Genomic DNA, 57,185 nt, shown 5'->3' with positions numbered 1-57,185 from the left:
ATCGGAAGTGCCCGACTTCGGGCCGGAGCCGGGCCGGAGCCGGCCCGCGTCGGGACAGAAATCAGCCGATCGAAGGGTGTACGCCGGCGGCGTGCAGCACGGCGTGGTTGTTCTCCCGCAACTGGGCGAACGCCTCGACTTCGTCGACGAACGTGTCCCGCCGCACCGACGCCAAGGTGCCGGCGACGACCGCCGCCAGGTCGACGTCGGCCCGGTAGACGTACGACGCGTTGCCCTGCAAGGTGGCCTGCCAGGCCGCTGGGTCACCGGTCAGCCAGGCCGTCGCCACCCCACCCGGGTTTCGGACGATTATCCGCTCGCCGGCCCCGGCCAGGCCGAGCCGCGACCAGACCGCCCGGGAGGCGACGACGCCCGAACCGCACGACGGGGTCAGCCCGGCGCCCCGCTCGTACGTCTGCACGTAGATCTCGCCGTGGTCGAGCGGGAACACGAACGACAGGTTCGCCCCACGCGGTACCAGGTCAGTGGCGGCGGTGATCCGCTCCCCGGTAGCGACCAGCTCGGCCTCGTCGAACTTCTCCACCACCGCGACCAGGTGGTCGTTCGGTACGGAGAGTGCGGTCAGTCCGTACGTGGGGTGCAGCGCCGGCAGCGGGGTGTCGACGTGCGGCTGCGCCACGGCGACCACCGGCTCGGCGGGATCGAAATCCACCTTCGGCATCTCGACCGCGGTCTGCCGGACTCCTTCCGGCGTCGACTCGGCCCGCAGCACCACGAAGTCGCTGTCCCCGGCCCGGACCACCGCCCGCTCGGCGTCGCGGGTGTCCAGCACCAGCCGTCCGACGCAGCGCATCCCGTTGCCGCACAGCTTGGCGAACGAGCCGTCCGGGTTGAAGAACATTGCCTGCGGCACCGCCGGGCCGAGATCGACGAAGTAGACGCCGTCGCCGCCGCCGAGCGGCCCAGACCGGTCACAGAGCCGGCGGACCAGGTGCGGCACGTCCGCCTCGGCCGCGTAGTCGCCCGGCCGGCCCTCGACGACCAGGATGTCGTTCTGCGAGCCGTGCGCCTTCAGAATCGGCAGGCCTGACCTCATCCGTACGCACTCCCCCGCTGTCACTCGCCGCCGCGACCGGCCGGCACCGGCGACCAGTCTACGGTTGCGCCACCGTGAACGCCGTCGCGACCTACCGGTATCTGAACCCGTCCGCCCGTCGCCGAGGTGGCCCGCACCCGCTACCACCGGCCCATCGACCCGGCCAGCCTCGACCCGGTGGTCACCGGCGGGCGCGACCGGCTGCGGTTCGAGTCCTTCTCCGGCTGCTGCGGGGTGTACGCCCGCCTCGACGTCACCCCGGACGACCTGACGGCGTCTATGATGGACAGTTTGGTCGTGGAGCGGAAGGTGCCGCTGCCCGCCGCTGGCTACGCGGCTTCGCCGAGGTGCAGGTGATCGCGGCGGGGACGGACCTGCGGGCGGAGATCCCGGCCGCCGAGGCTGCGACGTTGCTGCGCCGGCTGCCCGGTGCCGGCGCCCGGTCGGTGCTGTGGGTGTACGGACCGCCGGTGGCCGCCGGCGCGGCACCGGCGGCCACCGTGTGAGAGCTGGACCTGGCCGGGATGGGCCTGTCGCTGACCCTGTCACCGGAGCCGGCCCGGCGTTTCTCCGGCGAGGGCGGCGTCCTGCCCGCCCTGGCCGGCGACGAGGTCGCCGACGACGCCGAGCTGATCGGCGAACTGCTCGACTGGGATCCGAGCATCGACGTCGGCGCGCTGGCCGAGGCGTCCGGCCTGGCCGCCGCTCAGGGTGCGCGCGGCGCTGAAGCTGCTCGGCACCGCCGGTCGGGTCGGCTACGACGTCACCCGGGCCGGCTCCAACCGGCTGGTCGCCGCCTCCCGGTAGCCGGCTGGCGGCGACCGCCGGTCACCGCACCGTCGGGGTCAGTCCTCAGCCCGCCAGCGGTAGTACTCCTTGGCGACCGCGTCCACCGGGCCGCGCCAGGCGTCCTGGTTGTACGGGCTGATGTACGGGCTCAACTCTTCCATGATCTTGCCGAACTTCGGCTTGTCGTGGATCCGCGCGTCGTCGGCGGTGTGCGGGACCGAACGTTCCAGCAGATGCACGTAGACGTCGTCGATCGAGTAGAGCCAGCGTGCGGTCACGCTCATCTCGACCGGCAACGTGCCGGCGTCGGATTCGGTGAAGATTCGGGCGACGTTGTCCTCCGCGCCGGGCTTGATCCGCCCGACGATCACGGTCAGATGCCGGCCGGCCGGGTCCGGGCCGGCCCCTCCCGCCGGGCTGCTCCCCTCCGCAGCCCAGCGGTAGAACTCCTTGGCCACCGAGTGCGACGGGTTCTGCCAGTTGCGCGGGTACGGGGTGACGTACGGGCCGATCGCCTCGGCGATCTCCTTGAACGCCGGCAGCCCCCGGGTCTGCCCGGAGACCGCCGGGTCCTCGTTGCGTTCGACGATGTGGATGTAGAGGTCGTGGTGGGACAGCAGGATGCGCCCGATGACGCCGAAGTCCTGCGGCCGGGTGGCCTTGTCGTAGTGGCCGAAAGTCTTGGCGATCTTGTTCTCGCTGCCCGGCACCATGCGGCAGACGATCACGTTGCGGAAGACCATGACAACTCCTCGCAGAACGGTGGGGATCAGCCGGGTCGGTTCGCCCGGTGACCGGTGGTGGGTCAGCCGGCGGCGGTGAACCGGACCGGCAGCTCGAGCAGCCCGCGAAACGGCGAGGCTGCCGGGAGTCGACGCAGTTCGGCGGCGGGTACGGCCAGCCGCAGGTCCGGCAGCCGGCGCAGCAGCCCGCCGATACCGGTCCGGGCCTCGATGCGGGCCAGCGAAACCCCCAGGCAGTAGTGCACCCCGTGGCCGAAGCCCAGATGGGGTCCGCGTTCGCTGGTCACGTCGAGGCGGTCGGGGTCGGTGAAGTGGTCCGGGTCGCGGTTGGCCGAGTTGAGCACCACCCCGACCGCTGCCCCGCGGGGGATGCGGACACCGTCGTACTCGACGTCCTCGGTGGCCACCCGAGGGCTGGCGATCGGCAGCGGGCCGTCGAAGCGCAGCAGCTCCTCGACGGCCGCCGGCAGCAGCTCGGGCCGGGCCCGCAGCAGCTCGTACTGTCCAGGGTTGGTCAACAAAGCCAGCATGGCGTTGCCGAGGAAGTCGGCGGTGGTCTGGTGACCGGCAAACAGCAGCAGGAACGCGGTGGAGACCAGCTCCCGTTCGGTGAGCGCCCCACCGTGGTCGCAGGCGTCGATCAAGGCGGTCAGCATGTCGTCGGCCGGCGTCGCGCGTTTGGCCCGGACCAGCCCGGTCAGGTAGTCGTGCAGCTGTGCCTGTACCTGCTGCACCGCCGCCCGCTCCTGGTCGGGCGGTCGACTGGCCGAGCCGGAGGTCCGGATCACCTGGGTCCAGCCGAGCACCTGTTCGTGGTCGGGTTTCGGCACGCCGAGCAGCTCGCAGATCACCACCATCGGCAGCGGTACGGCGAACTCGTGCATCAGGTCCGCCTCGCCTCTCGGCGCGAACTTGTCGAGCAGATCGTCGACGACCTGGCCGATCCGGGGCCGCAGGGCCTCGATCCGCCGGGGCGCGAACGCCTGCGACACCAGCCGCCGCAGCCGACTGTGCTCCGGCGGATCCGAGTTGAGCATGTTCTTGTTCAGGCCCTCCGAGTTGGGCCCGAAGAACCGCAGGTAGTGGCCTTCCGGGCCGTACAGGTCCTTGGACAGCCGAGGGTCGGTCAACGCCGCCCGCGCGTCGTCGTAGCGGGTGATCAGATAGGAGTCGAACCGAGGTGAGGCGACCAACCGGACCGGGCACTGCGCACGCATCCGGGCGTAGGTGGGGTACGGGTCGGCGGCGTAACCGTCGGTGTAGAACTCCGCCGCCGGGACGGCTGGCTCGTTGGACCCGACCGGCTCGGCCGGTCGTGGGTCGGCGGTCATCGCGGCTCCTTTCGTTCGCTCGGCACGCTGTGCAGCACCTGGTAGGTGTGCCGCTGCGCGGATTCACGCAACTCCCGGATCACCCGCAGCAGCCGGTCGCGCTGCGCACTGCGGCCGAACGCGTCGAGGCGTTCCCGGTCCGCCCAGTCGGTGATGATCAGGTAGCTACGGGGATCGTCGGCGTCGCGGACCAGGTCCTGGCGCAGGCAACCGTCGAGCATGCGGATCTGATCGGCGATGGCCTGCCACTCGGTCTCGAACCGCCGCTCGCACCCGGGGCGGGTTCGCATCGACAGCACGGCACGGACTGGGCCGGCCGGGTTTATCTGGTCTGTCCGGCCCGTCTGGCCCGTGTGGTTCGGGGAAGCGGCGGTCACCGGGCACCGCCGTTGAACACCAGGTGCAGGTGGTGGCGTAGTGCCTCGACGTTGATCCGCTGGCTGCGGAAACCGACGTAGCCGTCCGGCCGGATCAGGTAGGCGGCGGCGCCGGCGGTGCCGTACCCGGCCCGGAACCCACCGGCGGCGTCGTGTAGCACCGGTGGATGGTCCGCTGGCGGGGCTGGCGTGTCCGGGCTGAGCAGCAGGTAGACCTCGACCTCGCCGTACGTCCGCTCCGGCAGGTCGGCGCTGAGCTTGTCGATGGCGGCCAGAGTGGCCTCGTCCGCTGTCCGGTCGGCGTAGAGCAGCAGGGTGTGCCGGGTCCCCCGGGTCAGCTCGTGCAGCCGCATCGGATGCCCGACACCGCGCCGACGCAGGCCGGACACGTCGGGAGCGCGCTCCCCCGGGGCCGGGCCGGTGCGCAGCGCGTCCACGGTGGCCAGCGACTCGCCGACCAGTGGACTGTCGGCGTAGCTGACCAGCATCGACATCTCCTGCAGGAACTGCCGTTCGAGGTCCTCACGCTCCAACTCGTCGGTGAAGGCCAGCCGCACCGCCCGCCCGACGACCTCCTCCCCCTGTGGTCGACGCTCGATCTCGTAGCTGTCCAGCAGGCCGGGCGCGGCGACACCACGGACCGCCAGCGCCAGCTTCCACGCCAGGTTCCAGGCGTCCTGAATGCCGGTGTTCATGCCCTGGCCGCCGGCTGGTGGGTGCAGGTGGGCGGCATCGCCGGCGACGAAGATCCGCCCATCGCGGTAGCGGTCGACGATGCCGTGACTGATCCGGAAAATCGACGACCACCGCAGGTTGGCCGCGGTCGTACCGGCCGGCGCGAGCTGGTCCAGCACTGCCTGCACGTCGGCGAGGGTCGGTTCGCCGAGTTCGGCGCTGAACCCGGGCGGGGCGTTCTCGCCGCAGGTAGCGGCGAAGTAGCGCGGCGGCGCCATCGTCGCGATCCGGTAGCGGGATTCACCCCGCAGCGGTACGCAGACGAGCATGTTGTCCAGCTGGCCGTCGGTCTCGTGGATGAACCGCAGCAGGTGGTTGGCGGGCATGTCCCAGCCCACGTCGACGTCGCCGAGCATGAACAGTTGCGGGAAGCGGCCCAGCCCGCCGGTAAAGGTGAGGCCGAGTAGTTGGCGTACCCGGCTGTGCGCGCCGTCGGCACCGACGAGGAACTTGGCGCGGACCGTTTCGGTGCCGCCGTCGGCGTGGGCGAGGTTGGCGGTGACCCCGTCGTCGTCGCTGGTGAAGTCGACCAGTTCGGTGCCGCGCCGGGGCCGTACGCCGAGGGTGGCGAGCCGGTCGGTGAGAATCCGTTCCGTTTCGTACTGCGGCAGCCCGAGGTGCGCGTACGGCAGCCCGGGCAGCTCCCAGCTGCCCCGGTGCACCTGGTGCCCGTTGACGAAGACCGCCTGACCGACCAGCCAGCTGCCGGCGTTCATGGCCTCTCGGTCGACGCCCTGGTCCGCCCAAATCTCCATGGTGCGGCAGTGCACCCCGATCGCCTTGTCTGCCTGGTCCGGTGGGCTGGTCAGTCTGTCGATGATCTGGCAGTCGACACCCCGGCGGGCCAGTTCGATCGCCGTGGTCAGCCCGGTCGGCCCGGCGCCGACCACCAGCACGTCGGTGCTGTGTGCCGGTGCCGCTGGCGGGTCGTTCGACGGGTCGGCGGGGTGGAAGATCCGGGGCCGGATCCCGACGAGGAACTCCGCGATCGGACCGGCTTCGGCCCGCTCGTGGTCGGGGTCGGAGATCCATCGGCGGAACTGCTCCTGACTGCGCCACTCGGCGAAGATGTGGTGCACCGGGGTGCCGGGTTCGCGCAGCAGCTCCTCGCGCAGGTAGCCATCCACTCCGGACATGCGGGTGACGACCTCGACGTGCCCACGGTGAAATTCGTCGATCCGGTCGACGGGAACGACGATCGCCACGTCGACATAGATCCGGGCGTCGGTGCCGGCCCGGCCGTGCATCACCCGGTAGCTGCCGACGGCAGGCGGTTCGCAGGCGGCCTGTACGGCGTCGGCCCACCGCCGGGCGACGGGTCCGTCGAGATAGTCGCGCAGCGCGGCGTCGTCCGCCCACTCGGTGACCACGACGAAGGTACCCGGATCGGTGGCGTCGACGAGCAGCTGGCGTAGTCGGTTCCCGGGCATCGCACCGATGTCGTCGGCGACGGCGCGCCACGCCGACGCCACAACCGTCTCAAATCCGCTGCGGGCGCGGACCCGGAGCATCGTCCTGATCATTTGGTCCCCCTGAACGGCGTGCGGTGGACCTGACCTTCGCCAACACCGCGTCACCCGACCGTCAACACGGCACGGGGCACTGTGGGCGGCCGGTGACGCGCCAGCGACCCATCGGGGGAACGATCTACAGGTGTGCGCTCAGCCGGCCGCATCGGCGGTGAACAGCGCCGCCTGTTGCGGGTGCAGCAGCGGTGCGGGCAGTCCGACCTCGGCCAGCACCCGGCCGGGCAGGGTCACCTCACCGGGGTGCAGCCAGGCCGGCGGCCGCACCTGCAGCGTCGCCGGCGCCGGGCCGATCCGCAGTGGGCTCACCCGGTAGCGACGCTGCGGGTCGAGGCCGGGCAGCCGCAGCGGCACCGGCAACGCCGACCGCGCCGCGTCGAGCGCCACCAGGGCGTACACGCCGGTGTGCCGGTCGGCGTCGACGACCCCGTACAGCTGCCGGGCCGGATCGGGGCTGTCGGCGCGCACCAGCGTCCCGGTGTGCAGCAGTGGCCGCAACCGCCGGTACGCGGCGACCCACTCGGCGACGTCGGCGCGCTCGGCGTCGGTCGCGGAGGTCAGGTCCCATTCGATGCCGGCGTGTCCGAACAGCGCGGTGGCCAGCCGGAAGCCCAGATCGGTGGCCCGGCCGGTGACGTGCGCGGTGCCGGCACCCAGATGCCCGCCGAGATACTCCAGCGGCATCAGCACGCTGGTCCAACGCAGGATCCGCTGCCGGTCGAGCGGGTCGTTGGTGTCGGAGGTCCAGAACCGGTCGACCAATTCACCGATGCCCAGATCGATGCGGCCGCCACCGGAGGCGCAACTTTCAATCTCCAGGTCAGGGTGGGCCACCCGCAGGTCGGCCAGGAGCCGGTAGAGCGCCGTGGTCTGCCGGTGCGCGCCGGCTGCGGCGAGCAGGTCCCGGTTGTGGTCCCACTTGAGGTAAGCGATCGGGTACGCCTCGAGCAGCGCGCCAAGCCGCCCCCGTAGATACCGGTAGGCGTCCGGGTTGCCCAGATCGAGCACCCGCTGGTGCCGCCAGGTCGGAGCGTGCGCCGGCCCGAGCAGCCACTCGGGGTGGACGCGGCCCAGCTCGGAGTTAGGGCTGACCATCTCCGGTTCCACCCACAGCCCGAAGTCCATGCCCCGGGAGCGGACCCGGTCGACCAGCGGCCCCAGACCAGCCGGCCAGCGCTGCGGATCGACGGCCCAGTCGCCGAGCGCCCGCCGCTCGTCGACCCGACCGGTAAACCAGCCGTCGTCGAGGACGAATCGTTCGACGCCGACCTGCGCGGCGGCGTCCACCAGCCGGGTCAGCCGGTCGAGATCGTGGTCGAAGTAGACCGCTTCCCAGGTGTTGAGCACCACCGGCCGAGGCCCGCGCAGCGGCCGGCGGGCCCGGATCCAGCCGTGCAGCCGCGTGGAGAGACCGTCGAGGCCGTCGGCGGAAAAAGCGGCGACCGTCCACGGGGTGGTGTACTTGCCGTCGGGCGGCAGGATCAGCTCGCCGGGGGCGAGCAGTTCACCGGCGCCGAGCAGGCTGTGCCCGGTTGCCTGGCGTTCGGCGTACAGCTGCTTGTCGCCGCTCCACGCCAGGTGCACCGCCCACACCCGGCCATGCCGGAACCCGAAGCCGGCGGTGCCGGCGACCATCAGGAACGGGTCGTCGTGCCCGGGCCGGCCATGGCGGGTCTGCCGCATCCATGTACCGTCGCGCAGCCGGCCGCGCTGCGGACGTCGCTCGTGGGCCCACAGCCCGGTGAAGTCCAGCACCTCCGCAGCCTGCTCCGGCACTGGCAGCACCACGTCCGACGCGGCCAGGTGCAGGTCGACCTCAGAGGTGTTGCGTACCTGGTGGCGGATCCGTAGAACGCCCTGGTCGCTCAGCGAGACATCGGTGCTCACCCGCAACCCGTTGGCGGCGCAGTCACAGTCGACCACCAGATCGCGGGGGCCGGTCCGGCTGACCGCTCGCAGCCGCAGGTCGTCAACGGGCCGCCCGGACCCGGACCAGTGTCCGGCGATGCCGGGCCGGCCGGTCCAGCCCTGGCCCGGGGTGGGCAGCAGGGTCAACCGCAGCGGCTGATCGACCGCGCTGGGCGGCACCGGCGGGACCGCCGCGTCGGCCAGGTCGGTCAACTCGCCCTCGGTCAGGTCGCCAAGGTCGCCGCCCCAGTGCAGGACGACCGGTGGGTGCGGGCCACGGGCGTCCAGCACGAGGCTGGTGCCCGCGGCCCGCAGGTACATGATCAAACGGTTACTCCGTGACCGGGATGGACTGCGACTTCAGGGTATCCACCGTCGAGGCCTGGGCGGCGGTCAGTGCGTCCAGCAGGGTGCCCTGACCGGAGACCGCCGCCTTGAAGCCATCGGAGGCGTCAGCGTAGGTCTGGGTCATCGTCGGGCCCCAGACGAAGTCCGCGGCAACCTGTTGCGACGCCTCGGCGAAGACCTCGTAGATCGGCTGGCCGCCGTAGAACTCCACGCCTTCGCGCAGCGCCGGCAGCTGGGTACCGGCGGTGGTGGCCGGGTAGATGTTCGCTTCTGCGTTGAGCAGGGTCAACGCCTCCTCGGAGGTGTTCAACCAGAGTGCGAACTGAGCTGCCTCGTAGACGTGCTCGCTGCCTTGGAACACGGCGATGGATGAACCTCCCCAGTTGCCGGCTACCTGCTCGCCAGCATTCCACTGCGGCATCGGCGCGACCGCCCACTTGCCGGCGGTGTCCGGCGCACCGGAGCTGATCGAGTTGGCGCCCCACACCGCTGATACCCAGGTCCAGACGGAACCGCTGTTGTAGGCGTTGTCCCACTCGGTGGTCCACGGCGGCTCGGCCGAGACGAGGTCTCGGTCGATGAGGTCCTGCCAGAACTCGGCGACCTGGGTGGTCTGCGGGTCGGTCAGGTCTACCGTCCACTGATCGCCGTCGTTGGCGAACCAGCGGCCGCCGGCCTGCCACGCCAGGCCGGCGAACTGGTTGATGTCGCTCTGCGAGAAGTTGGTGATGTAGCCGCCTGCTGCGCGGACTGTCTCGGCGGCGGCCGCGTACTCGGCCCAGGTGGTCGGCACCTCGATGTCGTTGGCCTCGAACAGGTCCGCTCGGTAGAACAGGGCCATCGGTCCGGCGTCCTGCGGTACGGCGTACGCCGAACCCTCCTCGCCGAAGCTGACCTGCCCCCAGGTCCAGTCGACGAACTGGTCCCGGGCGTCGAGCACGATGTCGCAGGCACCGAGGTCGACCAGGCCGTCCTGCACCCTGAAGCTGGGCAACGCGTCGTACTCAATCTGGCCCAGGTCCGGCGCGTTGCCGGCCCGCAGCTGATTGAAGAAGTTCTGGTAGGTGCCGCCGTTGCCGTTCGGCCCGGTCTGCACGTTGACCTGGATGTCGGGGTTCTGCTCGTTCCAGACCTCGACCACCTGCTCGATGCCGGGGATCCAGGAGGTGAAGTCGAGGGTGACCGGGCCTTCGGCCGGGCTGCAGTCGGCGCCGGAACCGGAATCGCCGGAATCGCCGGAGGAGCAGGCGACCAGCGCCAGCGTGCTGGCGAGCAGTACGCCGACTGTCGAGGCGGGGAATCTCATCGAAATCCTTCTCTCATTATCGGTGGATGGACGGGGGTCCGGCGAAAGGCGGGGTCACTTGACCGAGCCCGCCCCGAGGCCGGTCCGCCAGAACCGTTGGAGCAGCAGGAACGCCGCGACCAGCGGCACGATCGACAGCAACGCGCCGACGAGCACCAGACCACGCAGTTCGGGCAACTGGTTGACCTGGGTGTTCCAGGTGTAGAGGCCGAGGGTGACCGGGAACAGCCGCTCGTCGCCGAGCATGATCAGCGGCAGCAGAAAATTGTTCCAGACCGCGACGAAGTGGAACAGGAAGATGGTGACCAGTGCGGGCAGCATCAGCCGGGTGGCGACGGTGAAGAAGGTCCGTACCTCACCAGCGCCGTCGAGGCGGGCCGCTTCCAGCAGATCGTCCGGCACGCTCGCGGCGGCGTAGATCCGGGCCAGGTAGACCCCGAACGGGTTGACCAGGCTGGGCAGGAACACCGACCAGAAGGTGTTGGTCGCCTCGAACCGGCTGAAGATCAGAAACAGTGGCAGGGCGAGCGCGGTCGCCGGCACCAGCACGCCGCCGAGCACCACGTTGAACAGCGTCTCCCGGCCGGGAAACCGGTACTTGGCCAGGGCGTACCCGCACATCGCGGCGAGCAGAGTGCCGATCAGGGCGGCGCCGCCGGTGTAGGCGAGGCTGTTGAGAATCCACCGGGGGAACACTCCGTCGCGGTAGGTCAGCACCTCGGCAACGTTGTCGACCAGCGCGAAGTCGTCGAACCACAGGGGCGCCCCCTGAGTGACCCGCCCGCCGGGTTTCGCCGAAGCGACCAACAGCCACCAGATCGGCACCAGGAAGTACGCGGTGCAGACCAGCATCACCAGGGTGGCGGCGGACCGCGACAGCATCGAACTCCGCAGCGGCGTACCGCCAGGCGAGTGGCCGGCGGGGGTGCGGGCTGGGGCGCTCATCGCACGCCCCGACGCTGGGTGAACTTCAGGAACGTGAAGGACAGCGCGAAGGTCGCCAAGGCGAGCACCACCGAGAAGGCCGCAGCCAGGTTGAAGTTGGGGATCGACGAAGTGGAGTAGACGGTCAGGTTCGGGGTGTAGGTGCTGGACACCGCCGAGCTGAAGGTCCGGAACACCTGCGGTTCGGCCAGCAGCTGCAGGGTGCCGATGATGGAGAAGACGGTGGTCAGCACGATCGCCGGCATCACCATCGGAATCTTGATCGACCAGGCGATCCGGGCCGGGCCGGCACCGTCGAGCCGCGCCGCCTCGTAGATTTCCGGCGGGATCGCCAGCAGCGACGAGTAGATGATCAGCATGTTGTAACCGACGTAGACCCAGGTCACGACGTTGGCGATGGACCACAGCACCAGGTCCGCGCCGAGCAGGTCCGCCCGACCGGTGACGGCGGTGAACGGCGACAGGTTGGGCGAGTACAGGAAGCCCCACATGATCGCCGCGACGACGCCGGGCACCGCGTACGGCACGAAGAAGGCGAGCCGGAAGAAGCGCCGACCGCGGACCAGACCCGAGTCGAGCAGCAGGGCCAGCAGCAGGGCGAGGCCGAGCATCACCGGCACCTGCACCGCGCCGAACAGCAGCACCCGGCCGATCGAGAACCAGAAGGGGCTGTCGGTGAGCACCCGCTGGTACTGGGCGAGCCCGCCGAAGACCTCCCGGGCCGGACCGAAGGTGCCGGTGCGTTCAACCACGTACAGAGACTGGACCACGGCATAGCCGATGGGGACGGCGTAGAACAGCGCGAAAAGCGCCCCGAACGGCACCACGAATATCGCGATGGCGCGCTTGTGCGGTACGGGTGCCCGGCGACGGCCGGTCGCCGTCGACCGCACCGTACGGAATCTGCTCACCGAGCCGGCTCCTCTCTGACCACCCGGACCTCGCCGGGGCCGACCCGCAGCTGCCCGTCGACCGGGGTCCCGGTGACGAGCTCGTAGCCGCTGGCGGCGTGGCGAATTTCCCGACGGCCGTGGTTGACGACGAACAGGTAGCTGCGGTCGGTACCGACGCGCCGGACCACCTCGACCGAGCCGTCGTTCTCCGGACCGTGCGGGGTCACCCCGGCCCTGTCGGCGGCGGTACGCAGCACGTCCCGCAGCCCATCGGAGGCCAGCGCGGTCGCCACGTACCAGGCGGTGCCGGCGCCGTGGGCGTTGCGGGTGACGGCCGGGGTGCCGGGCAGCGGGCCGTCTGCGTACCGGGCGAGGGGCGCGGCGGTGGTGGTTCGCAACCGCTCGGTCCACCACCGGGCGCGGGCTCCGTTGTCCAGGGTGACCTCGACACCGGGCAGCAGCGGGACGAACTCCTCGCCGACCACGCCGAGCAGCTCGCGGAAGGCACCGGGGTAGCCGCCGAGGCGGATCCGGTCGTGTTCGTCGACGATGCCGCTGTAGAAGGTCACCAGCAGGTGGCCGCCCGCGTCGACGTACTCGGCCAGCGCGGCGGCCTGCTCATCGGTCACCAGGTGCAGACACGGCACGACGACCAGCCGGTAGCCGGCGAGGTCGACGTCCGGCGCGACGACGTCGCAGGTCACGCCGAGCTCCCGCAGGCCGGTGTAGGCGGCGTGCACCTGGTCGAGGTAGCGGATCTCGGTCGACGGGCGGGCCGGACCGTCGGCGGACCACCAGGACTCCCAGCTGAACAGCAGGGCCGCGTCGGAGCGCACCCGAGTGCCGGCGACCTCACCGACGCGGTCCAAGACCTCCGACAGCCGCAGCACCTCCCGCCAGGTGGTGGTGTCGGTGCCGGCGTGCGGCAGCATCGCCGAGTGGTACTTCTCAGCCCCGGCGGCGGAGGCCCGCCACTGGAAGAAGCAGATCGCGTCGGCGCCCCGGGCGACGTGGGTGAGCGAGTTGCGGATCATCTGGCCTGGCTCCTTGGCGAGGTTCCAGGGCTGCCAGTTGACCGCGCCGGTCGCCTGCTCCATCAGCATCCACGACGCTCCCCCGGCTAGCCCACGGCTGAGGTCGGCGGCGAAGGACAGTTCCGCGACCGGGTCGCCGAGCCGGTGGTCCAGATAGTGGTCGTTGGCCACGACGTCCAGGTCAGGCGCCCAGGACCAGTAGTCTAGATCTCTGATATGGGCGGTTACCATCAGATTCGTGGTGATCGGCGCGGTGCTGTGCCGGCGCAGCACCGCCGCTTCGGCGCGGTAGTGCTCCAGCAACTGCGCGGAGCTGAACCGGTGAAAGTCCAGTAGCTGCGCCGGATTGGGCACTGACAGGTTCGCCCGGGGTGGTTCCACCTCGTCCCAGTCGCCGTAGCGCTGACTCCAGAAGGCCGTGCCCCAGGCGTCGTTGAGCGTGTCAAGGCTGTCGTAGCGCTTTCGCAGCCAGCTCCGGAAGGCGACCGCGCTGGCCTCGTCGTAGCACAGCGCGTTGTGGCAGCCAAGCTCGTTGGACACGTGCCACAGCGCCAACGCGGGGTGCCCGCCGTAGCGTTGGGCGACCTGCTCAACCAGCGCCAGGGCGTGCCTGCGGAACACCGGCGAGCTGGGGCACCACGCCTGCCGACCACCGGGGAACCGGGTGGTGCCGTCAGCTGCCTGCGGCAGCAGCTCGGGGTGCCGGGTGGTCAGCCAGGGTGGCGGGGAAGCAGTGCCGGTGCCGAGGTTGAGTTTGATGCCGGCGTCGTGCAGCAGGCCGATCACCTCGTCGAGGGCGGCAAAGTCGTACTCGCCCGGCCGGGGCTCGATGCTCGACCAACCGAAGATGTTGATGGCTACGAGGCCGATGCCGGCCTGACGCATCAGCGCCACATCCTCGCGCCACACCGCTGCCGGCCACTGCTCCGGGTTGTAGTCGCAGCCCAGCGTGATGCCGCGGATCGACGGCAGCAGTGGTGCGGCCGGCCGGTCACGGGGCGGTTTCATCGGGGTGTCCTCGCTGCCGGAACGAACTGACTCTGTGCACGTGCACACATTTCGCCGGGCGAACAGTCGGCGAACGAATGTGTGAACGTGCACACGTTAAGGGCGCGTTCCGTCGCAGGTCAAGGGCCGGCCGCTACAGTGTTCGACGTGAACCGGCCGAGACCGACGACGAAGCGGGCGACCGTGCACGACGTCGCCGCAAGCGCCGGTGTGTCCCGGGGCACGGTCAGCCGGGTCCTCAACGGCGGCTACGTCTCCCCCGCCGCCCGCGCCGCGATCCTCGCCGCCATCGCCGAGGTCGGCTACGTCCCCAACACCGCCGCCCGTAACCTGGTCACCCAGCGTTCCCAGGCAGTCGGCTTCATCGTGCTCGAACCGCACTCGTTGTTCATGGAGGACCCGAACATCGGAGCCCTCATGCTGGGCGCCAACGCGGTGCTCTCCGTCGCCGAGTATCAGATGGTCAACCTGGTGGTCGACTCTGACCGGGACACCAAACGGGTTGCTCGCTACCTCAGCGGCGGCTTCGTCGACGGCGCGCTGATCGTCTCGGCCCGCGCGCACGACCCGATCACCCGGGTCGTCACCAACCTGAAGCTGCCGGCCACCTTCGTCGGGCATCCGCCCGACCTGGCGCAGGAGATCCCGTTCGTCGGCGTCGACAACGTCGGCTCAGCGCGCGAGATCACCACCCGCCTGGCCGCCACCGGCCGGCGACGGATCGGCATGATCGCTGCTGCCCTGAACCGGGACTCCGGTGCCGACCGGCTCACCGGCTTCCGCCAGGCTCTCGGCGACCGGTTCGACTCCCGCCTGGTTGCCGAGGTCCCCTTCTACGACTATTCGTGCGGCGTCAACGGCATGCGGGCCCTCCTGGATCGGGCACCCGACCTCGACGGCATCTTCGCCGCCTCGGATGTGGTCGCCGCCGGAGCGATCCAGACCCTGCGTGAGGCCGGCCGGACCGTGCCGGCCGATGTCGGGGTCGTCGGATTCGACGACAGCGCCTGGGCGCTACGCACTAACCCGCTGCTGTCCACCGTGCACCAGCCGGCGAAAGAGATCGGCGCCCGCGCCGCCGACCTGGTGCTGCACCAGATCGACGGCAACTCCATCGCATCCGGCGGGACGCTGCTGCCGACCCCCGTCGTATGGCGCGAGTCCGCCTGAGCGGCGTCACCCGGAACCGAACCCGGTTGCGCGTTTCCAGGCATCGCGGGCACCGATCGACAGCGAAACGCTCGCCGCACCGGCATCCGCAACCGGGAATTGACGATGATCCGTGCTACAAACTCATCTGGCACCTAGCAGTGCAGTGCAAATGCGAAAGGGGCAACCTCGTTGAGAATCACTCGATTTTCCACAGGCGGCAAAGGCGGGGCCCACCGCGCCGTCGAACCACGCTCGGTCGGCAACCGGAAACGGAGGATCGCGCTCGGTTCGGTGGTCGCCGCAGCCCTCCTGGGCGGTGCCACGATCGCACCGCAGGCGTACGCGACGACGACCTTCGACGGGCCGGGCATCCGCACCGACGTGGTGGATGCCGTCACCGGTGAGCCGGTGACCGGCATCTGCGTATTCGCCGTTCCGGTATTCACGTTCAGCTTTCCTGCCGTCTGTCCGACCCGCAGCGACTCGCGGGGCCGGGTGAATGTCTCGGTTCCCGGTCCGGGTTCATACAATCTGTTCGCGCTGCCCGACTCGGGTAGCCAGTACGGCGCCCAGTGGGTCAGCCAGGTCGGCGGCACCGGCACCCAGAAAGATGCGCGGTGGTTCACCTTCTCCGCCGACGAGGTGCGGCCCGGACCGACGATCCGCCTGGACCCGCGCTCGATGATCGTCGGCACGGTGCTGGGCGCGGATGACGAGACCGTGACGAACGGTACGGTCGGCGTCGTCGCGCCGGTCGCCGACGGTTCACGGGATCCGCGCTACTCGCCGATCGGCGACAAGGGAGCGTTCGTCATCGACTGGCTGGGGCCGTACGAGTGGCCGCTGCTGTTCAACGCCGACGGTTACCCGTACCAGTGGAGTGGACACGTCGGCAACCGGCTGCGCGCCGATCTGGTCACGGCGGACGTCAACGCCCCGCCGTACGCGTACCAGATGGAGGCTGGCACCTCGGTGAGCGTTGAGACCGCCGACTCGCCGCAGGTTCCGGGCAAGCTGACACTCCTCAATGTCAGCACAAAGGACCCGGTCGGGCTCGCCGAGCTGGCCGACAGGGCGACCGGGGCGTCACTCCTGGTCCTACCGCGACAGCAAGTCAAGATCCACTGCGTCTGCGATGGAGAGCACCGCTGGCATGGCGGTACCGACTTCAGTAGCGCCACCGGGGAACCGATTCGCGCCAACGGTCCGCAGAGCATCACCTTCGCCCCACCTGCCTGATCCATCATCGATCGTCCGGCTGCGGCCTGCTGCTCCATCGTGGAGCAGCGGGCCGCAGTCCGCTAGACAGCAGGTCATAGTTACCCTGGAGAGTCAGTTGACTACGTGAAGTACACTTAGCTGTCTACGATCTTCCAACCATGGGGAGGGCGTACGACATGCGGTGGTGGGCAAAGCTGGTTCTGACGGTCGCGATGCTGACCACGGCGGCGGGATGCGCGCCCGCTGTCCGGTCCGATATCGGAGATGGCGACCTGACCAACAACTGGGCTAGGATCGCGACACCGAAAGTGTTCGTACCACAGGCCGGCGAGTGCCATCCGATCTCCGCCGGTACCGTCGGCCAGGGCACCGAGTACAGACCCGTCGACTGCGGACAGTCCCACGAGGTGGAGACGGTCTTCGTCGGGATCTTCACCGGGGTGCACGGCGTAGCGGACCACTCCCCCGCCCCCGGCTCGTCCAGCCGGCGGGCCGCCCGTACCGACTGCGACCAGCGGGTCCACGAATTCCTCGGCGACGACTGGCAGGCCGGCCGGCTCCGGCTCGAAGTCGTCGTCCCGTCCACCACGTCCTGGAACGGCGGCGCCCGCTGGTACCGGTGCGACGTCGGCGAGGTGGTCAGCATGCAGGACCGCACCTTCGTCGCCCGCACCGGGAGCCTCGCCGGCGCCCTCGACCAGCCGAACCCGCTGCGCTGGGGCTGCTTCAACCCGAGCGCCAACGCCGCCGGCGACGTCGGAATCCTCAAACCGGTGGCCTGCACCGAACCGCACCAGAGCGAATTCGCCGGGCTGTACCTGGAAGCCGACCTGCCCTACGACGACTTCGCCGCGAACGCCGACCAGGTACACGAACGGTGCCGCCGAGTCGTCGCCAATTACGCCGGCCTACCCGTCGACGACGACCTGCGACACCGCTTCGGCACCATCTACGACTACCCGTTCAAGGACGAGTGGGACGACGGCAACCTCGCCGTACGCTGCCTGCTCTGGCGCGACCAACCACCGCTGACCCGATCGGTACGCGACGGCGGCACCGCCGCCCTGCCGGTCCGTCAGGGCTGACCGACCCGACGCAGCAACGCCACGAACATCGCGTCGGTGCCGTGTCGGTGCGGCCACAGCTGCACCGACGGCCCGGCGCCGAGCCCCGGCATACCCGCCGGGAGCAATGGCCGGGCGTCGACGAAATCCACCGGTACGCCGGACCTACGGGCCGCCTCGGTCACCGACACGTGCGTCTCCACCCGGTGTGGTGAGCACGTCACGTAGGCCACCACGCCACCCGGCCGGACCGCCCGCAGCCCGGCGGCGAGCAGCTCCCGCTGCAACCGGGTCAACGGCGGCAGGTCCGACGGCTGACGCCGCCAGCGCGACTCGGGACGGCGGCGCAGCGAGCCGAGCCCGGTGCACGGCGCGTCCACCAGTACCCGGTCGAACGACGACTCGGGCAGCTCCGTCCCGGCACCCACCTGACGACCGTCGGCGACGTGCACCGCCACCGGCAGCCCGCGTACCGCCTGCTCCACCAGCCGGGCCCGGTGCTCGGCGACCTCCACTGCGGTCACCTCGGCGCCGCGACCGGCGGCCAACCCGCCGAGCAGCGCTGCCTTGCCCCCCGGCCCGGCACACAGGTCCAGCCACCGCCGGTCCGAACCGGACACCTCGGCGTCGGCCAACGCCGCGGCCACCAGCTGCGAGCCTTCGTCCTGCACGTGCGCCCGGCCCTGACGGACCGCCGACACCTCGCCCGGCGCGCCGCCGGGCAGATAGACGGTGTACGGCGAGAACGCGCCCGGTGCCCCGCCGGTGGCGTCCGCCAGCTCGACCGCGTCGACCCGGCCCGGTCGGGCACACAGGTGCACCGGTGGCGGCTCGTTGTCCTCGATCAGCAGCCGGGTCGTCTCGGTCAGGCCGTCGGCGGACTCCTCACCGAGTGCCTCCGCGAACGCCCGGACGATCCACGGCGGATGATGGTAGGTCACCGCCAGGTGGCCGACCGGGTCGGCCTGCTCGTCCGGTGCCAGCTCCGCGAGCCAGTCGTCCAGGTCCCGGGTGGCGATCTCCCGCAGTACGGCGTTGGCGAACCCGACCGCTCCCGGCGCCACGTCGTGCACCAGATCCACCGTGGCCGACACCGCAGCGTGCGCCGGAACCCGGGTACGCAGCAGCTGGTACGCGCCCAGCCGCAGCGCGTCACGGGCCGGCGGATCGATCCGGTCCACCTCCCGCCCGGCCGCACGGGCGATGATCAGATCGAGGGTGCCGACCATTCGCAGCGTGCCGTAGACCAACTCGGTGGCGAAAGCGGCGTCACGCCCCCGCAGCTCCCGCTCCCGCAGGATTGTCGGCAACACCAGATTGGCGTAGGCGTCATCGCGGTACACCGCCGCGACGGCATCGTACGCCGCGTCCCGCGCCGGGTCGGCCCGTCGGCGGCGGCCACGCTGCCCACGGTCACGCTGCCCACGGTCGCCCCGACCGTTCGCGATTGCGGGGCTCACTCGCTGCGCTCGCTCATTCCTCGCGCTCACCCGAAGAACTCGCCGGTGGTGATGCGGGTGCCGCGCGCCCAGTCCGCCGCCGACATGGCCTTCTTGCCGGCGGCCCGGACCTCGCCGAGCGCGACCGGCACGGTGGCCGTGCCGACCAGCAAGCGGCTACGTTCGGCCAGCGCCTCCCCCGGCTTCAACTCCGGGCCGTCCGGCACCGGCCGGACCGGCCCGAGTTTGACCCGCTCGTCGCGGAACGTGGTCCAGGCGCCCGGCGCCGGGGTGCCGGCCCGCACCCGCCGGTCCACCGCGAACGCCGGATCGGTCCACCGCACCCGGACGTCGTCGACGGACAGCTTCGGGGCCAGTGACACCCCGTCACCCGGCTGCGGCACCGCCCGGGCGGTGCCGGCGGCGATCCCGTCAAGCACCGCGACCAGCAACTGCGCGCCGCTGGACGCCAGCCGCTGCAGCAGGTCGCCGGCGGTGTCCGTGTGGCCGACCTGGTCGGTCACCGTGCCGAACACCGGGCCGGTGTCCAGACCCTCCTCCAGCTGGAACACGCTCGCGCCGGTCACCTCGTCGCCGTGCAGCACCGCATGCTGCACCGGAGCCGCCCCACGCCAGGCCGGCAGCAGGGAAAAATGCAGGTTGATCCAGCCGTGGGCGGGGATGGCCAGCGCGGTCGGCGGGACCAGGGCACCGTAGGCGACGACTGGTACACAGTCCGGGGCCAGCTCGGTCAGCCTGCTGAGGAACTCCGGCTCCCGTGGGCGTTGCGGGGTCAGCACCTCGATCCCCCGCTCGTCGGCCCAGACGCCGGCCGCGGAGCGGACCAGCCGGCGGCCCCGCCCGGCAGGAGCGTCCGGCCGGGTGACCACCGCGACGAGGTCGTGGTCGCTGGCGGCGATCGCGTCCAGCGCGGGGACGGCGATCGCCGGAGTACCGGCGAAGACAAGTCGCATCGCCGTCACCCGCCCAGACCGAACGGGCTGGTCGCCGCACCCGGCCGGAACAGGCCACCGGGTGAGCGGTGCGGACTGACCTTCACCGTCGGCGGCGCTGCGGCGTCGTACCAGTCGGCTTCGCGGATTGCCTTCATCGCCTCCTTGCGGGTGACGGCGTCGAGCCGGTCCAGGAACAGCACCCCGTCGAGGTGGTCCGTCTCGTGCTGGACGCAGCGGGCCAGTAGACCGCTACCGACGATCTGCATCGGGTCGCCGTACTCGTTGAAGCCCTTCGCGACGACGTTCTGTCGACGTTTGGTGTCGAAGTAGAGCCCCGGGATGGACAGGCAGCCCTCCGGGCCGTCCTGCTCCTCCTCGTCGGGGAAGTCCAGCACCGGGTTGACCAGGTGGCCCAGCAGGTCGTCGACGTGGAACGTGAAAACCCGCAGCCCGACTCCGAGCTGCGGCGCGGCGAGGCCGGCACCATTCTGATCGGTCATGCTGTCGGTCAGATCGGCGACGAGCCCGCGCAGCTCGGCGTCGAAGTCGACCACGGGCTCGGCCGCAGTGCGCAGCACCGGGTCGCCGAAGAGTCGGATGGGCTGGACGGTCACGCGGTCAGGCTCCTTGTCGTGGGCAAACAGTGCCTCCAGTCTACGGGCGCACGCCGGACGCCGTGACGGACGCGGTAGTCACTCGGGCGACCGTGACTGTCCCGCACCGGGTTTGCTGGAGGCATCAAAACCTCGTCATCGCCAAGATGGTCAAGGCCACCGCGAACGCCTATCTGGCCACCCGCATCTCGTTCATCGACGCCGTAGCCGAGATGAGCGCCGCTGTAGGTGCCAACATCAGCGACCTCGCCGACGCAATCGGCCACGACGCCCGGATCGGCCATCACTACCTCACCCCCGGACTCGGCCTTGGTGGCGGCTGCCTGCCCAAGGACCTCCACGCCTTCACCCAACAGGCCACCGCCGCCGACATCACTCCGGCCGTGAAATGCACCGCCTCCGGGGCGCCGGTCGGCCAATGACCCGGACCGGCCAACCTTCATCACCTCGGCGGTCACCGCAGCCAGCCTCGACACACTGTCCGTATCGGGAACGAACACCACCGGCATCCCCCACCGGCCACCCTCGACCGGCGGCGTGTCCCGGTAGTGCGTCCCAGACAGGACCGCGTCACGACCCTGAACGAATAACCGGTCGAACGCCGCCGCGTAGGAGGCATCCGCCGCCGCCCTGTCCGAACCCCATGATTGCCTCGTCCTCGTCACCCGGCGCAGCCTACGCCGCCAAGCCCATACCCAGACGAACTCCCGTGCACGTCCCTCGTCTGGCCAAAGCCAGCTAGAGCAGGTCGAGCGGGTCGATCTGGATGCGTACCGGCTGGCTGGCCCGGCGGGCGGTGCGGGTGCCGGCCGCCACCCGTAGCTGCCGGGCCAGCTCGGCCGCCTGCGACCGGCGGACCCGGATCAGCATCCGTTCCTGGCCGTCGGTCGCCGGCACCGGACCGAGCAGTTCGGCGCTGTCCGGCATCCGCAACGCGGCCAGCAGTTCGGCCACCGCCTCGGCCGGGCCGGTCACGCTGGCCATCCGGGCCGCTGGCGGGAAACCCAGCTCCCGCCGGTCGGCCAGCTCGCGGGCGGCGAACCAGCCGGGATCCCAGCGCAGCAGTGCCTGCACCGGGGCGAGCCCACCGTCGGCGACCACCACCACCTGGCCGCCGTCGGCCGCCGGCCGGGCCAGCGCGGCGGCGGACAGCCAGCGACGTAGGGTCTCCTCCGCCGCCCGCAGGTCGGCCCGGGTCAGCAACGCCCAGGTGTCCAGCAGCAGTACGGCGCCGTAGCCACCGGCGGCCACCGGCTCGGCGCCGGGGGTGGCGACCACCACCGCCGGCTCGGCCGGCACCGCGGTGAGGACCTCGTCGCGGCCGGAGGTCCGCACCGTGGTGCCGGGGAACGCCCGGCCGAGCTCTTCGGCGGTACGCCGGGCACCGGTGACCGCCGCCCGTAGCCGCCGCCCGTGGCAGTGCGGGCAGGCGTAGCCGGCGGCCGGTCGGCCGCACCAGCGGCACTGGGCGGTGGCGGTCGCCGCCGGCAGGGCCAGCGGGCCGGCGCAGTGCGGGCAGCGGGCCGGGGTCCGGCAGTCCGCGCAGGACACCGCCGGCAGGTAGCCGCGTCGGGGCACCTGCACCAGCACCGGCAGCCCGGCCTGCAACGCCATACGGGCGGTGGCGAAGGCCAGGCTGGGCAGCCGGGCGGTGGCGGCACCGGCGTCGCGGGCCAGCTGGGCATCGTCGCCGGCCGGGGTGACCCGTGGGGCACATCGCCGGACCGTCGCCCGGGCGGCGATGATTTCCCGGGCCCAGTCGGTTTCGACGAGTTGCTGCGCCTCACCGGAGCGGGCGAAGCCGCCGAGCAGCGCCGCGACCCCGCCCAGCTGTGCCCGGGTGAGCAGTACCTCGCGGGCGTGCGGGTAGGGCGCACGCGGTTCGGCGTGCACGTCGTCGCCGTCGTCCCAGATGGCGACCAGTCCCAGATCGGCAACCGGGGCGAACATCGCCGCCCGGGTGCCGACGACCACGTTGACCAGGCCGCGTCTCGCCGCGAGGAACGCCCGGTAGCGCCGGGCCGGGCCGAGCGCCGCGGTGAGCACCACGTGTCGACCGGTGCCGAGGACCCGGCGCAGGGCAGCGTCGAGCCGGTCGACGTCTCGTCCGTCCGGTAGCACCGCGATCGCGCCCCGACCGGCCCGTACGGTGGCGGCGATCGCCTCGGCGTACCGGGTCGGCCAGTCCTCGCCAGGCAGCGGTGCCCAGACGGCGCGGGCCGGCCGGCCGTCGGCGACGGCACGTAGAAACGCGGGTCCGGACGGGTACGCCGCCCATCCGTCGGCGTCGGGTGGCACAGCGTCGGGTGGCACAGCGGCCGGACCGGGCTCGGGTTCGCTGGGCTCCTGCTCGACGCGGGCGTGTCTCGGCGGCACCGCCAGCCGCAGTACGTCGGCCAGGTGCCCGGCGTACCGGTCGGCGACGGTGCGGGCCAGAGCCGCGATCTCGGCGCTGAGTACCCGTTCCGGCGAGACCAGCTTGTCGAGGAAGGCGAGCTTGCCGTCGTGACCGGAGGCGGCCACCCGGTCCAGCACCCACCCGGCCACCAGCTGTCCGGCGAACCGGACCCGGACCCGGGTGCCCGGCTGCACGCCGTCGTCGAGCTCCGCCGGGACCAGGTAGTCGAACGGCCGGTCCAGGTGCGGCAGCGGCACGTCGACGCAGATTCGCGCGACCGGCAGCCGGTCGGCAGGCTGCCGGTCGTGTCCCGTTCGGGTGCTCACCGGGCCATCCTGCCCGGCCGCCGGGGTGACCGGCGACCCGCCACCCCCGGCGGTACGGTCAGCGGCGGTGGGTCAGGCTCCGGCGGCGGACTTCAGGTCAGCGGCCCGGTCGGTGCGTTCCCAGGCGAACTCCGGCAGCTCCCGACCGAAGTGGCCGTAGGCGGCGGTCGGCCGGTAGATCGGCCGCAACAGGTCCAGGTCCCGAATGATCGCGGCCGGCCGCAGGTCGAACACCTCGCCGATCGCCCGTTCGATCCGGTCCACCGGCACGTTCTCGGTGCCGAACGTCTCCACGAACAGGCTCACCGGGTGGGCCTTGCCGATCGCGTACGCGACCTGCGCCTCGCACCGCTCCGCCAGTCCTGCCGCCACCACGTTCTTGGCCACCCAGCGCATCGCGTACGCCGCCGAACGGTCCACCTTCGACGGGTCCTTACCGGAGAACGCGCCGCCACCGTGCCGGGCGTACCCACCGTAGGTGTCCACGATGATCTTCCGGCCGGTCAGGCCGGCGTCGCCCATCGGTCCGCCGATCTCAAAGCGCCCGGTCGGGTTGACCAGCAGCCGGTAGCCCTCGGTGTCCAGGCCGAGGCCCTCCAGCTCGGGGGCGATCACGTGCTCGCGCACGTCCGGGGTGAGCAGTGACTCCAGCGAGATGTCGGCGGCGTGCTGGCTGGAAACGACCACGGTGTCCAGCCGCACCGGCCGCAGCCCGTCGTACTCGACGGTGACCTGGGTCTTGCCGTCCGGCCGCAGGTACGGGATGGTGCCGTCCTTGCGGGTCACCGACAGCCGTCTCGCCAGCCGGTGCGCCAACGCGATCGGCAGCGGCATCAGCTCCGGCGTCTCCGAGCAGGCGAATCCGAACATCATGCCCTGGTCGCCGGCGCCCTGGGCGTCGAGCGTGTCGTCGGCCGACTCGCCGACCCGGCGCTCGATGGCGGTGTCGACGCCCTGGGCGATGTCCGGCGACTGTGCGCCGATCGACACGCTCACGCCGCAGGACGCGCCATCGAACCCTTTCTTGGAGGAGTCATAGCCGATCCCGAGGATCGTCTCGCGAACGATGGCCGGGATGTCCGCGTACGCCTGGGTGGTCACCTCCCCGGCGACGTGCACCTGGCCGGTGGTGATCAGGGTCTCGACCGCGACCCGGGACCGGGGGTCCTGGGTCAGCAGCGCGTCGAGGATCCCGTCGCTGATCTGGTCGGCGATCTTGTCCGGGTGGCCCTCCGTGACAGACTCGGAGGTGAAGAGACGGCGTGCCACGGTACTCCTTGAATCCGAAAGCAATGGTCTCCGGCAGTCTAGTCATCCACGTTGGGGCCTGGCGCCGTGCCGACGAAGGAATCCGGCGGTGCGCCGACCGACGTAGCGCAGCTCACTGCGACAGTCGGGCCACCACCAGATCCCATATGTCGTCGGCGAGCTGCTCCTTGCCGCGTTCGTCGAGCACCGCGACCGGACCGTCGGCGTCGAGCACTGTGGCCGAGTTGGCGTCGGCGCCGAACACCCGGTCGACACCCACCTGGTTGGCGACGATCAGGTCCGCGTTCTTGCGCGCCAGCTTCGCCCGGGCGTTGGTCAGCAGGTCACCGGTCTCTGCGGCGAACGCGACGAGGAGCTGTCCGGGTCGCTTTGCCGCGCCGAGTTCGGCGGCGATGTCCGGGGTGGTGACCAGTTCGATCACTGGCGGTCGCCCGCCGTCGCCCTTCTTGATCTTCGTGGGTACGTAGCTCGCCGGCCGGAAGTCGGCTGGCGCCGCCGCCATCACGACCACGTCGGCTTCGGCCGCCGCGGCGAGCGTGGCGACCCGCAACTCCTCGGTGCTGCCCACCCGGATCAGCCGGACACCGGCCGGATCGGGCAGCGAGACGTTCGCGGCGACCACCGTCACCTGCGCGCCACGGGCGACGGCGGTACGAGCGACGGCGTACCCCTGCTTGCCGGACGACCGGTTGCCGAGAAACCGCACCGGGTCGAGCGGTTCGCGGGTGCCGCCGGCGGTGACCACCACCCGCCGGCCGGTGAGGTCGGCGCCGACGAGGCCGGCGGCCGGGTCGACGGACCGGGCCAGGAGCCGGCGGGCGACGGCGAATATCTCCCCGGGGTCGGGCAGCCGGCCCTTGCCGGAGTCGGAACCGGTCAGCCGGCCGGTCGCCGGCTCGATGACCAGCACACCGCGACGGCGCAGCAGCGCGACGTTGTCGGCGGTGGCCGGATGCTCCCACATCTCGGTGTGCATCGCCGGGGCGAGCAGCACCGGGCACCGGGCGGTCAGCAAAGTGTTGGTGAGCAGGTCGTCGGCGAGCCCGTGCGCGACCCGGGCGATCAGGTCCGCTGTGGCCGGGGCGACCAGCACCAGGTCGGCCTGCTGGCCGAGCCGCACGTGCGGCACGTCGTGGACGTCGCTGAAGACGTCATCGGCGACCGGCTGTCCGGACAGCGCCGACCAGGTCGGCGCGCCGACGAAACGCAACGCCGCCGCAGTCGGCACCACCTTGACCTGGTGGCCCGACTCGGTCAGCAGTCGGAGCAGCTCACACGCCTTGTACGCGGCGATCCCGCCGCCGACGCCGAGAACGACCCGGGGCGGGACGCGGGCCGGCGTACCGGCGCTCAGGGCTGGTCGGTGGGCTCGGCGGTGAGCAGGTTGGAGTTGATCTCTCGCATGGCGATCGAGAGCGGCTTCTCCTGCGGCGTGGTCTCCACCAACGGTCCGACGTACTCCAGCAGGCCCTCACCGAGCTGGCTGTAGTACGCGTTGACCTGGCGGGCACGCTTGGCTGCGAAGATCACCAGGGCATACTTCGACGAGGTCTTCTCCAGCAGCTCGTCGATGGGCGGGTTGGTGATGCCTTCCGGGCTGGCAATGGATCCCACGGGATGCAACCTCTGTGTCGTCGGGCTCTGTCGCTGGGTGCTGTCAGGCCGGGCGGTGTGACTGGGCGTCGGTCAATAATGACGAACCGAGCAATCCTACCAGCTCGGTTGCGGCTCGCTCGACCTCGTCGTTCACCACCGTGACGTCGAACTCCCGCTCGGCGGCCAGCTCCTCGTCGGCATGCTCCAGCCGGCGACGGATCGTCTCCTCGTCGTCGGTCCCCCGACCGACGAGGCGCCGTTTCAGCTCCTCGACGCTGGGTGGCGCGAGGAAGACCAGCTGGGCCTCGGGCATCGCCGCCCGCACCTGCCGGGCACCCTGCAGGTCGATCTTCAGCAGCACCGGCTCGCCGGTGCTTAGTCGTTGCTCGACCGCCGAGCGCGGAGTGCCGTAGAGGTTGCCGGCGAACTCGGCCCACTCCAGCAGCTGCCCGGTGGCAGCCATCCGCTCGAACTCGGGTCGGTCGACGAAGTAGTAGTGGACGCCGTCGACCTCGTAGTCCCGCATCGGGCGGGTGGTCACCGAGACGGACAGCCAGATCCAGGGCGAGCACGCCCGGATCAGCTCGATCACGCTGTCCTTGCCGACCCCGGAGGGGCCGGAGAGGACCGTGAGCCGAGCTGCCGGGCGCGCGTCGTCATACATGGTCACTGCTTGTTTCTACACCCTGCCGCGAATCAGTTCGCGGCGAACTCCCCGAGCAGTGCCTTGCGCTGCTGGTCGCCGAGGCCACGGAGGCGACGACTGTCGGCGATCTTGAGCTTCTCCATGATCTGGGTCGCCCGGATCTTGCCGATGCCCGGCATCGCCTGCAGCACGGCGGAAACCTTCAGCTTGCCGACAACGTCGTCGGACTCCGCCCGGTCGAGCACGGCGGCGAGGGTGGTCTTGCCCTGCTTGAGTTGCTCCTTCAACTCAGCACGGGCCTTACGGATCTCCGCGGCCTTCTCCAGCGCGGCTGCGCGCTGTTCGGGGGTCAGTGACGGGAGCGGCACCAGTTCTCCTCAGGTCCCTATCGCGACGGGCGGACCGCACCGCCGCTCTGTGAAACGTGGTGTGGCCGGGAACCAAAGGGGCATGTGGTTCCCGGCGCGGGGAAAACTAGCGGTCAGCGACGTTTTCGGCAACGTGGCCGCACCACGATCACGCGGGGGTAATCGATCGCTTACTCAGATCAGGACCCCGAGAGCCTCCCGACACTTAACAAGCGTCTGTTCGGCCGCGGCCCGCAACGCCGACGGATCCGGGCCGGCGTTCAGCACCTCACGGGAGTACGACGGAAGGACTGCGGAAAGCGCTTGCTCGAACACTGTCCGCAGGTCCTCGGGCCGTCCACCTTGCGCACCCAGCCCCGGGGCAAGCATTGGGCCATTGACGTGCGACAGTTCATGGCCGGTGTCACCAACGGTCGCACCGACCACCAGACCGAAACTGCCAATCGGCTCCGCACCCACGTTGAGCTGCGAAATCTCATCGATCACCGTCTGAGCGACGGTGCGTCCATCGGACAGCCGGGCGTGCTGCACGGCCCGCCCCTCGGGATTCGAGGTCAGCGCGACCACGAAGACGCCGCCGCCGTGCCGGCTGGCAAGATCGAACATCGGAGCGAGCGCCCCGACGCCCAGATACGGGTTGGCCGTGACCGCGTCGACCGCCAACGGGCTCGCCGGATCGAGGTAGGCGGCGGCGTACGCGGCGACCGTCGAACCGATGTCGCCGCGCTTCACGTCGAGCAGGACGAGGGCTCCAGCCTCGCGAAACTGTCGGATAGTTGACTCTAGGACACCGATGCCCGCAGCCCCGAACCGTTCGAAGAAGGCCGATTGAGGCTTCACCACTGCGGCCACGTCGCCGAGTGCGTCGACCGCCGTCGCGGCGAACCGGGCCAGCCCGTCGACGTCGTCCGGCAGCCCCCACCGGGTCAACAGCTGCGGATGCGGGTCGACACCCACGCACAGCGGGCCCCGGACGCTGACGGCCCGGTGCAGTCGCTGACCAAAGGTTTCCATCGACTCTCCCTTCCTCGGCGGTACCACCGGGTGGACCTCAGCGCGGTACCGCGACGGCCGCAGCCGCCATCGCGCGGGCGATCCGCGCAATGTCATCGTCGTCCGCCGGATAGGGCGGCATGGTGTAGATCAGGTCCCGGAACGGCCGCAGCCACACCCCGGCGTCCACCGCCGCCGCGGTCGCCGCCGCCAGGTCGACCGGCCGGTCCAGCTGGACCACCCCGATCGCGCCGAGCACCCGGACGTCGCGCACGCCGGGCAGCGTCGCGACCGGAGCCAGGCCGTCGCGCAGCCCAGCCTCGATCCGCCGTACGGCGACCTGCCAGGCCGCGACCGGCCTGGACCCGACCGTCGGCACGGCGGCACGCAGCAGTCCGATCGAGGCGTTGGCGACCGCGCAGGCCAACGGATTACCCATGAAGGTCGGCCCGTGGGCGAGGACCCCACCGGCGGAGATCCCGGCGGCCACCTCCGGGGTGCACAGCGCGGCCGCCAGCGTGAGGTAGCCACCGGTCAACGCCTTGCCCAGGCAGAGCACATCCGGTGTCACCCCGGCGTGCTCGGCGGCGAAGAACGCGCCGGTACGGCCGAACCCGGTGGCGATCTCGTCGAAGATCAGCAGTACGTCGTGCGCGGCGGTCGCCTCACGCAGGGCGCGCAGGTACGCCGGATGGTGGAACCGCATGCCGCCGGTGCCCTGCACCACCGGCTCGACGATCACCGCGGCGATCTCGTCCGCGTGCCGGGCCACCGCGTCGACCAGCTCGGCCAGGTACCGCTCGTCCGGCGCCGCAGCGAAGTCGCCCGGCGGGGCGGGCACGAACACCTGCGCCGGCAGCACTCCGCGCCACAGGTGGTGCATCCCGCCCTCTGGATCGCAGACGCTCATCGGGTGGAAGGTGTCCCCGTGGTAGCCGCCGCGCCAGGTGGCCAACTTGCGCCGGCCGGGCCGGCCCTGGCCGAGCTGGTACTGCAGGCCCATCTTGATCGCGACCTCGACGCTCACCGAGCCCGAATCACAGAGGAAGACGTGCTCCAGGCCGGGCGGGGTGATCTCCACCAGGGTCTGTGCGAGGCGGACCGCCGGCTCGTGGGTGAGCCCGCCGAACATCACATGCGCCATCCGACCCAGTTGGTCGGTGACGGCCGCGTCCAGCACCGGGTGCCGGTAGCCGTGCACGGCGGCCCACCACGACGACATCCCGTCGACCAGTTCCCGCCCGTCGACCAGCCGCAGCCGGACCCCGGCGGCGCTGTCGACCAGCAGGGGTGCCATGGCCGGGGGCAGCGCGGCGTACGGATGCCAGACGTGCCGACGGTCCAGCTCCCGCAACCGATCGGCGCGGTGGCTGTCGCCGGGCACCGGCAGCTGTGCGCTCGTCGGCCCCGGGCCCGCCGGACGCGGTACGCTCATCGGCCCCGGACCTGCCGGGCGATCGCCCGGACCAGCCCCGGACCCCGGTAGAGCAAGCCGGTGTAGAGCTGCACCAGGCTGGCACCGGCGTCGAACATCCGGGCTGCGTCGTCCGGGTCGAGAATGCCGCCGACCCCGATGACCGGCAACCCGCCGTCGGTCTCCCGATGGACGAAGGAGACCACCTCGCGGGCCCGGCCGGTCAACGGACGGCCGGACAGCCCGCCGGCCTGCTCCGCCTGACCGGCGTCGTCGACGGCCAGGCCGGACCGGGACAGGGTGGTGTTGGTGGCGATCACCCCGGCCGCACCCCGGGCCAGACAGACCTCCAGCAGTTCGGCGATGGCCGACTCGGCCAAATCCGGCGCGATCTTGACCAGGATCGGCCGCTCCCCCACCAGCGCGGCCAGCAGGGTGTCGAGGTGTTCGCGGTCCTGCAGCTGCCGCAGTCCCGGGGTGTTCGGCGAGGAAACATTGATCACGAAGTACTGGCCGTAGCCGCTGAGTGCCTTGTACGCCGACAGGTAGTCGTCGACCGCCTCCTCGATCGGCACGACCTTCGACTTGCCGAGCGAGATGCCTAACGGCACCGGGCGGTCGGCGTGCGCCGGATGCGATCGGCCGAACCCGGCCCGCTCGTCCAGCCGGCCGAGCACCGCGAGCCGGTCGGCGAGCGCCTCGGCGCCGGCGTTGTTGAACCCCATCCGGTTGATTACCGCCTCGCTGGTCGGCAACCGAAACAGCCGGGGTCGGGGGTTGCCCGGCTGGGGACGCGCGGTGACCGTGCCGACCTCGACGAAGCCGAAGCCCAGCGCCGGCCAGGCGGGCAGGGCCAGGCCGTCCTTGTCCATCCCGGCGGCCAGGCCTACCGGGTTGGGGAAGTGGATCCCGAAGACGGTACGCGGCGCGGCTACCGCGTACCGGGTGCGCAACGCGGCCAGCGCCACCCGGCTGCGGGACAGGGCGGCCAGCCGACGCAGCGTCCATTCGTGGGCGGTCTCGGCGTCGCCGCCGCCGAGCCGGAACAACGCCGACCGGGCCAGCCGGTACCCGCCGGAGCGGGTCACCGGGCGGCCTGCCGGCCGACTGTCTCCGGGCGTAGCGCCGCGTGCAGCTGCTGCAGTGGCCGGACCGCCATGTCCCCGTTGATCAGCGCCTCGATGCCCATCACGGCGGCGGCGACGCCGGGCACGGTGGTCACGCACGGGGTGTCCGCGTTGACCGCCGCGCTGCGGATCTCGTACCCGTCGGAGCGGGCGCTGGCACCGGAACCCTGCGGCGTGTTGATCACCAAGGCGATCCCGCCGGAGGCGATCAACGTCACCGCGTCCGGTTGCCCGTCGCCGGACTCCTCCCAGTGTTTGCGGGTGAGTTCGCAGGCGATGCCGTGGCGGCGCAGCACCTCGGCGGTGCCGGCGGTGGCGACGATGTCGAATCCAAGATCGGCCAGCCGCTTCACCGGGAAGATCATCGCGCGTTTGTCCCGGTTGGCTACCGACACGAAGATCTTTCCGCTGGTCGGCAGGGAACCGTACGCGGCAGCCTGCGACTTGGCGAAGGCGTTGCCGTACGCCGGGTCGATTCCCATCACCTCGCCGGTCGACTTCATCTCCGGGCCGAGCAGCGAGTCGACGCCGTGGCCGGCGCGGGTGCGGAACCGCTTGAACGGCAGCACCGCCTCCTTGACCGCGATCGGCGCGTCCGGCGGCAACGTGCCACCGTCGCCGGTGGCCGGCAGCATCCCTTCGTCGCGCAGCTGCGCGACGGTGGCGCCGAGCATGATCCGGGCCGCCGCCTTGGCCAGCGGCACCGCGGTGGCCTTGGAGACGAACGGCACGGTCCGCGAGGCGCGCGGATTGGCCTCCAGCACGTACAGCACGTCGTCCTTGAGCGCGTACTGCACGTTGAGCAGCCCGCGCACCCCGACGCCGCGGGCGATCTGCTCGGTGTAGTGCCGGATGGTGGCCAGGTGCGGGGCGGCCAGGGTGATCGGCGGCAGCGCGCAGGACGAGTCGCCGGAGTGGATCCCGGCCTCCTCGATGTGCTCCATCACCCCACCGAGGTAGACCTCACCGGTGGCGTCGCACAGCGCGTCCACGTCGATCTCGATGGCGTCGTCGAGGAACCGGTCGACCAGCACCGGATGCTCCGGCGAGATGTCGGTGGCCCGGCCAATGTAGTCGCGCAGCGTCGCGTCGTCGTAGACGATCTCCATGCCGCGCCCGCCGAGCACGTACGACGGGCGGACCAGCACCGGGTAGCCGATCTCGTCGGCGATCGCCTTGGCCTGCTCGAACGACACAGCGGTGCCGTGCGCCGGGGCGCGCAGCGCGGCGCGGGCCAGGACCTGACCGAACGCCCCCCGATCCTCGGCCAGGTGGATCGACTCCGGTGGGGTGCCGACGATCGGCACCCCGGCGTCGGCGAGGCGCTGCGCCAGCCCGAGCGGGGTCTGCCCGCCGAGCTGGACGATCACCCCGACCACGCCGGGGCCGCCGGCGGCCCGGCCGGCGGCGTCCTCGGCCTGCCAGACCTCCAGCACGTCCTCGAAGGTGAGCGGTTCGAAGTAAAGCCGGTCGGCGGTGTCGTAGTCGGTGGAGACCGTCTCCGGGTTGCAGTTGACCATGACGGTCTCGTACTCGGCGAGCGCCATCACCGCGTGCACGCAGGAGTAGTCGAACTCGATGCCTTGGCCGATCCGGTTCGGCCCGGAGCCGAGGATGAGCACCTTTGGTCGGTCCGACGGTGCGACCTCGGTCTCCGCGTCGTAGCTGGAGTAGTGGTACGGCGTACGGGCGGCGAATTCGGCGGCGCAGGTGTCGACCGTCTTGTAGACCGGACGCAGACCGAGCCGGTGCCGCAACGCCCGTACCCCGTCCTCGCCGGCCAGCTCCGGACGCAGCGCGGCCACCTGCCGGTCGGACAGCCCGGCCCGCTTGGCCCGGCGCAGCAGCGCGGCGTCGAGCACCGGCGCGGCCTCGATCTCGCCACGCAGCTCGACCAGGCCGGCGATCTCCTCCAGGAACCAGGGGTCGGTGCCGCCGGACGCCTCGGCGACCTGGGCGACGGTGGCGCCCAGCCGCAGCGCCCGTTCGACGGTGTAGAGCCGGCCGTCATGCGGGACAGCCAGTTCGGCCAAAGTGGACTCGACGGTGGCCCCGGCCGGGTCGGGCACCGTCCAGAACCCGGCGGCCCTGGTCTCCATCGAGCGCATCGCCTTGTTGAGCGCCTCGGTGAAGTTGCGGCCCAGGCTCATCGCCTCGCCGACCGACTTCATCGTGGTGGTCAGCTCCGGGTCGGCGCCGGGGAACTTCTCGAACGCGAACCGGGGGATCTTGACCACGACGTAGTCGAGGACCGGCTCGAACGCCGCCGGGGTCTGCCTGGTGATGTCGTTGGGGATCTCGTCGAGGGTGTAGCCGATCGCCAGCTTGGCGGCGATCTTGGCGATCGGGAAGCCGGTCGCCTTGGACGCCAGCGCCGACGACCGGGACACCCGGGGGTTCATCTCGATGACGACCAGTCTGCCGGTAGTCGGGTGCACGGCGAACTGGATGTTGCAGCCGCCGGTGTCGACGCCGACCTCGCGCAGGACCGCGATGCCCATGTCGCGCATCTGCTGGTACTCCCGGTCGGTGAGGGTCATCGCCGGGGCGACGGTGACGCTGTCGCCGGTGTGCACCCCCATCGGATCGATGTTCTCGATGGAGCAGACCACGACCACGTTGTCGTTGCGGTCGCGCATCAGCTCCAGCTCGTACTCCTTCCAGCCGAGCACGCTCTCCTCGATGAGCACCTCGTGCACCGGGGAGGCGGCCAGCCCGGCACCGGCGATGCGCTCCAGGTCCGCCGGGGTGTGCGCCATGCCCGAGCCGAGCCCGCCCATGGTGAACGACGGTCGGATCACCACCGGCAGCCCGAGTTCGGCGACGGTGTCGTGCACCTCGGCCATGCTGTGGCAGACCCGGCTGCGCGGGGTCTCGCCACCTGCGGTGGCGACGATGTCCTTGAACAGCTGCCGGTCCTCGCCGCGGCGGATCGCGTCGACGTCGGCCCCGATCAGTTCCACGCCGTACTTGTCCAGCACGCCGGCGGAGTGCAGGGTGACGGCGGTGTTCAACGCGGTCTGCCCGCCGAGGGTGGGCAGCAGCGCGTCGGGACGCTCCCGGGCGATGACCAGCTCGACGAACTCGGGCGTGATCGGCTCGACGTAGGTGGCGTCGGCGAACTCGGGGTCGGTCATGATGGTCGCCGGGTTGGAGTTGACCAGCGACACGCGCAGCCCTTCGGCGCGCAGCACCCGGCACGCCTGGGTGCCGGAGTAGTCGAACTCGCAGGCCTGGCCGATGATGATCGGCCCGGAGCCGATCACCATGACATGCTGCAGATCTGTCCGCTTAGGCATGTTTTCCCTCGATCAGCTCGACGAACCGGTCGAACAGGTAGTCCGCGTCGTGCGGGCCGGCCGCCGCTTCCGGGTGGTACTGGACGGTGAACGCCGGCACCTCGTGGGCCCGCAGCCCCTCGACCACGTCGTCGTTGAGGCACACGTGGCTCACCTCGACGCCGCCGAAATCGGTGTCGATCACCGTGTTCAGCGGGGCGTCCACGGCGAACCCGTGGTTGTGGCTGGTCACCTCGACCTTGCCGGTGGTGCGGTCGAGCACCGGCTGGTTGATGCCACGGTGGCCGTAGCCGAGCTTGTAGGTGCCGAAGCCGAGGGCCCGGCCGAGGATCTGCGAGCCGAAGCAGATACCGAACAACGGCGTACGTCGGGCCATCACCTGCCGGGCCAACTCGACCGCGTGGTGTGCGGTGGCCGGGTCACCCGGCCCGGGTGAGAAGAACACCGCGTCCGGCCCGGTGGCCAGGATCTCGTCCAGCGTCGAGGTGGCCGGCAGCACGTGGGTGGTCACCCCGCGCTGGGCCAGCCGGCGCGGCACGTTGCGTTTGATACCCAGGTCCAGCGCGGCGACCGTGTAACGATGCTCGCCCTGGGCGGTGACCGTGTAGGGCTCGGCGGTGGTCACCTCGGCGGACAGGTCCGCGCCGACCATCTGCGGCGCCTGCCGGACCCGGTCCAGCAGCTCCTGCGGGTCGTCGGTCAGGGTGGAGACGCCGACCCGCATCACCCCCCGGTCACGCAGGTGGCGGGTGAGCGCCCGGGTGTCGACCCCGCAGATGCCGACCACGCCCTCGGCGGCGAGCCGGTCCTCCAGGTCACCGGTGGAGCGCCAGTTCGACGGACGGCGGGCCGGGTCGCGGACGACGTACCCGGCCACCCGGATCCGGTCCGACTCGTCGTCGTCGACGTTGACCCCGGTGTTGCCGATGTGCGGCGCGGTCTGCACCACCACCTGCCGGTGGTAGGACGGGTCGGTCAGCGTCTCCTGGTAGCCGGTCATGGCGGTGGTGAACACCGCCTCGCCGAAGGTCTCCCCGACCGCGCCGTAGCTCTCGCCGGGGAAGACCCGGCCGTCCTCGAGCGCCAGCAGCGCCGGATTCCGCCGACGGGGTGCCGCAGTGGTGTTGGTGGTGTCGTTCATCGCACGGCCTTTCCGTCGAGCACCGTTGCGTCGCCGCGCAGGAAGGTGGCGACCACCTGGCCGGGCAGCACCATCCGGGCGTACGGGGTGTTGCGGCTGCGACTGGCCGACTCGGCCGGGTCGACGGTGCGGCTGACGGCCGGGTCGATCAGGGTGAGGTTCGCCGGGACGCCCGGCGCGGGGTCGTGCCCGTGCCCGGTCAGCCCGGCGATCCGGGCCGGGGCCCGGGACATCCGCTCGGCGATCAGCTCCCAGTCTGGTGCACCGTCGTCGTCGTGCAACGCGGTCGTGAGCAGCACCACGGACAGGGCGGTCTCCAACCCGAGCATCCCGGGCCGGGCGTACGCCCATTCGCACTCCTTGTCCTCCACCGCGTGCGGGGCGTGGTCGGTGGCGACGATGTCGATGACGCCCTCGGCGAGCGCGGCGCGTAGCGCGGCGACGTCCTCGCCGGTCCGCAGCGGCGGATTGACCTTGAAGACCGGGTCGTAGCTGGTCGGTGCCTCGTGGGTGAGCAGCAGGTGGTGCGGGGTGACCTCGGCGGTGATCCGGACCCCACGGGCCTTGGCCTGCCGGACGATCTCCACACTGCCGGCGGTGGACAGGTGGCAGACGTGCAGTCGGCTGCCGACGTGTTCGGCGAGCAGCGCGTCGCGGGCGACGATCGCCTCCTCGGCGACGGCCGGCCAGCCGGTCAGGCCGAGCCGGGTGGAGACCTCACCCTCGTGCATCTGGGCGCCCTCGGTCAGCCGGGGCTCCTCGGCGTGCTGGGCGACGACGCCGTCGAACGCCTTGACGTACTCCAGGGCGCGGCGCATCAGCCGGGGGTCGGCGACGCAGTGCCCGTCGTCGGAGAAGATCCGCACGGCGGCGGCGGAGTCGGCCATCGCGCCGAGCTCGGCGAGGCGTTCGCCGGCCAGGCCCACGGTGACCGCGCCGATCGGCTGTACGTCGACCAGCCCGGCCTGGCGGCCGAGCCGCCAGACCTGTTCGACGACGCCGGCGGTGTCGGCCACCGGGGAGGTGTTCGCCATCGTGCAGACGGCGGTGTAGCCGCCGAGCGCGGCGGCCCGCGATCCGGTCTCCACCGTCTCGGCGTCCTCCCGGCCGGGTTCACGCAGGTGGGTGTGTAGATCGACCAGACCGGGCAGGGCGATCAGGCCGTCGGCGTCGAGCACCTGCGCACCCGGCGCGGTCAGTTTGGAGCCGGCGTCGGCGACCACGCCGTCGCGCAGCAGCAGGTCGACGGGGTCCCGGCCGAGGACCCGGACGCCCTTGATCAGGTACGCGCTCACAGCGAGGTCCTTTCGTCGTGTGCCTGGGGGCGATGGTGCCGGTGCGAATGTGGGTGACCGATGCGCCGCATCAGCCGCGGCCGCCGAGCAGCAGGTAGAGCACGGCCATCCGGACGCTTACCCCGTTGGCGACCTGTTCCACGATCGTGGAGCGGGGTGAGTCGGCGACCTCGGCGGAGATCTCCATGCCCCGGTTCATCGGTCCGGGGTGCATCACGATGGCGTGCCCGGGCAGCCGGCGCAGCCGGGCCCCGTCCAGGCCGTACCGGCGGGCGTACTCACGGGCGGACGGGAAGTAGGAGTCGGCCATCCGCTCGTGCTGCACCCGCAGCATCATCACCACGTCGGCGGTGGGCAACACGGCGTCGAGGTCGTAGCCGACCCCGACGCCGGGGGCGAGCGCGGTGGCGATGTCGACCGGGATCAGCGGCGGCGGCCCGACCAGGGTCACCTTGGCGCCGAGGGTGGCCAGCAGCAAAACGTTGGACCGGGCGACCCGGCTGTGCAGCACGTCGCCGACGATCACCACGTGCAGGCCGGCGAGCCGGCCCAGCCGCGCCCGCATGGTGTACGCGTCGAGCAGTGCCTGGGTGGGATGCTCGTGGGTGCCGTCGCCGGCGTTGACCACCGAGCCGTCCACCCAGTTTGCCAGCCGGTGCGGGGCGCCGGAGGCGGGGTGGCGGATTACCACCGCGTCGGCCCCCATCGCCTGCAGGGTGAGCGCGGTGTCCTTGAGGCTCTCGCCCTTGGAGACGCTGGATCCCTTGGCCGTAAAGTTGATCACGTCGGCGGAGAGTCGTTTGGCGGCGGCCTCGAACGAGATCCGGGTCCGGGTGGAGTCCTCGTAGAACAGGTTCACCACGGTGCGCCCACGAAGGGTGGGCAGCTTCTTCACCTCGCGGCCGGCCAGCGAGGCGAGTTCGACCGCGGTGTCCAGGATCCGGGTGGCGTCCGCCGCGTCCAGATCGGCGCCGGACAGCAGGTGCCTGATCATCGCTGGTCCCTCCCCCGCTGTGGGCCGTCCGCCGCCTGGGCCGTGCCGGGGGAACTGAACAGCCGTACCTCGTCGGAGCCGTCGACCTCGGCGAGCAGCACCTTGACGTTCTCGGTGAGCGCGGTGGGGATGTTCTTGCCGACGTAGTCGGCGCGGATCGGCAGCTCCCGGTGACCCCGGTCGACCAGCACCGCCAACTGCACCGAGCTGGGCCGGCCGAGGTCGCTGATCGCGTCCAACGCCGCCCGTACGGTCCGGCCCGAGTAGAGGACGTCGTCGACCAGGATGACCCGCTGGCCGTCGATGCCACCGGAGGGCAGCTCGGTGGGCCCGAGCGCGCGGGTGGCCTTCAGCCGGAGATCGTCCCGGTAGAGGGTGATATCGAGCACACCGACCGGGACGGCGACCCCTTCGAAGGTGCGGATCCGGTCGGCGAGCCGACGGGCGAGCGGCACGCCCCGGGTAGGAATTCCGAGTAGTACGGTGCGTTGCGCCCCGTTGGTCTTCTCCAGCACCTGATGGGCGATCCGGTCGACGACGCGTTGAATGTCGGCGCTGGTCAGGATGCTCTTAACAGACGGTGGCATCGTCGCCGATGATTGGGTGGCCGACGGGTAGGCCACAGCGGACCCCCTTCCCCGCCTCACGGGACGGGTCGTTAAAGGACGTCATGGGTACCGCCGGCCGGCACCCGGCTGGTCAGCGGTCACGCCGAACGTTACCAGCGTCCCGTTGCCGAGCCGATATCGGGCGCTGAGTGTCGCATCAGTAAGACGAAATTTGGGGCAAGTCGTCACGATCTTGTTCACTGGTAGCTATTCACCACTTGACCGCGCTTGCGAACCGCCGTACCGTCACGCTCCGTAGCGATCGCTGGGGAAAGCCCCGGGCAAAGCACTGGGAGAGTCCGTATGCCCTCTGAGTACGCCAAGTCGTTGGGCGCCCGCCTGCGCTCCATCCGTCAGCAGCAGGGGCTGTCCCTGCAGGGGGTGGAGGAGAAGTCGAACGGGCGTTGGAAGGCTGTCGTCGTCGGTTCCTACGAGCGTGGGGACCGGGCAGTCACCGTCTCCCGCCTCGCCGAACTGGCCGACTTCTACCGGGTACCCGTGTCGGAACTGCTGCCGGACGGCAGTGGGGTACGTCACGAGCCCACCAGCAAGATCGTCCTGGATCTGGAGCGGCTGTACGACGAGGTCGGCGAGGACCTCGCCTACGTCGCCCGGTACGCCCGGGCGATCCAGCAGCAGCGCGGTGACTACAACGGTCGGGTGTTGTCCATCCGCGCCGACGACCTGCGGGCGCTGGCGATCGTGTACGACTCGTCGCCGTCCGGCCTCATCGAGCGGCTGAACGAGCACGGCGTACTGGTCGCCGACCCGCGGGCGTTCTTCGCCTCCTGACGGCTGCGCACCCAACCGCCGACGGGCCCGATCCAGCGGGATCGGGCCCGTCGGCGGTGTCGCGTGGCACCGGCGGTCGTGGCGGTGCCCGCCGTGGCGGCGGGAGCCGCTAGTGCGGGGTGTACTCGGCGATCCGGTCCAGCAGACCGTTGAGGAACCGCGGCGAATCGTCAGTTGACATCTGCCGGGCCAGCTCGACCGCCTCGGTGATGGCCACCGGGTCGTCGATCTCGTCGACGTAGAGCAACTCGTAGACGGCGATCCGGGCCAGGTTGCGGTCGACCACCGGCATCCGGTCCAGCGTCCACCCCTCGGCGTAGCTGCCGATCAGCTCGTCGATCCGGTCCCGGTGGACCGCCACCCCCTCGACCAGACCGACCGCGTAGTCGAGATGCTCCGGACGCGGGGACAGCCGGGCCAGGTAACCGACCAGCACCTGCGCCGGCGGCAGATCGCGCATGTCCGCCTCGTAGAGCACGTCGAGTGCCCGTTTACGCGCCTTGCGGCGCGCCGGCATCGAGGTCTTCGGCCCCTCGGCCATCAGGCTCGGCCGAGGTAGCGGCCGTCGCGGGTGTCGACCTTGATCTTTTCGCCGGTGGTGACGAACAACGGCACCTGAACGGTGGCGCCCGTCTCCATCGTGGCCGGCTTGTTGCCGCCGGTCGACCGGTCACCCTGCAGGCCCGGCTCGGTGTAGGTGACCTCGAGGACCACGCTGGTCGGCAGCTCGACGTACAGCGGCACGCCTTCGTGGGTCGCCACGATCGCCTCGGCCTCGGGCAGCAGGTAGCTGGCTGCCTCGCCAACCGTGCCGCCGGGCACCATGATCTGGTCGAAGGTCTCCAGATCCATGAAGACGTAGTCCTCGCCGTCGGCGTACAGGTACTGCATGGTCCGCTTGTCGACGGTCGCGGTGTCGACCTTGGTGCCCGCGTTGAAGGTCTTGTCGACCACCTTGCCGGAGAGCACGTTCTTCAGGGTGGTGCGCACGAAAGCGCCGCCCTTGCCGGGCTTGACGTGCTGGAACTCCACGACGGCCCACAGCTCGCCGTCGAGGTTGAGAACCAGCCCGTTCTTCAGGTCGTTGGTGGTCGCCATTTCCTGCCTTGATCATCAATGTGCGGACGGATCTGCCAAGTCTATCGGGCCGGACCCGGCTCAGCCGGGACGGCCCGACCTCTACCCGACCCAACGCAGCAGGACACGGCCCGCGACCGGCGCCTGTCCCGGCTCAGCGGGGACTGGCTGCGGCCAACCGGGCGACGTGCAGCAGCGCCAGCCGGTAGCCGTCCACCCCGAGCCCACAGATCACCCCGGTGGCGACCGCCGACACCACCGAGTGATGCCGGAACTGCTCGCGGGCGTGAATGTTGGAGATGTGCACCTCGACGAGCGGTCCACGCAGCAGCGCGCAGGCGTCCCGGACCGCGTACGAGTAGTGCGACCAGGCACCCGGATTGAGCACCACGGCGGCCTCGGCGTCGGCCGCCGCGTGCAGCCAGCCGAGCATCTCGTGCTCGGCGTCGGTCTGGCGCACCTCGACGTCGAGCCCGGCGTCCCGGCCCACCTGCACACACATCGCCACCAGGTCGGCGTAGCTGGTCAGCCCGTACACGTCGACCTGACGGCTGCCCAGCCGGCCCAGGTTCGGGCCGTTCAACACGTACGTCCGCACGCCCCGCCACCTCCCGTCACGCCGCCACCTGCCGGTACGCCTCGGCGAGCAACGTGTCAGCCGGGCCGTCGAGGATTCCCGGCCGGGCCAGCGCGTCGAGCACCACCAACCGCAGCCGGCTTCCCCGGGCCTTCTTGTCCACCCGCATCGTGGCCAGCAGCCCCGGCCACGCCTCGGCCCGGTAGCTGGTGGGCAGTCCCAGGGCGGCGAGCACCGACGCGTGCCGGTCGGCGACCGTCGCGTCAAGCCGCCCGGCCAGCCGGGCCAGGGTCGCCGCGTAGACCAGGCCGACCGACACCGCGTGCCCGTGGCGCCAGCGGTAGCCTTCCACCTTCTCAATCGCGTGGGCCAGGGTGTGCCCGTAGTTCAGCACCTCACGCAGCCCCGACTCGCGCAGGTCGTCACCGACGACGTCGGCCTTGACCCGCACGGCGCGCTCGATCAGCTCCCGCACCTGCGGCCCGGTCGGGTCGGCGGCCGCCGCCGGATCGGCCTCGATCAGCTCCAGGATCGCCGGATCGGCGATGAACCCGCACTTGACCACCTCGGCCAACCCGGCGACCAGGTCGACCTGCGCGAGGCTGGCCAGCAGGTCCAGGTCGGCCAGCACCCCGGCCGGCGGGTGGAAGGCGCCCACCAGGTTCTTGCCGGCCGCCGTGTTGATCCCGGTCTTGCCGCCCACCGCCGCATCGACCATGCCGAGCAGGCTGGTCGCCACCGGCACCCAGCGGACCCCGCGCAGCCAGCAGGCGGCCACGAAACCCGCCAGGTCGGTCACCGCGCCGCCGCCGACCCCGACCACCGCGTCGGTACGAGTGAAGCCGACCGCGCCCAGCTCCGCCCAGACCCGCCCGGCGACCTCGAGCGACTTGCCGGCCTCGGCGTCCGGCACCTCGACCAGCGACGGTTTGACCCCGGCCGCGGCGCAGCCGGCGGCGATCCGGTCGGCCTGGCCCTTCAGCGGAGGCGCGTGCAGCACCGCCACCCGGTCCGCGCCGGGCAGCAGGTCGGGCAACGTGTCGAGCAGCCCCCGGCCGACCAGTACGTCGTAGGGTCGGTCGCCGGGCACCGGGATGCAGGTCGTTGAGTTCATCGGCGCCGAGCCTAGTACCCGGGCCGGTCGGCCGGTGTGCGCAGCAGGGTGGCGATCTCCTCGGCGACCTGTTCCGGGGTACGGCCGTCGGTCGCCACCCGGTGCGTGGCCACCTGCTCGTAGAGGGGACGACGCTGCTCCAGCAGGTGTCGCAGCGTGGCCCGCGGGTTGATCGCCAGCAGCGGTCGGCCGGCGTCGAGGCCGACCCGGCGGACCGCGTCGGCCAGCTCGACGCCGAGGTGGACCACGGTGTGCCCGGCGAGCGCGGCCCGGGTCTCCTCGGCCAGCACCGCACCGCCGCCGAGCGCGAGCACGCCGTCGAAACCGCCCAGTGCCGCCCGGACGGCCGCCCGTTCCAGGGCCCGGAAATGCTCTTCGCCGTCGTCGACGAAGATCTCCGGGATCGGCTTGCCGGCCGCCGCCACGATGTCGGTGTCGGTGTCGCGGAACTCGCAGCCGAGCAGCCCGGCCAACGCCGTACCGGTGCTGGTCTTGCCCGCACCGGGTGCACCGACCAGTACGCAGACCGGGGCAGCCATCAGCAGATCACCGCAGCCATCAGCGGATCACCAGGTGGTCCAGGTACCCGGCGACGTTGCGGCGGATCTCGGCGACCGCGTCACCGCCGAACTTCTCGGTGGCCGCCTCGGCCAGCACCAGCGCCACCATCGCCTCGGCCACCACCGCGGCGGCCGGCACCGCGCAGACGTCGGACCGCTGGTTGATCGCGGTCGCCGGCTCCCCGGTGACGACGTCGACGGTCGACAGCGCCCGATTCAACGAGGAGATCGGCTTCATCGCGGCCCGTACCCGCAGCGGCTCGCCGGTGCTGACACCGCCCTCCAGCCCACCGGCCCGGTCAGTCGCCCGGCGCACCCCGGCCGCGGTGGGGATGATCTCGTCGTGCGCGACCGAGCCCCGCGACCGGGCCTGCTGCCAGGCGTCGCCGATCTCCACACCCTTGACCGCCTGGATCGACAGCACCGCGGCGGCCAGCCGGGCGTCCAGCTTGCGGTCCCACTGGACGTGGCTGCCCAGCCCCGGCGGTACGCCGTAGGCGAGCACCTCGACGATGCCGCCCAGGGTGTCGGCGTCGGACTTGGCGGCGTCCACCTCGGCGACCATCCGGGCGCTCGCCTCGGGGTCGAGGCAGCGCAGCGGGTCGGCGTCGACCCGCTCGGCGTCCTCTGGGCGGGGCTGCAGCCCGGGTTTGGCGGCCACCGAACCGAGCTCGACCACGTGCGACACGATCTCGATGCCCAGTGCCTGCCGGCACAGCGCCCGGGCGACCGTGCCGACGGCGACCCTGGCAGCGGTCTCCCGGGCGCTGGCCCGCTCCAGGATCGGCCGGGCGTCGGTGTGGCCGTACTTCTGCATCCCGGCCAGGTCGGCGTGCCCCGGCCGGGGCCGGGTCAACGGGGCGTTGCGGGCCTGCCCGGCCAGCTCGTCCGGGTCGACCGGGTCGGCCGCCATCACGGTGCGCCACTTCGGCCACTCCGAGTTGCCCACCCGGATCGCGACCGGGCTGCCCAGTGTCACCCCGTGTCGCAGGCCGCCGACGATCTCGATCTCGTCCTGCTCGAAACTCATCCGGGCGCCCCGGCCGTAGCCGAGCCGACGACGAGCCAGCTCGCGGCCGATCTCGGCACTGGTCACCTCGACGCCGGCGGGGACGCCTTCGAGGAGTGCGACCAGCGCGGGGCCATGGGATTCACCTGCGGTCAGCCAACGCAACACGTCGGAAAGTGTGGCACGGCGTGGTCGGACCCCGGTGACCCACGTCGCCCGTGTCCCGCCCTCCGGACACCGACTGAGCCGCCCTAACGTACGGTTGGTCGTCTCGGGGGGTGGTGGTTTCGTGCCGTACGACATCCGCCGCCGACCAGCGGTGCTGCTCATCCTGCTCGGCGCGGTCACCGCGGTGGGGCCGCTGTCGATCGACATGTACCTGCCGGCGTTCCCGGCGATCAGCGACGACCTCGCCGCCACCCCGGCCCGGGTGCAGCTGTCGCTGACCGCCTGCCTGATCGGCGTCGCGTTCGGGCAGCTGGTCGGCGGGCCGGTGAGCGACCGGTGGGGGCGGCGCTGGCCGGCTTCCCGGGCTACCGGAATGCGGGCCAGTGCTCCGGCCTTCAGGCCGGGGGTGAAGGCCCGCGCTGGGAGGGCCGCCAGGCCGGGGCAGTGCCTTGACCGGGACGGTTCTGCTGCTCGATGTACTGCTTGATGACGCTGCGCGGTGCGCCGCCGACAGACCCGGCGAAGTACGAGCCGGACCAGAGTTTGTTGGCCCGGTAGTAGTGGTGCACCAGGTCGGGGAACTCCTGCCGGAGGCGGCGCGAGGAGACCCCTTTGAGGCTGTTGACCAGCCTGGCCACGGCGACCTTGGGTGGGAAGTTGACCAGCAGGTGGACGTGGTTGTGTCCGCCGTTGAACTCGACCAGTTCGGCCTCGAAGTCGGCGCACACGTCTCGCATGATCGTCTCCATCCGGGTCACGTGCCGGTCGGCGAACACGTTGTGCCGGAACTTCGTCACGAAAACCAAGTGGACATGCATCGCGAAAGTGCAGTGCCTGCCGGTGCGGATGCCTTGAAGTTCGACCATAAACCAACATGATACAGTGATGGCCGTGCAGCTCCGTTACAACTACCGGATCACCCCGGACGCCGCCCAGCGCACCGCGCTGACGCAGGCGTTCGGGTGTGCCCGGGTGGTTTTCAACGACGGACTCAGGCTGCGTCAGCAGGCCCGCGAGGCGGGCGAGAAGTAAATCTCCGACGGCGACCTGTCGAAGTTGGTCATCACAGCGGCCAAGGCCAGCGAGGACCGGGCCTGGCTGGGTGAGGTGTCGGCCGTGGTGTTGCAGCAGGCCGTCGCCGATCTGAACACCGCGTACCGCAACTTCTTCAACTCGCTGTCCGGCAAACGCCGGGGCCGCAAGGTGGCCCCGCCCCGGTACCGGTCCCGTAAGGACAACCGGCAGGCGATCCGGTTCACGAAGAACTCCCGGTTCAAGGTCTGTGACAACGGCCGCCTGCGGCTGCCGAAGATCGGCGACGTTCCGGTGCGCTGGTCGCGCGGCCTGCCGTCGGATCCCACCTCGGTCACCGTGATCAAGGACACGGCAGGCCGGTACTTCGCCTCGTTCGTCGTGCAGATCGGCGAGGACGAGACGCTGCCGCCGGTCGACTCCGAGATCGGCATCGATCTGGGCCTGACCCACTTCGCGGTCATGTCCGACGGCACGAAGGTGACCGCACCGAAGTTCCTGCGCCGCGCGGCCCGCAAGCTCAAGCGGTTGCAGCAGGCACTCTCACGCAAGCAGAGGGGCAGCAACCGCCGCAAGAAAGCCGTGATCGAGGTGGCCCGCGCTCACGCGCGGGTAGCCGACACCCGGCGGGACTGGCAGCACAAGCTGTCCACGGCGATCATCCGCGAGAACCAAGCGGTGTACGTCGAGGACCTGTGCGTTGTTGGTCTCGGCCGGACTCGGCTGGCGAAGTCCGTGCACAATGCGGGCTGGGCCGCCTTCACCGGCATGCTGGAGTACAAGGCGGAGCGGTACGGGCGCGCGTTCGCCCGGGTGGACCGGTGGCTCCCGTCCACCCGGATGTGCTGCGACTGCGGCCGGATCAACGAGAAGATCGCGTTGAACGTCCGGGAGTGGGACTGCCCGTGCGGCAGCCACCACGACCGGGACATCAACGCCGCCATCAACATCAAGGCCGCCGGACATGCGGACTTCAACGACCGTCGAGCGCACGTAAGACCAGGACTTGTCCCGGCGGCGCGCAGTGAAGCGGTAACCCACCCGGACGCCGCGTGTTCCACGCGTAGCGTGGAGGGAATCCTCGTCCCTTAAGGCGAGGAGGATGTCAAGTCGTCGTCTCGCTGGCGTGCGCGCTGGCCCCGAACGCCGAGGCACTGGCCGGGTTGCGGCTGCTCCAGGGCTTCGCCGGCGGGGTGGGGGTGGTCGTCGCCCGCGCGGTGGTCCGCGACCTCTACGCGGGTGCCGACGCGGCCCGGTTCTTCTCCCGCCTGCTGATCGTCTTCGGGGTGGCACCGATCGCCGCGCCGGTGCTCGGTGCGGTGGTGCTGCGGGTGACCTCCTGGCGGGGGGTCTTCGTCGCCCTCGCGGTGGTCGCCGCGCTGCTCGCCGTCGTCATGGCCCGCTGGCAGCCGGAGACCCTGCCGGAAGAGCGCCGGAACCCGGACGGTCTGGCCGGCGCCGCCCGCGCGGCCCGGCTGGTGCTCACCGACCGGGCGTTCATCGGGTACGCGTCGACCCAGGGTCTGGCGTTCGCCGGCATGTTCGCCTACATCTCCGGATCGCCGTACGTGCTGCAGGACGGGTTCGGGTTGTCGCCGACCATGTTCAGCCTGGTGTTCGGGGCCAACGCGGTCGGGCTGATCGCGCTCAGCCAGCTCAACGCCCGGCTGGTCGGCCGGTACCGGACCCGACCGCTGTTCGTCGGCGCGTTGACCGCCGGAGCCGGTGCCGCGGCGCTGCTGGTGGCCGGCGCGGCCACCGGTCAGCTGTGGCTGATCCTGCCGGCGCTGGCCGGCTACGTCGCCACGATCGGGATGCTGATGCCGAACGGGACCGCGCTGGCCCTGGAGGAGCACGCCCGGCACGCCGGCACCGCCGCCGCCCTGCTCGGCGCGGTCCAGTCGGGGATCGCCTCGCTGGCCGCGCCGGTGGTCGGGCTGGCCGGCACGGCCAGCGCCACCCCGATGGCGCTGATCATCCTCGGCGCGGCGGTGCTGTCACTGCTCGCTGTGTCGACAGCGCGGCCCGCATCGCCGGTACCGGCGCGGCGACCCCGGTGAACTGTTCGAACTGCCCGACCGCCTGGGCCAGCAGCAGATCCAGCCCGGAGACCACCCGGCAACCGGCGGCAGCGGCCGCCGAGGCCAGTGGAGTCGGCCAGGGATCGTAGATCGCGTCGAAGCAGACCGTGCCGGATGCCCACGGCAGCTGGCCGGCGTACGGGTCGGCGGCCCCCTTCGGCAGGGTGGAGACCAGTACGTCGGTGCCGGCCGCCGCCGTTGGGGCTGCCGACAGGTCGGCACCGGTCATCGACACGCCGAGCGCGCCGGCGACCGGCACCAGTTCGTCGACCGCCGCCGGTCGTCGGGCCGCCACGGTGACCGATGCGGCGGCCAGCGCGGCGGCGGCCGCCAACGCGGCTCGGGCGGTGCCGCCGGCACCCAGCACGGTGAACCGGGCACCGGTGCCGACACCGGCGTCGCGCAGCACCGCGACCATCCCCGCCACGTCGGTGTTGTCGGCGAACCAGGCGCCGTCGGCCCGGCGTACCAGGGTGTTGGCCGCCCCGACCGCGGTGGCCACCGGGGATGCCCGCCCGGCCAGAGCGAGCGCCGCCTCCTTCAACGGCATGGTGACCGACAGCCCGGCCCACTCCGGGCCGAGACCAGCAACCAGGCCCGCCAGCTGCGCCTCGGCGCATTCGATCGCGGTGTAGCTCCAGCCGGTCAGCCCGGCGGCCCGGTAGCCGGCGTTGTGGATCACCGGCGACAGTGAGTGCCCGATCGGCTTGCCGAGCACTGCGGCCCGCCGCCGGACGGCGGTGGACGGTCGGGGGGCGGACACCTCAGAGGATGCCGTTCTGCCGGGCGATCTCGATGTTCTGGTTGTGCTGGTCGAGGGTCTCGGCAAACGCCGAACGGCCCTCCTTGTCGATCGCCACGAAGTAGACCCAGTCCTCGTCCGGCGGGTTGATCGACCCTTCCAGGGCGGCCTTGCCCGGGTTGTTGATCGGCGTGGGCGGCAGCCCGCTGTGCGCGTGTGTGCTGTACGGATTGCTCTCGTCGTACAGCTCCTCGCGGGTCATGTCCTTGGACGCCTTGGTCTCCTGGCCGGTCAGCTCCCAGTAGTAGTTGACCGTCACATCGAACTGCAGGCAGCTGCACGGGAAGGTCTCGCTGTACACCCGGTTGTACGCCACCCGGGAGACCTTGGCGAGGTCCTCGGCGATGCCGGCCTCGGCCTGCGCCAGCGACGCGACGATCAACGCCTCGTACGGGCTGATCCCGCCGCGTTCGGCCTGCACCCGGTCGGCGTACTCCATCTCGCCGGTGACGGTCAGGAACCGGTTGACCATCACCCGGAGGATCTCCGGGGCGGTGACGTCGGGATCGAAGTCGTAGGTGTCCGGAAAGAGGAACCCTTCGGCGGAGACCGTCACCTCCTGCCCGTCGGTGCGGGTCATCCACCACTCGGGCACGCCCAGGGCCAACGGATCCTCGGCTGCGGTGGCGAACTCCTCCGCCGGGATGTCCGTCGACTCGGCCAGCAGCTGGTAGATCTGCTTGGCGGTACGGCCCTCCGGGATGGTCACCCGGTTGGATACCTTGTTCTCCAGGTCAAGCAGCAGGCTGAGCGCGGTCGCCGCGCTCATCTCCAGGCGCAGCGTGTAGAAACCCGGCTGGATGTTCTGGCTGCGGGAGTTGTCCCGGGCCTCGTTGACGAACGCCTTGGTGCTCTTGACCACGCCGGCGTCGACGAGGGTGTTGCCGATGTCGGTGGCGGTGTCGCCGGCCCGGACCTGGACCACCACCTCACCGGTGCCGCCGCCGGCGTAGTCCGGGGTGGCGAAGTAGCCCTGCACCCGGTCGAAGCCGTACCAGACGCCACCGCCGAGCATGCCGAGCAGCAGCACGGTGACCAGCAGCGCGGCGAAGGTCTTGCCGCGACCGCCACCGCCGGACGGCTTCTTGCGCCGCGCGCCCCGACGGTGCCGGCCTTTGTCGGCCCGGTCCTCGAAGGCGAGGTCCAGTTCGTCGATCATCACTTCTGCCTCCGCTGCGCATCCAGCCAGCTCTGCAGGATCTCCACGGCGGCCGCCTGGTCGACCACCGTACGTTGACGTCGTCCTCGGACGCCCCGCTCGGACAGCCTACGGCTAGCGACCACCGTCGACATCCTTTCGTCGGTCGTCAGGACTGAAATCGGCGATACCGCCACTTCGAGTAACCGCACGTATGCGCTGACCGCGTCGGCGGCCGGTCCGTGGCGACCGGCGAGGTTCACCGGCAGACCGACAATAACCGCACTGACCTCGTACTCACGGACTATCTGGACAATTTTCGCGATGTCCGTAGGCACGTCGGCCGGTGTCGTCGGGCCGCCGGTTGACAGGTCCCGCCGCACCGTCATCAACGGGGTGGCGAGAATGCCGTCCGGGTCGCTGATCGCCAGACCGACCCGGACCTGCCCCACGTCAACGCCGAGCCGGCGTCCACGGACGAAGGCGCTCACCTCGTACCGCTCATCTCAGGCCGTTCCGGCGATCGCCTTTTCGACCGCGACCAGCAGGTTCGCCGCCTCGGCCGCTGGCAGCCCACCGCCCTGCGCCAGGTCAGCGTTGCCGCCGCCCCGGCCGTGCAGCGCCCCTTTGACCAGGTCGGCGGCGGACACTCCACGCGACTTGCCGGCCGCGTTCACCGCCACCACCAGCGACGCCTTGCCGTTGGCCCGGGCCGCCACCGCGACCACCGCCGGTCGGGCCGGGTCGATCTTGCCCCGGATCTCCTGCGCCAAGGTCCGTACGTCGTTGCCGGCCGCGCCCTCGGGCGCCTCGGTGCCGACGTAGGCCACCCCGTGCACGTCACGCGCCTGGCCGGCGATCGCCGCCGCACCGCCGAGTACCAGCTGGGCGCGCAGCTTCTCCAGCTCCTTCTCCGCGTCGCGCAGCTGGGTGACGGTCTGCTGGACCCGGTCCGCGACCTGGTCGGCCGGCACCCGGTACAGCTCGGCGAGCCGCGCCACCAGCAGGTGCTCGCGGGCCAGGAAGTTGAACGCGTCGATGCCGACCAGCGCCTCCACCCGGCGCACGCCGGAGCCGATCGACGACTCGGAGAGAATCTTCACCACACCGAGCTGACCGGAGCGGGTCACATGCGTACCGCCGCACAGCTCCCGGGCGTAGTCACCGACCTCGACCACCCGGACCTCGTCGCCGTACTTCTCCCCGAACAGCGCCATCGCACCCAGCCGGCGCGCCTCCTCCTGCGAGGTGATGAACGCGTTCACCTCCAGGTCACGCAGCAGCACCTCGTTGACCTGCTGCTCGATGTCGTGCAGTACCGACGGCGCGACCGCGCCGGGGGTGTTGAAGTCGAACCGCAGCCGGCCCGGCGCGTTCAGCGACCCAGCCTGGGTCGCCGACTCGCCGAGAAAGTTGCGCATCGTCTGGTGCACCAGGTGCGTCGCGGTGTGCGACCGGGAGATCGCCCGCCGCCGCGGGATGTCGATCTCGGCGTAGCCGGACTCCCCGGCGCGCAGCTCGCCGCTGACCACCCGTGCCCGGTGCACGATCAGGCCCGGCACCGGCTGCTGCACGTCGAAGATCTCCACCCGGCCGGCGCCGACGGTGAGCAGGCCGGTGTCCGGCTGCTGGCCGCCGCCCTCGGCGTAGAACGGGGTGCTGTCCAGTACCAGCTCCACCACGTCGCCCTCACCGGCCGCGGGCAGCGCCGCGCCGCCGGCGCCGAGCAGCGCCCGGACCCGCGACTCACGGGACACTTCGGCGTAGCCGGTGAACTCCACCGGCCCGCCGCTGTCCAGCACCCCGCGGTACGCGGACATGTCCACGTGCCCGGTCTTGCGGGCCTGCGCGTCCGCCTTCGCCCGGGCCCGCTGCTCGGACATCAGCCGGCGGAAACCGTCCTGGTCGACCGAGAGCCCCTGCTCGGCGGCGATCTCCAGGGTGAGGTCGATCGGGAACCCGTAGGTGTCGTGCAGTTGGAAGGCCTGGTCGCCGGAGAGTTTACCGCCGCCGGCCGACCTGGTCTGGGCGATCGCCGTGTCCAGGATCGTGGTACCGGCGCGCAGCGTGGACAGGAAGGCGTCCTCCTCGGCGTACGCGTACGAAGAGATCCGCTCGAAGTCGGCGGCCAGCTCGGGGTACGACGGCGCCATGCAGTCCCGGGCCACCGGCAGCAGCTCCGGCAGGGCGCGCTCCTGCCAGCCGAGCAGCCGCACCGAACGGATCGCCCGACGCATGATCCGACGCAGCACGTAGCCGCGACCCTCGTTGGACGGGGTCACCCCGTCGCCGATCAGCATCAGCGCGGTCCGCACGTGGTCGGCGATCACCCGCAGCCGTACGTCGTCGGGGTGCGACTCGCTCGCCGCCTGGCCGGAGCCCGCGCCGTAGCGCTTACCGGTCAACTCGGCCGCCCGGTCCAGGATCGGACGTACCTCGTCGATCTCGTAGAGGTTGTCAACCCCCTGCAGGATCGACGCGATCCGCTCCAGGCCCATGCCGGTGTCGATGTTCTTCTTCGGCAGGTCGCCGACGATGTCGAAGACCTCTTTGCTCTGTACGTTGGTGATCTCGTACTGCATGAAGACGAGATTCCAGAACTCCAGGAAGCGGTCCTCGTCGACCTCCGGCCCGCCGTCCGGCCCGTACGCCGGACCCCGGTCGTAGTACAGCTCCGAGCACGGCCCCGCCGGCCCGGGGATACCCATCGACCAGAAGTTGTCCTTGTTGCCGCGGCGCACGATCCGCGCCGCAGGTACGCCGGTGCGCCGCCAGATGTCGGCCGCCTCGTCGTCGTCGAGGTAGACGGTGACCCAGATCCGCTCCGGGTCCATGCCGAACCCGCCCTGCTCCACCGGTTTGGTGGCCAGTTCCCAGGCCAGCGGGATCGCGCCTTCCTTGAAGTAGTCGCCGAACGAGAAATTGCCGTTCATCTGGAAGAAGGTGCCGTGCCGCGACGTCTTGCCGACCTCGTCGATGTCCGGGGTACGGATGCACTTCTGCACGCTCGTCGCCCGCTGGTACGGCGGGGTCCGCTGACCGAGGAAGTACGGCACGAACTGCACCATGCCCGCGTTGATGAACAGCAGGTTCGGGTCATCGATCGCGGGCAGCGGAGCTGACGGCACCACGGCATGGCCGTTGGCCTCGAAGTGCGCGAGGAACTGCCGCTTGATCTCCGCCGTTTTCACCGAACGTCCTCCTGGGGAAATATCTCCGCGTCACCGACGCTCGGGTCGCCCCGCAGGTCGGCGAACTGGTCGTCGAACGCCACGCCCTCGGCGAACGCGGCCTGGATCTGCTGCTCGCGCTCTGCCATGCCCTCGCGCACGTCCTCCACGAAGGTACGGACCGATTCGACGAAACCACCAGCGGATTCCGACAGCGAGGAGGCGATCCCGGACGGCGTGTAGGACTGGGCGGTCCGGGCCAGTTTGCGGACCACCACCGCGCCGACGGCGATGCCGACACCGAGCCAGAGCAGGCGTTTCATGACGGCGTCCTCCCGGTCATCCGGCGTTGCGCCGGGCTGCCCGGCGCCGCTGCTTCAGTTCCGCCCGTACGTCGCGCTCCTGCTCGGCGTGCCGACGGGCGGACGCGGCGCGCCGGACGCCGTACCCGAAGGCGGCGACCTTGACCAGCGGGTTCGCCGCCGCTGCCGAGACGACGGTGGCGAGGTTCGCCACGTTGGCGGTGACGTTCTGCGCGTGACCGGTCATCGTGTCGATCTTGGCGAGCTGGATGTTGACGCCGTCCAGCGTGGTGTGCACCTGCCCGAGCGCAGTGTTGACATTCTCCACCGAGGTGTTGACCTGGCCGAGTAGTGGACCGGTGCGGTCGTTCAGGTCGTTGATCGCCCTTGTCGCCGCGTCCACGGTGTGCCGCAGCCGCAGGATCGGCACCGCGAGCACCAGCACGAGCATCAGGAACGCTCCGGCCGCCACCAGCGCCGCGATCTGTCCACCGTCCATGCCTGTGTCCTCCTCTGTCACGACGCCTCGCCGCCGCTGCTCACCTGACGGCGGTCAGCTCGCGCCGCACCACCGTGCAGACCCTACCGTCAGTGATGGTCGTCCGCTCACGACGGTTCGACCTCCAGGTCCAGCAGCGGGTCGTCGGTGAAGACCGGATCCGGATCCTCACCGGTGAGCGATGGATCGGTGCTCGGCTGTGGCTTCATCCGGTCGTCACCGATCGCGTTGCGTACCTTGATCGACACGACCGAACCAGTGCAGGTCTCGGCCTCAGCGACCGGCGGCGAGTCGGCCGATTCCCCGTCGGTCGACCCACCGTCGGTCGACTCGCCGGATGGCGGCTCCACCGTCGGCCGCTGCAGTAACAGGTCGTCCGAGCAGGCCGGCGGCCGGACCCACAGGTCGAGGGTGAGTTCGTCGCGGGTCCAGCAGTTGTACTGGCCTTCGACCGGCTGGGACGGGCACAGCTCGGCGTCCCACGGCAGCCACCCGGCGTCGGTCAGTGCCGCAGTATAGACCTGGGCGGTCTCCTCGGTGCCGCGTTCGGAGGTCATCGTCCGCTCGCGGAACCGGCAGTCGATGAGGCACCAACGGCTCCCGCTGACCGCGTCGGTCCGCTCCTGCGCCGCCCACTCGGGCACGTCGAGTCGGTCAAGGGAGTTGAAGACCGGGTCGCGGGTCGCCGCCCGGATGCCGAAGTAGAGCGGGAGGGCGGCCAGCACCACGACGGCGACCATGATCAGGGCCATTGCCCGCAGCCGACGCTGCTGCAGGTTCGGGCGACCCTGCTCGGAACCCGACTGGTCGGCACCGGACTCCTCAGGGCCGGAGTGCTCGGGTTCCGACCGGTCAGGCCGGTACGGCCCGGACCGGACCGGCGAGCCACCCCCACCGGACACCGGGGCGACACCTCCCGGGACCGGCACGGCTCCCGGGACCGGCACGGCTCCCGGGACCGGCACGGCTCCCGGGACCGGCACGGCTCCGCCGGACACCGGGGCGAGTCCGGCCGGCGGCACCGGCCCACCCGGCCGCACCGGCACCGACGCCGACCGGGCCACCGTCGCCCCGGCCCCGGAGACCGGGCGGGGCGGGGCGGGCGTCGGCCGATCGTGGTGCGGCGGCGCGGCGGCACCGGCAGGTCCACCGGACACCGGCCGGCCAGGTGCCGGCGCGCCGGGCATCGTCGCGATGCCACCGGACCCGGGTTGAGCTGGTCGGCCGGGTTGAGCTGGTCGGCCCGGGGGGCTGGGGCGGCCGAAGGTGCCGGCCTCGTTGGGACGGCCCGGCGGGTCGGATCGACCCGGCTGGCCTGGGCGGATCGGACCGGTGGCGTACGGGTCCCGTCGATCGGTGGCCGGCGGCCCGGTCACCGGTGGTCGCGGCCTGCCACCGGCACCGGTCGGCACCGGCCCGGCTGCCGGGACCGTCGCCCGGCCGGGACCAGGGCGGGTGGCGGTCGGCGGGTCGGCCGGATGGACCGGCGGTCCTGCCGGGCGGGTTCCCGGACGGGGCGGCTGGTCGGTGCCCGGGCCAGGCTGCAGACCCCGGGCCGGTGGCACGGCACCGCCCGGCCCGGGGACCACGGGAGCGGCCAGGGGGCCGCCGGGGCCGCCCCGGGATGGCTGGCCAGGGATCGGCGCGGACCGCGCCGGGCGAGGCCCGCCCGAGGTCGGCCGGGCCGGCTCGAACGGCTGGCCGGCCGAGGCATGCCGGCCGGCCGACGGCCGCGATGGTGCCGGGCCGTCCCCCTCGCGGGTCTGACCCGCCCGGTCCGCCCCGGTGGCCGGGCCACGTTGGGGCGTCTCCGGGCGGCGTTGCCAGCCGCTGGTCTCGTCCGCCGGTTCCGGGGCGCGTCGACGTCCGCCGGACGACCTGACCGGCGGAATGATCCGGGTCTCGTCGCGTCCATCGGCACGGGGGCCGGACGTTGGTCGGGTCGGGGTGCCCGGCGCGGAACGGGGCCCGCCGAAGGCGTCGGCGGATGGCCGCTGCGGGGCGGACGGCGGCAACGGCGGTGCGTTGCCCGACTGCGGCACAACCGTGTCCGCCGCTGGCAGGCGTTGCGGCGGTCGCTGGTACCGGCCCGGGGTCGGGCTCGGCCCACCGGATACCGGGCTCGGCCCACCCGGGGCGGGGCTGACGGGCCGAGGTCGGGGTCGGGGTTCGGACGGTTCCGCGCCAGCCGGGGACACCGGCTCGGCCGGCCCTGGACCGGTGCGCGGCTGCGGACCCGGAGGCGGCTGCGGGCCGGCACCCGGCTGCGGACCCGGACCCGCAGGCGGCTGCGGATGTGGACGGGACGGGACGGCGGACCGGGAAACCGCCGAGCGGGACGGCGGGCCGTCCGTCGGGGAGTCGCCGGATGCCCCGGCGCCGCCGGGTCCGATGTCGATCCGCTGTTCCTTGGCGGTCCGCAGATCGTCCAGCCAGCCAGTCTCCTCGCCGCTGACCTCTTCCTCGACCGGTGCCCGGCCCCACCGGCGGCCCTTCGGCTTGCCCTCACGACGCTCGTCGGGGTGATCGGGGCGGTCAGAACCGCGCGCTCTCACTGCTGTACCTCCCCGGCAGCAACGCTGCCGCTGTCATCGGGCACCGGACCAGCCTCGGACGCTGGGACGGATGGATCAGGTTCGGCAGCACCAGCGGACGAGCCGGAGCCGGTGCGTCCAGCGGGCGCGCGGGTGTCGGGCGGCAGGCCGCGCACGATCCGGCGGAGCACCGGCAGCCGCGCGGAGACCGTCCGTTCGGCGCCATGCTCGGTCGGGCGGTAGTAGTCGACACCGGCGAGCTCGTCGGGCGGGTACTGCTGGGTAACCACCCCCCGGTGGTCGTCGTGAGGGTAACGGTAGCCGCCTCCATGGCCGATCCGCCGCGCGCCCGAGTAGTGGCTGTCCCGTAGATGTGCCGGCACCGTCCCGCCCCGGCCGGCCCGTACGTCGGCGACGGCCGCCGCCAGCGCTGCCGTGGTCGAGTTGGACTTCGGGGCGGTGGCCAGGTGGATCACCGCCTGGGCAAGGTTGAGTTGTGCCTCCGGCAGCCCCACGTACTCCACGGCGTGGGCGGCCGCGGTCGCCACCGACAGCGCAACCGGGTCGGCCATCCCCACGTCCTCGCTGGCGAAGATCACGATCCGTCGGGCGATGAACCTGGCGTCCTCCCCGGCGACCAGCATCCGGGCCAGCCAGTGCAGCGCGGCGTCGACGTCCGAGCCACGCATGCTCTTGATGAACGCGCTGGTCACGTCGTAATGGGCGTCGCCGTCGCGGTCATAGCGCACCGCAGCGACGTCGATCGCCCGCTCGGCGGTACGCAGGTCGATCTCTCCGGTGTCGGTCGCGGTGGCCGCCGAGGCCGCCGCCTCCAGGGCGGTGAGCGCCTTGCGCACGTCGCCACCGGCCAACCGGACCAGGTGGTCCTCGGCCGGCGGGGACAGCCGCAGCGCGCCGCCGAGTCCACGTTCGTCGGTCACCGCGCGCCGGAGCAGATCACGGACCGCCTCGTCGCCGAGCGGCCGCAGGGTGAGCAGGACACACCGCGACAGTAACGGCGAGATGACCGAAAAGTGGGGGTTTTCGGTGGTTGCCGCCAGCAACGTCACGGTACGGTCCTCGACCGCCGCGAGCAGCGAATCCTGCTGGGTCTTACTGAAGCGGTGCACCTCGTCGATGAACAGCACCGTCGGCAACCCGCCGGTACGCCGTTGCCGTCGGGCCTCGTCTATCACCGCGCGGACGTCCTTGACTCCGGCGGACAGCGCCGACATCGCCACGAAGCGACGGTCGGTGGCCCGGGCCACCAGGTGGGCGATCGTCGTCTTGCCGCAGCCCGGCGGCCCCCAGAGGATGACCGACATCGGCGCGGTGCCGGTCACCAACTGCCGCAGCGGCGCACCCGGGGCGAGCAGATGCTCCTGGCCGACCAGCTCGTCGAGGCTCGCCGGACGCATCCGTACCGGCAACGGCGCCGATGTGGTCGGGCCGGAGCCGGAGTCTCCCGCCACCACACCGCCCGCCGGCGACGCATCGCGGCGGTGCTCGGCGGGGGGGTAGGAGAAGAGGACGTCGGACTCCATCAGCAAGACAGTACCGGCCCGATCTCGGACGCCGGAAATGCACAGAGATCGGGTTAGTGAACAGCCGGGTCAGCTGCGCCGACGGCGCCGGGACCAACCGCCGCCGGTGCCACGACCGACCCCGGCGAAGAACAGGGTCAGGCAGAGCAGGCCGATCAGCACCATGGTGTTCCAGTTGAACAGGTCGGGCGCACCGAGATCGGTGTCGAGCAGGTCGAGCAGCAGGGCGAAGCCGAAGACGACAGCCGCAGCGATGGCGAACATCAGATCCTCCTGGGGGTTAAGTCGGTCGGCCGATCCATACCCAACGGCCGCGCCGGCCAATCCAGCTTGGACCAGGCGAGACCAGGTACAGCGGTGCGGCCGCGGCCAGCACGGCCGCGCCGACCAGCATCGCCAGGCTGACCGAGGCGGAACCGGCGATGGCCATCAGCACCACCCCTCCGAGGGCACCAGCCGGTTGAGCGACCATCGAGTTGAGCGAGACGACGCTGGTCCGGTGCGGTCCGTCCACCTGCCGGTGCAGCAGGCCCAGGTGCACCGGGTTCGACGCACCGTGGATGGCGTAGCAGGCCAGATAGGCCACGATCACCCCGACCGGCCCGGCAAGCAGCGCCATCGCGACCACGGTCACCCCTTGCAGAATCCGGAACGCCGCAGCGGTCACCGGTGCGCCGAGCCGCCGGCTGAACGCCGGCACCAGGGCCGCGCCACCGGCCGACGCCAACCAGGCGACCGCGCCGACCGGGCCGAGCAGCGCCGCCGCCCGGTCGGCGTCGCCGGCCACCTCCGCCAGCCGCACCGGCATCAACGTCTCGAAGGAGATCATGCCGAATCCCCAGAACAGCTCGACCGAGATCAGGGCG

Annotated in this window: 55 protein-coding genes and 1 pseudogene (1 of these 56 only partly in view); 11 read left to right on the top strand and 45 right to left on the bottom strand. The window is 71.3% G+C overall.

What is annotated here, in order from left to right:
- Positions 1-61 precede the first annotated feature (61 nt).
- Complete coding sequence (dapF, locus tag ACFHWS_RS05370; RefSeq protein ID WP_416557019.1) at positions 62-1,057, bottom strand: diaminopimelate epimerase; 996 nt, start codon at positions 1,055-1,057, stop codon at positions 62-64.
- Positions 1,058-1,183: 126 nt separating this feature from the next.
- Between dapF and ACFHWS_RS05365 the strand changes: the two genes are divergently transcribed.
- Complete coding sequence (locus ACFHWS_RS05365; RefSeq protein WP_416557018.1) at positions 1,184-1,414, top strand: hypothetical protein; 231 nt, start codon at positions 1,184-1,186, stop codon at positions 1,412-1,414.
- On the top strand, positions 1,411-1,563 hold the full coding sequence (locus ACFHWS_RS05360) for a hypothetical protein (protein ID WP_416567727.1): 153 nt from the start codon (positions 1,411-1,413) through the stop codon (positions 1,561-1,563). Before ACFHWS_RS05365 ends, ACFHWS_RS05360 begins: the two co-directional genes overlap by 4 nt.
- A gap of 39 nt (positions 1,564-1,602) precedes the next feature.
- On the opposite strand, the gene ACFHWS_RS05355 is transcribed toward ACFHWS_RS05360, so the two are convergent.
- The 10 genes from ACFHWS_RS05355 to ACFHWS_RS05310 form a co-directional block, all read right to left on the bottom strand.
- Positions 1,603-1,797, bottom strand: a complete 195-nt coding sequence (locus tag ACFHWS_RS05355; protein ID WP_416557016.1) for a hypothetical protein — start codon at positions 1,795-1,797, stop codon at positions 1,603-1,605.
- Between the two features lie 105 nt (positions 1,798-1,902).
- The gene (locus ACFHWS_RS05350; RefSeq protein WP_416557015.1) at positions 1,903-2,589 is read right to left on the bottom strand and encodes a TcmI family type II polyketide cyclase; all 687 of its coding nucleotides are present in this window, start codon (positions 2,587-2,589) and stop codon (positions 1,903-1,905) included.
- A gap of 62 nt (positions 2,590-2,651) precedes the next feature.
- Entirely contained in the window at positions 2,652-3,920 is a 1,269-nt protein-coding gene (locus ACFHWS_RS05345; protein ID WP_416557014.1) for a cytochrome P450 family protein, read from the bottom strand.
- Positions 3,917-4,219: a putative quinol monooxygenase gene (locus ACFHWS_RS05340; protein ID WP_416557013.1), complete on the bottom strand. Its 303-nt coding sequence runs from the start codon at positions 4,217-4,219 to the stop codon at positions 3,917-3,919. Before ACFHWS_RS05340 ends, ACFHWS_RS05345 begins: the two co-directional genes overlap by 4 nt.
- A gap of 74 nt (positions 4,220-4,293) precedes the next feature.
- Positions 4,294-6,555, bottom strand: a complete 2,262-nt coding sequence (locus ACFHWS_RS05335; RefSeq protein WP_416567726.1) for an FAD-dependent monooxygenase — start codon at positions 6,553-6,555, stop codon at positions 4,294-4,296.
- A gap of 138 nt (positions 6,556-6,693) precedes the next feature.
- Complete coding sequence (locus tag ACFHWS_RS05330) at positions 6,694-8,787, bottom strand: alpha-galactosidase (RefSeq protein ID WP_416557011.1); 2,094 nt, start codon at positions 8,785-8,787, stop codon at positions 6,694-6,696.
- Between the two features lie 10 nt (positions 8,788-8,797).
- Positions 8,798-10,120, bottom strand: coding sequence for an ABC transporter substrate-binding protein (locus ACFHWS_RS05325; protein WP_416557010.1), 1,323 nt, complete (start codon positions 10,118-10,120; stop codon positions 8,798-8,800).
- Between the two features lie 54 nt (positions 10,121-10,174).
- Entirely contained in the window at positions 10,175-11,065 is an 891-nt protein-coding gene (locus tag ACFHWS_RS05320; protein WP_416557009.1) for a carbohydrate ABC transporter permease, read from the bottom strand.
- Positions 11,062-11,976, bottom strand: a complete 915-nt coding sequence (locus tag ACFHWS_RS05315) for a carbohydrate ABC transporter permease (RefSeq protein ID WP_416567725.1) — start codon at positions 11,974-11,976, stop codon at positions 11,062-11,064. The genes ACFHWS_RS05320 and ACFHWS_RS05315 overlap by 4 nt, the downstream gene beginning before the upstream one ends.
- On the bottom strand, positions 11,973-14,000 hold the full coding sequence (locus tag ACFHWS_RS05310) for a beta-galactosidase (protein WP_416557007.1): 2,028 nt from the start codon (positions 13,998-14,000) through the stop codon (positions 11,973-11,975). Before ACFHWS_RS05310 ends, ACFHWS_RS05315 begins: the two co-directional genes overlap by 4 nt.
- 147 nt (positions 14,001-14,147) lie before the next feature.
- Here ACFHWS_RS05310 and ACFHWS_RS05305 point away from each other — a divergent pair, with 147 nt between their 5' ends.
- The 3 genes from ACFHWS_RS05305 (at position 14,148) to ACFHWS_RS05295 (ending at position 17,458) form a co-directional block, all read left to right on the top strand.
- A complete protein-coding gene (locus ACFHWS_RS05305) occupies positions 14,148-15,170 on the top strand; it encodes a LacI family DNA-binding transcriptional regulator (protein WP_416557006.1) in 1,023 nt (340 codons plus the stop codon).
- A gap of 273 nt (positions 15,171-15,443) precedes the next feature.
- Entirely contained in the window at positions 15,444-16,391 is a 948-nt protein-coding gene (locus ACFHWS_RS05300; protein WP_416557005.1) for a hypothetical protein, read from the top strand.
- A 290-nt stretch (positions 16,392-16,681) separates the two neighbouring features.
- A complete protein-coding gene (locus ACFHWS_RS05295) occupies positions 16,682-17,458 on the top strand; it encodes a septum formation family protein (protein ID WP_416557004.1) in 777 nt (258 codons plus the stop codon).
- Here the strand turns inward: ACFHWS_RS05295 and ACFHWS_RS05290 are convergent.
- Genes ACFHWS_RS05290 through def form a run of 3 tightly spaced genes read right to left on the bottom strand, consistent with a single transcriptional unit; the run spans position 17,449 to position 20,446 of the window.
- Positions 17,449-18,927, bottom strand: coding sequence for an RsmB/NOP family class I SAM-dependent RNA methyltransferase (locus ACFHWS_RS05290; protein ID WP_416557003.1), 1,479 nt, complete (start codon positions 18,925-18,927; stop codon positions 17,449-17,451). The genes ACFHWS_RS05295 and ACFHWS_RS05290 overlap by 10 nt on opposite strands.
- A complete protein-coding gene (gene fmt, locus ACFHWS_RS05285; protein WP_416557002.1) occupies positions 18,924-19,850 on the bottom strand; it encodes a methionyl-tRNA formyltransferase in 927 nt (308 codons plus the stop codon). The genes ACFHWS_RS05290 and fmt overlap by 4 nt, the downstream gene beginning before the upstream one ends.
- Positions 19,851-19,855: 5 nt before the next feature.
- Positions 19,856-20,446, bottom strand: coding sequence for a peptide deformylase (gene def / locus ACFHWS_RS05280; protein WP_416557001.1), 591 nt, complete (start codon positions 20,444-20,446; stop codon positions 19,856-19,858).
- Positions 20,447-20,592: 146 nt separating this feature from the next.
- On the opposite strand from def, the gene ACFHWS_RS05275 reads away from it, so the two are divergent.
- Positions 20,593-20,868: a hypothetical protein gene (locus tag ACFHWS_RS05275; RefSeq protein ID WP_416557000.1), complete on the top strand. Its 276-nt coding sequence runs from the start codon at positions 20,593-20,595 to the stop codon at positions 20,866-20,868.
- A gap of 316 nt (positions 20,869-21,184) precedes the next feature.
- Here the strand turns inward: ACFHWS_RS05275 and ACFHWS_RS05270 are convergent, their stop codons facing one another.
- The 14 genes from ACFHWS_RS05270 to pyrR form a co-directional block, all read right to left on the bottom strand.
- A complete protein-coding gene (locus ACFHWS_RS05270; protein ID WP_416567765.1) occupies positions 21,185-23,113 on the bottom strand; it encodes a primosomal protein N' in 1,929 nt (642 codons plus the stop codon).
- Between the two features lie 129 nt (positions 23,114-23,242).
- Positions 23,243-24,439, bottom strand: coding sequence for a methionine adenosyltransferase (gene metK, locus ACFHWS_RS05265; RefSeq protein ID WP_416556999.1), 1,197 nt, complete (start codon positions 24,437-24,439; stop codon positions 23,243-23,245).
- A gap of 112 nt (positions 24,440-24,551) precedes the next feature.
- Positions 24,552-25,793 carry a bifunctional phosphopantothenoylcysteine decarboxylase/phosphopantothenate--cysteine ligase CoaBC gene (coaBC, locus tag ACFHWS_RS05260; RefSeq protein ID WP_416557039.1) on the bottom strand — a complete coding sequence of 414 codons (1,242 nt, stop codon included), beginning with the start codon at positions 25,791-25,793 and terminating at the stop codon, positions 24,552-24,554.
- The gene (gene rpoZ, locus ACFHWS_RS05255) at positions 25,790-26,053 is read right to left on the bottom strand and encodes a DNA-directed RNA polymerase subunit omega (RefSeq protein WP_123601182.1); all 264 of its coding nucleotides are present in this window, start codon (positions 26,051-26,053) and stop codon (positions 25,790-25,792) included. The genes coaBC and rpoZ overlap by 4 nt, the downstream gene beginning before the upstream one ends.
- A gap of 43 nt (positions 26,054-26,096) precedes the next feature.
- Complete coding sequence (gene gmk, locus ACFHWS_RS05250) at positions 26,097-26,699, bottom strand: guanylate kinase (protein ID WP_416556998.1); 603 nt, start codon at positions 26,697-26,699, stop codon at positions 26,097-26,099.
- Between the two features lie 32 nt (positions 26,700-26,731).
- Positions 26,732-27,049, bottom strand: coding sequence for an integration host factor, actinobacterial type (gene mihF, locus ACFHWS_RS05245; RefSeq protein ID WP_123601181.1), 318 nt, complete (start codon positions 27,047-27,049; stop codon positions 26,732-26,734).
- A 174-nt stretch (positions 27,050-27,223) separates the two neighbouring features.
- Entirely contained in the window at positions 27,224-28,063 is an 840-nt protein-coding gene (gene pyrF, locus ACFHWS_RS05240) for an orotidine-5'-phosphate decarboxylase (protein WP_416556997.1), read from the bottom strand.
- Positions 28,064-28,100: 37 nt separating this feature from the next.
- A complete protein-coding gene (locus ACFHWS_RS05235; protein ID WP_416556996.1) occupies positions 28,101-29,477 on the bottom strand; it encodes an adenosylmethionine--8-amino-7-oxononanoate transaminase in 1,377 nt (458 codons plus the stop codon).
- The gene (locus tag ACFHWS_RS05230) at positions 29,474-30,544 is read right to left on the bottom strand and encodes a quinone-dependent dihydroorotate dehydrogenase (protein ID WP_416556995.1); all 1,071 of its coding nucleotides are present in this window, start codon (positions 30,542-30,544) and stop codon (positions 29,474-29,476) included. The genes ACFHWS_RS05235 and ACFHWS_RS05230 overlap by 4 nt, the downstream gene beginning before the upstream one ends.
- Positions 30,541-33,882 carry a carbamoyl-phosphate synthase large subunit gene (gene carB / locus ACFHWS_RS05225; protein WP_416556994.1) on the bottom strand — a complete coding sequence of 1,114 codons (3,342 nt, stop codon included), beginning with the start codon at positions 33,880-33,882 and terminating at the stop codon, positions 30,541-30,543. The genes ACFHWS_RS05230 and carB overlap by 4 nt, the downstream gene beginning before the upstream one ends.
- Positions 33,875-35,023, bottom strand: coding sequence for a glutamine-hydrolyzing carbamoyl-phosphate synthase small subunit (gene carA / locus ACFHWS_RS05220; RefSeq protein WP_416567724.1), 1,149 nt, complete (start codon positions 35,021-35,023; stop codon positions 33,875-33,877). Before carA ends, carB begins: the two co-directional genes overlap by 8 nt.
- Positions 35,020-36,318 carry a dihydroorotase gene (locus ACFHWS_RS05215; protein ID WP_416556992.1) on the bottom strand — a complete coding sequence of 433 codons (1,299 nt, stop codon included), beginning with the start codon at positions 36,316-36,318 and terminating at the stop codon, positions 35,020-35,022. Before ACFHWS_RS05215 ends, carA begins: the two co-directional genes overlap by 4 nt.
- Before the next feature lie 70 nt (positions 36,319-36,388).
- Entirely contained in the window at positions 36,389-37,312 is a 924-nt protein-coding gene (locus ACFHWS_RS05210; RefSeq protein ID WP_416556991.1) for an aspartate carbamoyltransferase catalytic subunit, read from the bottom strand.
- Positions 37,309-37,935, bottom strand: a complete 627-nt coding sequence (gene pyrR, locus ACFHWS_RS05205; protein WP_416556990.1) for a bifunctional pyr operon transcriptional regulator/uracil phosphoribosyltransferase PyrR — start codon at positions 37,933-37,935, stop codon at positions 37,309-37,311. The genes ACFHWS_RS05210 and pyrR overlap by 4 nt, the downstream gene beginning before the upstream one ends.
- Positions 37,936-38,223: 288 nt before the next feature.
- Between pyrR and ACFHWS_RS05200 the strand changes: the two genes are divergently transcribed.
- On the top strand, positions 38,224-38,712 hold the full coding sequence (locus ACFHWS_RS05200) for a transcriptional regulator (protein WP_123601171.1): 489 nt from the start codon (positions 38,224-38,226) through the stop codon (positions 38,710-38,712).
- Positions 38,713-38,821: 109 nt separating this feature from the next.
- Here the strand turns inward: ACFHWS_RS05200 and nusB are convergent, their stop codons facing one another.
- From nusB to aroC, 6 genes are all read right to left on the bottom strand, one after another.
- The gene (gene nusB / locus ACFHWS_RS05195; RefSeq protein ID WP_416557038.1) at positions 38,822-39,229 is read right to left on the bottom strand and encodes a transcription antitermination factor NusB; all 408 of its coding nucleotides are present in this window, start codon (positions 39,227-39,229) and stop codon (positions 38,822-38,824) included.
- Positions 39,230-39,252: 23 nt separating this feature from the next.
- Complete coding sequence (gene efp, locus ACFHWS_RS05190; RefSeq protein WP_416556989.1) at positions 39,253-39,810, bottom strand: elongation factor P; 558 nt, start codon at positions 39,808-39,810, stop codon at positions 39,253-39,255.
- 133 nt (positions 39,811-39,943) lie between these two features.
- On the bottom strand, positions 39,944-40,387 hold the full coding sequence (aroQ, locus tag ACFHWS_RS05185) for a type II 3-dehydroquinate dehydratase (RefSeq protein WP_416556988.1): 444 nt from the start codon (positions 40,385-40,387) through the stop codon (positions 39,944-39,946).
- A 16-nt stretch (positions 40,388-40,403) separates the two neighbouring features.
- Positions 40,404-41,480, bottom strand: a complete 1,077-nt coding sequence (gene aroB / locus ACFHWS_RS05180; protein ID WP_416567723.1) for a 3-dehydroquinate synthase — start codon at positions 41,478-41,480, stop codon at positions 40,404-40,406.
- An 11-nt stretch (positions 41,481-41,491) separates the two neighbouring features.
- Positions 41,492-42,019 (bottom strand): shikimate kinase, encoded by a 528-nt coding sequence (locus tag ACFHWS_RS05175; RefSeq protein WP_416556986.1) that lies wholly within the window; start codon positions 42,017-42,019, stop codon positions 41,492-41,494.
- Between the two features lie 19 nt (positions 42,020-42,038).
- Positions 42,039-43,217: a chorismate synthase gene (aroC, locus tag ACFHWS_RS05170; protein WP_416567722.1), complete on the bottom strand. Its 1,179-nt coding sequence runs from the start codon at positions 43,215-43,217 to the stop codon at positions 42,039-42,041.
- Positions 43,218-43,371: 154 nt separating this feature from the next.
- Here aroC and ACFHWS_RS05165 point away from each other — a divergent pair.
- Positions 43,372-43,575: pseudogene (locus ACFHWS_RS05165) on the top strand (MFS transporter); the annotation flags it as partial.
- 37 nt (positions 43,576-43,612) lie between these two features.
- Here ACFHWS_RS05165 and tnpA read toward each other — a convergent pair.
- On the bottom strand, positions 43,613-44,083 hold the full coding sequence (gene tnpA, locus ACFHWS_RS05160) for an IS200/IS605 family transposase (RefSeq protein WP_416556984.1): 471 nt from the start codon (positions 44,081-44,083) through the stop codon (positions 43,613-43,615).
- A 19-nt stretch (positions 44,084-44,102) separates the two neighbouring features.
- Between tnpA and ACFHWS_RS05155 the strand changes: the two genes are divergently transcribed.
- The 3 genes from ACFHWS_RS05155 to ACFHWS_RS05145 are packed head-to-tail and all read left to right on the top strand — an operon-like array spanning position 44,103 to position 46,309.
- Positions 44,103-44,249 (top strand): helix-turn-helix domain-containing protein, encoded by a 147-nt coding sequence (locus tag ACFHWS_RS05155; protein WP_416556983.1) that lies wholly within the window; start codon positions 44,103-44,105, stop codon positions 44,247-44,249.
- Between the two features lie 24 nt (positions 44,250-44,273).
- On the top strand, positions 44,274-45,341 hold the full coding sequence (locus ACFHWS_RS05150) for an RNA-guided endonuclease InsQ/TnpB family protein (RefSeq protein ID WP_416567721.1): 1,068 nt from the start codon (positions 44,274-44,276) through the stop codon (positions 45,339-45,341).
- A 29-nt stretch (positions 45,342-45,370) separates the two neighbouring features.
- Positions 45,371-46,309 carry an MFS transporter gene (locus tag ACFHWS_RS05145; RefSeq protein ID WP_416556806.1) on the top strand — a complete coding sequence of 313 codons (939 nt, stop codon included), beginning with the start codon at positions 45,371-45,373 and terminating at the stop codon, positions 46,307-46,309.
- Here ACFHWS_RS05145 and ACFHWS_RS05140 read toward each other — a convergent pair.
- The 10 genes from ACFHWS_RS05140 to ACFHWS_RS05095 all read right to left on the bottom strand — a co-directional run.
- Positions 46,224-47,048 carry a shikimate dehydrogenase gene (locus ACFHWS_RS05140; RefSeq protein WP_416556807.1) on the bottom strand — a complete coding sequence of 275 codons (825 nt, stop codon included), beginning with the start codon at positions 47,046-47,048 and terminating at the stop codon, positions 46,224-46,226. The genes ACFHWS_RS05145 and ACFHWS_RS05140 overlap by 86 nt on opposite strands.
- Before the next feature lie 46 nt (positions 47,049-47,094).
- Complete coding sequence (gene mltG / locus ACFHWS_RS05135; protein ID WP_416556748.1) at positions 47,095-48,291, bottom strand: endolytic transglycosylase MltG; 1,197 nt, start codon at positions 48,289-48,291, stop codon at positions 47,095-47,097.
- Positions 48,291-48,761, bottom strand: a complete 471-nt coding sequence (gene ruvX, locus ACFHWS_RS05130) for a Holliday junction resolvase RuvX (RefSeq protein ID WP_416556749.1) — start codon at positions 48,759-48,761, stop codon at positions 48,291-48,293. The genes mltG and ruvX overlap by 1 nt, the downstream gene beginning before the upstream one ends.
- Before the next feature lie 15 nt (positions 48,762-48,776).
- Positions 48,777-51,461 (bottom strand): alanine--tRNA ligase, encoded by a 2,685-nt coding sequence (gene alaS / locus ACFHWS_RS05125; protein ID WP_416556750.1) that lies wholly within the window; start codon positions 51,459-51,461, stop codon positions 48,777-48,779.
- The gene (locus ACFHWS_RS05120) at positions 51,458-51,763 is read right to left on the bottom strand and encodes a hypothetical protein (RefSeq protein ID WP_416556751.1); all 306 of its coding nucleotides are present in this window, start codon (positions 51,761-51,763) and stop codon (positions 51,458-51,460) included. Before ACFHWS_RS05120 ends, alaS begins: the two co-directional genes overlap by 4 nt.
- 16 nt (positions 51,764-51,779) lie before the next feature.
- Positions 51,780-52,241, bottom strand: coding sequence for a DUF948 domain-containing protein (locus ACFHWS_RS05115; protein WP_123601158.1), 462 nt, complete (start codon positions 52,239-52,241; stop codon positions 51,780-51,782).
- A 107-nt stretch (positions 52,242-52,348) separates the two neighbouring features.
- A complete protein-coding gene (locus ACFHWS_RS05110) occupies positions 52,349-53,017 on the bottom strand; it encodes a hypothetical protein (RefSeq protein WP_416556809.1) in 669 nt (222 codons plus the stop codon).
- A gap of 1,775 nt (positions 53,018-54,792) precedes the next feature.
- Complete coding sequence (locus tag ACFHWS_RS05105) at positions 54,793-56,319, bottom strand: replication-associated recombination protein A (protein ID WP_416556752.1); 1,527 nt, start codon at positions 56,317-56,319, stop codon at positions 54,793-54,795.
- A 69-nt stretch (positions 56,320-56,388) separates the two neighbouring features.
- Positions 56,389-56,583, bottom strand: coding sequence for a hypothetical protein (locus ACFHWS_RS05100; protein ID WP_416556753.1), 195 nt, complete (start codon positions 56,581-56,583; stop codon positions 56,389-56,391).
- Positions 56,584-56,599: 16 nt separating this feature from the next.
- Positions 56,600-57,185, bottom strand: the 3' portion of a protein-coding gene (locus tag ACFHWS_RS05095; RefSeq protein ID WP_416556754.1) for an MFS transporter. The gene runs 689 nt beyond the window's last position; the window shows 586 of its 1,275 coding nt (coding positions 690-1,275); its start codon lies off the right edge, out of view; it ends in the stop codon at positions 56,600-56,602.

Origin of the sequence: Micromonospora sp. LOL_013, from assembly GCF_048060315.1 — a bacterium.
Lineage (GTDB): Bacteria > Actinomycetota > Actinomycetes > Mycobacteriales > Micromonosporaceae > Micromonospora_E.
This window is presented reverse-complemented; position numbering and strand designations above follow the sequence as displayed.

Coding starts and splice junctions, on each gene's coding strand:
- ACFHWS_RS05200 (WP_123601171.1), top strand. CDS start 38,224: ATGCCCTCTGAGTACGCCAAGTCGTTGGGCGCCCGCCTGCGCTCCATC.
- ACFHWS_RS05120 (WP_416556751.1), bottom strand. CDS start 51,763: ATGAAACGCCTGCTCTGGCTCGGTGTCGGCATCGCCGTCGGCGCGGTG.
- carA (WP_416567724.1), bottom strand. CDS start 35,023: ATGAACGACACCACCAACACCACTGCGGCACCCCGTCGGCGGAATCCG.
- gmk (WP_416556998.1), bottom strand. CDS start 26,699: ATGTATGACGACGCGCGCCCGGCAGCTCGGCTCACGGTCCTCTCCGGC.
- fmt (WP_416557002.1), bottom strand. CDS start 19,850: ATGCGACTTGTCTTCGCCGGTACTCCGGCGATCGCCGTCCCCGCGCTG.
- ACFHWS_RS05345 (WP_416557014.1), bottom strand. CDS start 3,920: ATGACCGCCGACCCACGACCGGCCGAGCCGGTCGGGTCCAACGAGCCA.
- ACFHWS_RS05210 (WP_416556991.1), bottom strand. CDS start 37,312: ATGATCAGGCACCTGCTGTCCGGCGCCGATCTGGACGCGGCGGACGCC.
- tnpA (WP_416556984.1), bottom strand. CDS start 44,083: ATGGTCGAACTTCAAGGCATCCGCACCGGCAGGCACTGCACTTTCGCG.
- carB (WP_416556994.1), bottom strand. CDS start 33,882: ATGCCTAAGCGGACAGATCTGCAGCATGTCATGGTGATCGGCTCCGGG.
- aroB (WP_416567723.1), bottom strand. CDS start 41,480: ATGAACTCAACGACCTGCATCCCGGTGCCCGGCGACCGACCCTACGAC.
- ACFHWS_RS05320 (WP_416557009.1), bottom strand. CDS start 11,065: ATGAGCGCCCCAGCCCGCACCCCCGCCGGCCACTCGCCTGGCGGTACG.
- ACFHWS_RS05105 (WP_416556752.1), bottom strand. CDS start 56,319: ATGGAGTCCGACGTCCTCTTCTCCTACCCCCCCGCCGAGCACCGCCGC.
- ACFHWS_RS05115 (WP_123601158.1), bottom strand. CDS start 52,241: ATGGACGGTGGACAGATCGCGGCGCTGGTGGCGGCCGGAGCGTTCCTG.
- ACFHWS_RS05310 (WP_416557007.1), bottom strand. CDS start 14,000: ATGAAACCGCCCCGTGACCGGCCGGCCGCACCACTGCTGCCGTCGATC.
- ACFHWS_RS05325 (WP_416557010.1), bottom strand. CDS start 10,120: ATGAGATTCCCCGCCTCGACAGTCGGCGTACTGCTCGCCAGCACGCTG.
- ACFHWS_RS05275 (WP_416557000.1), top strand. CDS start 20,593: ATGGTCAAGGCCACCGCGAACGCCTATCTGGCCACCCGCATCTCGTTC.
- ACFHWS_RS05155 (WP_416556983.1), top strand. CDS start 44,103: ATGGCCGTGCAGCTCCGTTACAACTACCGGATCACCCCGGACGCCGCC.
- nusB (WP_416557038.1), bottom strand. CDS start 39,229: ATGCCGGCGCGCCGCAAGGCGCGTAAACGGGCACTCGACGTGCTCTAC.
- ACFHWS_RS05235 (WP_416556996.1), bottom strand. CDS start 29,477: ATGAGCGTACCGCGTCCGGCGGGCCCGGGGCCGACGAGCGCACAGCTG.
- ACFHWS_RS05100 (WP_416556753.1), bottom strand. CDS start 56,583: ATGTTCGCCATCGCTGCGGCTGTCGTCTTCGGCTTCGCCCTGCTGCTC.
- ACFHWS_RS05175 (WP_416556986.1), bottom strand. CDS start 42,019: ATGGCTGCCCCGGTCTGCGTACTGGTCGGTGCACCCGGTGCGGGCAAG.
- mltG (WP_416556748.1), bottom strand. CDS start 48,291: ATGATCGACGAACTGGACCTCGCCTTCGAGGACCGGGCCGACAAAGGC.
- ACFHWS_RS05330 (WP_416557011.1), bottom strand. CDS start 8,787: ATGTACCTGCGGGCCGCGGGCACCAGCCTCGTGCTGGACGCCCGTGGC.
- pyrF (WP_416556997.1), bottom strand. CDS start 28,063: ATGGAAACCTTTGGTCAGCGACTGCACCGGGCCGTCAGCGTCCGGGGC.
- efp (WP_416556989.1), bottom strand. CDS start 39,810: ATGGCGACCACCAACGACCTGAAGAACGGGCTGGTTCTCAACCTCGAC.
- ACFHWS_RS05350 (WP_416557015.1), bottom strand. CDS start 2,589: ATGGTCTTCCGCAACGTGATCGTCTGCCGCATGGTGCCGGGCAGCGAG.
- dapF (WP_416557019.1), bottom strand. CDS start 1,057: ATGAGGTCAGGCCTGCCGATTCTGAAGGCGCACGGCTCGCAGAACGAC.
- ACFHWS_RS05335 (WP_416567726.1), bottom strand. CDS start 6,555: ATGATCAGGACGATGCTCCGGGTCCGCGCCCGCAGCGGATTTGAGACG.